Source organism: Clostridium disporicum (assembly GCF_001405015.1).
In the GTDB taxonomy this organism is placed as follows: domain Bacteria; phylum Bacillota; class Clostridia; order Clostridiales; family Clostridiaceae; genus Clostridium; species Clostridium disporicum_B.
The window spans coordinates 57,672-102,326 of record NZ_CYZX01000013.1 but is presented as its reverse complement, the minus strand read 5'-3'; the positions used below and the strand labels follow the sequence as shown (position 1 = coordinate 102,326).

At 28.2% G+C, this 44,655-nt stretch carries 35 protein-coding genes (1 of these 35 cut by a window edge); 29 read left to right on the top strand and 6 right to left on the bottom strand.

Annotated elements, in window-relative coordinates:
- Positions 1-244 precede the first annotated feature (244 nt).
- The 8 genes from metF (at position 245) to ARA56_RS10150 (ending at position 7,848) form a co-directional block, all read left to right on the top strand.
- A complete protein-coding gene (gene metF, locus ARA56_RS10180; RefSeq protein ID WP_055266344.1) occupies positions 245-1,126 on the top strand; it encodes a methylenetetrahydrofolate reductase [NAD(P)H] in 882 nt (293 codons plus the stop codon).
- An 18-nt stretch (positions 1,127-1,144) separates the two neighbouring features.
- Positions 1,145-1,600 (top strand): S-ribosylhomocysteine lyase, encoded by a 456-nt coding sequence (locus ARA56_RS10175; protein ID WP_055266342.1) that lies wholly within the window; start codon positions 1,145-1,147, stop codon positions 1,598-1,600.
- Positions 1,590-2,264 carry a vitamin B12 dependent-methionine synthase activation domain-containing protein gene (locus tag ARA56_RS10170; protein ID WP_055266340.1) on the top strand — a complete coding sequence of 225 codons (675 nt, stop codon included), beginning with the start codon at positions 1,590-1,592 and terminating at the stop codon, positions 2,262-2,264. The genes ARA56_RS10175 and ARA56_RS10170 overlap by 11 nt, the downstream gene beginning before the upstream one ends.
- A complete protein-coding gene (locus tag ARA56_RS10165) occupies positions 2,254-4,641 on the top strand; it encodes a homocysteine S-methyltransferase family protein (protein WP_055266352.1) in 2,388 nt (795 codons plus the stop codon). The genes ARA56_RS10170 and ARA56_RS10165 overlap by 11 nt, the downstream gene beginning before the upstream one ends.
- 85 nt (positions 4,642-4,726) lie before the next feature.
- Entirely contained in the window at positions 4,727-5,839 is a 1,113-nt protein-coding gene (locus ARA56_RS10160) for an endonuclease/exonuclease/phosphatase family protein (RefSeq protein ID WP_055266338.1), read from the top strand.
- 167 nt (positions 5,840-6,006) lie between these two features.
- Positions 6,007-6,471: a hypothetical protein gene (locus ARA56_RS10155; protein WP_055266336.1), complete on the top strand. Its 465-nt coding sequence runs from the start codon at positions 6,007-6,009 to the stop codon at positions 6,469-6,471.
- Positions 6,472-6,598: 127 nt separating this feature from the next.
- Positions 6,599-6,958, top strand: coding sequence for a hypothetical protein (locus tag ARA56_RS16950; protein ID WP_242855920.1), 360 nt, complete (start codon positions 6,599-6,601; stop codon positions 6,956-6,958).
- Between the two features lie 8 nt (positions 6,959-6,966).
- Positions 6,967-7,848 carry a hypothetical protein gene (locus ARA56_RS10150; RefSeq protein ID WP_242855917.1) on the top strand — a complete coding sequence of 294 codons (882 nt, stop codon included), beginning with the start codon at positions 6,967-6,969 and terminating at the stop codon, positions 7,846-7,848.
- A 215-nt stretch (positions 7,849-8,063) separates the two neighbouring features.
- Here the strand turns inward: ARA56_RS10150 and ARA56_RS10145 are convergent, their stop codons facing one another.
- A complete protein-coding gene (locus ARA56_RS10145) occupies positions 8,064-9,734 on the bottom strand; it encodes an ammonium transporter (protein WP_055266334.1) in 1,671 nt (556 codons plus the stop codon).
- Between the two features lie 211 nt (positions 9,735-9,945).
- On the bottom strand, positions 9,946-10,680 hold the full coding sequence (locus ARA56_RS10140; RefSeq protein ID WP_055266332.1) for a 3'-5' exonuclease: 735 nt from the start codon (positions 10,678-10,680) through the stop codon (positions 9,946-9,948).
- A 214-nt stretch (positions 10,681-10,894) separates the two neighbouring features.
- Here ARA56_RS10140 and ARA56_RS10135 point away from each other — a divergent pair, with 214 nt between their 5' ends.
- From ARA56_RS10135 to ARA56_RS10120, 4 genes are all read left to right on the top strand, one after another.
- Positions 10,895-14,074, top strand: a complete 3,180-nt coding sequence (locus tag ARA56_RS10135) for a ligand-binding sensor domain-containing protein (RefSeq protein WP_055266330.1) — start codon at positions 10,895-10,897, stop codon at positions 14,072-14,074.
- A 57-nt stretch (positions 14,075-14,131) separates the two neighbouring features.
- A complete protein-coding gene (locus tag ARA56_RS10130; RefSeq protein ID WP_055266328.1) occupies positions 14,132-15,016 on the top strand; it encodes a potassium channel family protein in 885 nt (294 codons plus the stop codon).
- A 121-nt stretch (positions 15,017-15,137) separates the two neighbouring features.
- Positions 15,138-15,884, top strand: a complete 747-nt coding sequence (locus tag ARA56_RS10125; RefSeq protein WP_055266326.1) for a DeoR/GlpR family DNA-binding transcription regulator — start codon at positions 15,138-15,140, stop codon at positions 15,882-15,884.
- 263 nt (positions 15,885-16,147) lie between these two features.
- On the top strand, positions 16,148-17,602 hold the full coding sequence (locus tag ARA56_RS10120) for a glycoside hydrolase family 1 protein (RefSeq protein ID WP_055266324.1): 1,455 nt from the start codon (positions 16,148-16,150) through the stop codon (positions 17,600-17,602).
- A 64-nt stretch (positions 17,603-17,666) separates the two neighbouring features.
- On the opposite strand, the gene ARA56_RS10115 is transcribed toward ARA56_RS10120, so the two are convergent.
- Complete coding sequence (locus ARA56_RS10115; protein ID WP_341380552.1) at positions 17,667-18,587, bottom strand: DUF362 domain-containing protein; 921 nt, start codon at positions 18,585-18,587, stop codon at positions 17,667-17,669.
- 237 nt (positions 18,588-18,824) lie between these two features.
- Here ARA56_RS10115 and ARA56_RS10110 point away from each other — a divergent pair, with 237 nt between their 5' ends.
- The 3 genes from ARA56_RS10110 to ARA56_RS10100 all read left to right on the top strand — a co-directional run bounded on the left by ARA56_RS10110 (position 18,825) and on the right by ARA56_RS10100 (position 20,808).
- Positions 18,825-19,676, top strand: a complete 852-nt coding sequence (locus ARA56_RS10110) for a DegV family protein (RefSeq protein ID WP_055266320.1) — start codon at positions 18,825-18,827, stop codon at positions 19,674-19,676.
- A gap of 19 nt (positions 19,677-19,695) precedes the next feature.
- A complete protein-coding gene (locus ARA56_RS10105) occupies positions 19,696-20,193 on the top strand; it encodes a DUF1836 domain-containing protein (RefSeq protein ID WP_055266318.1) in 498 nt (165 codons plus the stop codon).
- A 180-nt stretch (positions 20,194-20,373) separates the two neighbouring features.
- Positions 20,374-20,808, top strand: a complete 435-nt coding sequence (locus ARA56_RS10100) for a GatB/YqeY domain-containing protein (RefSeq protein ID WP_055266316.1) — start codon at positions 20,374-20,376, stop codon at positions 20,806-20,808.
- Between the two features lie 102 nt (positions 20,809-20,910).
- Here ARA56_RS10100 and ARA56_RS10095 read toward each other — a convergent pair whose 3' ends face one another.
- Complete coding sequence (locus tag ARA56_RS10095; protein ID WP_055266314.1) at positions 20,911-21,495, bottom strand: hypothetical protein; 585 nt, start codon at positions 21,493-21,495, stop codon at positions 20,911-20,913.
- Positions 21,496-21,697: 202 nt separating this feature from the next.
- Between ARA56_RS10095 and ARA56_RS10090 the strand changes: the two genes are divergently transcribed.
- The 5 genes from ARA56_RS10090 (at position 21,698) to ARA56_RS10070 (ending at position 27,963) form a co-directional block, all read left to right on the top strand.
- Positions 21,698-23,047, top strand: a complete 1,350-nt coding sequence (locus tag ARA56_RS10090; protein ID WP_055266312.1) for an MATE family efflux transporter — start codon at positions 21,698-21,700, stop codon at positions 23,045-23,047.
- Between the two features lie 366 nt (positions 23,048-23,413).
- Positions 23,414-23,809 carry a hypothetical protein gene (locus ARA56_RS10085; RefSeq protein ID WP_055266310.1) on the top strand — a complete coding sequence of 132 codons (396 nt, stop codon included), beginning with the start codon at positions 23,414-23,416 and terminating at the stop codon, positions 23,807-23,809.
- Positions 23,810-23,923: 114 nt separating this feature from the next.
- Positions 23,924-24,373 carry a hypothetical protein gene (locus ARA56_RS10080; protein WP_055266308.1) on the top strand — a complete coding sequence of 150 codons (450 nt, stop codon included), beginning with the start codon at positions 23,924-23,926 and terminating at the stop codon, positions 24,371-24,373.
- Positions 24,374-24,661: 288 nt separating this feature from the next.
- The gene (locus ARA56_RS10075; protein ID WP_055266306.1) at positions 24,662-26,257 is read left to right on the top strand and encodes a beta-N-acetylhexosaminidase; all 1,596 of its coding nucleotides are present in this window, start codon (positions 24,662-24,664) and stop codon (positions 26,255-26,257) included.
- 254 nt (positions 26,258-26,511) lie between these two features.
- A complete protein-coding gene (locus ARA56_RS10070; protein WP_055266304.1) occupies positions 26,512-27,963 on the top strand; it encodes a protein adenylyltransferase SelO in 1,452 nt (483 codons plus the stop codon).
- A gap of 348 nt (positions 27,964-28,311) precedes the next feature.
- On the opposite strand, the gene yaaA is transcribed toward ARA56_RS10070, so the two are convergent.
- Positions 28,312-29,052 (bottom strand): peroxide stress protein YaaA, encoded by a 741-nt coding sequence (yaaA, locus tag ARA56_RS10065; protein ID WP_055266350.1) that lies wholly within the window; start codon positions 29,050-29,052, stop codon positions 28,312-28,314.
- A gap of 184 nt (positions 29,053-29,236) precedes the next feature.
- Between yaaA and ARA56_RS10060 the strand changes: the two genes are divergently transcribed.
- From ARA56_RS10060 to ARA56_RS10040, 5 genes are all read left to right on the top strand, one after another.
- A complete protein-coding gene (locus ARA56_RS10060) occupies positions 29,237-30,613 on the top strand; it encodes a clostripain-related cysteine peptidase (RefSeq protein WP_055266302.1) in 1,377 nt (458 codons plus the stop codon).
- A gap of 303 nt (positions 30,614-30,916) precedes the next feature.
- A complete protein-coding gene (fucO, locus tag ARA56_RS10055) occupies positions 30,917-32,074 on the top strand; it encodes a lactaldehyde reductase (RefSeq protein WP_055266301.1) in 1,158 nt (385 codons plus the stop codon).
- A gap of 273 nt (positions 32,075-32,347) precedes the next feature.
- Positions 32,348-36,727, top strand: coding sequence for a DNA polymerase III subunit alpha (gene polC, locus ARA56_RS10050; protein ID WP_055266300.1), 4,380 nt, complete (start codon positions 32,348-32,350; stop codon positions 36,725-36,727).
- Positions 36,728-36,909: 182 nt separating this feature from the next.
- Positions 36,910-37,764, top strand: coding sequence for a YitT family protein (locus tag ARA56_RS10045; RefSeq protein ID WP_055266299.1), 855 nt, complete (start codon positions 36,910-36,912; stop codon positions 37,762-37,764).
- 22 nt (positions 37,765-37,786) lie between these two features.
- Positions 37,787-38,110 (top strand): DUF1904 domain-containing protein, encoded by a 324-nt coding sequence (locus ARA56_RS10040; RefSeq protein ID WP_055266297.1) that lies wholly within the window; start codon positions 37,787-37,789, stop codon positions 38,108-38,110.
- 172 nt (positions 38,111-38,282) lie between these two features.
- On the opposite strand, the gene ARA56_RS10035 is transcribed toward ARA56_RS10040, so the two are convergent.
- Positions 38,283-38,651, bottom strand: a complete 369-nt coding sequence (locus ARA56_RS10035; RefSeq protein ID WP_172675761.1) for a metal-sensing transcriptional repressor — start codon at positions 38,649-38,651, stop codon at positions 38,283-38,285.
- A 253-nt stretch (positions 38,652-38,904) separates the two neighbouring features.
- Here ARA56_RS10035 and ARA56_RS10030 point away from each other — a divergent pair, with 253 nt between their 5' ends.
- From ARA56_RS10030 to ARA56_RS10015, 4 genes are all read left to right on the top strand, one after another.
- Positions 38,905-39,819, top strand: a complete 915-nt coding sequence (locus ARA56_RS10030) for a ParA family protein (RefSeq protein WP_055266295.1) — start codon at positions 38,905-38,907, stop codon at positions 39,817-39,819.
- 6 nt (positions 39,820-39,825) lie between these two features.
- Positions 39,826-40,275 (top strand): hypothetical protein, encoded by a 450-nt coding sequence (locus ARA56_RS10025; RefSeq protein WP_055266293.1) that lies wholly within the window; start codon positions 39,826-39,828, stop codon positions 40,273-40,275.
- 182 nt (positions 40,276-40,457) lie between these two features.
- Complete coding sequence (locus ARA56_RS10020; protein ID WP_055266291.1) at positions 40,458-42,557, top strand: GGDEF domain-containing protein; 2,100 nt, start codon at positions 40,458-40,460, stop codon at positions 42,555-42,557.
- 167 nt (positions 42,558-42,724) lie between these two features.
- Positions 42,725-44,655, top strand: the 5' portion of a protein-coding gene (locus ARA56_RS10015) for a ligand-binding sensor domain-containing protein (protein ID WP_055266289.1). Its footprint extends 1,297 nt past the window's final position; only the first 1,931 of its 3,228 coding nucleotides appear in the window; it begins with the start codon at positions 42,725-42,727; the stop codon falls past the right edge of the window.

Below are 44,655 nucleotides of genomic sequence, written 5' to 3'. Positions count from 1 at the left end.
TTATAATATAATAAGTAAATAAAGGTTGTCTTATTGGACAACCTTTATTATGTATCAAATCAACAATTTAATCTAACAGAGCCAAAGAGAAAAGTGTGGTTATACATTAGTATAACTACACTTTTTATATTTTAAATGTGTTTTTATATAAAATAGTTATAAAAAATGTTATTATAATATTAGAAAATTATTGAAATAAATACATAAAAAGTATTTGAATTTCTAAAAGGAATGGGGGATATAAATGAATATTAGAGAAATTTTCGACCAAAAAAAATTGGTGTTTTCTTTTGAGGTATTTCCACCTAAAAGTACTTCTCCAATAAAAAATATATATAAGGCGTTAAATGAACTAGTGAAATTAGAACCAGACTTTATAAGTGTTACCTATGGGGCAGGAGGAAGCACTATAAACAATAAGACTACTGAGATATCATCTCTTATAAAAAATATTTATGGAATAGAATCATTAGCACATCTAACTTGTATTTCTTCAACTAGAGAGCAAATAGTCGATATAACTGAAAGATTAAAGCTTGAGGAAGTTGAAAATATATTAGCTCTAAGAGGTGATGATAATGGTACAAGCTGTGGAGATTTTAATTATGCTAATGAATTAATAAGTTATATTAAAGAAAAAGAAAGTTTTAATATAATAGCTGCATGTTATCCGGAAGGACATATTGCAAATAAAGATATTAAATTAGAGATTGATAATATAGAAAGAAAGATTGAAAGTGGAGCAACTAGCTTTATATCTCAACTGTTTTTAGATAATAATATTTATTATAAATTTTTAGAAGAGATAGAAAAAAGAAATATTAAAACTAAGATTCAAGCAGGAATAATGCCTGTTATAAATGCAAAGCAGATGAGGAGAATAACTGAACTCTGTGGTGCAACTATACCTTTAAAGTTTAAAAAGATAATGGAAAGGTATGAGAATAATCCAGAAGCTTTAACGCAAGCTGGTATAGCTTATGCAACAGATCAGATAATAGACTTATCTTCAAGCAATGTAGATGGAGTTCATTTGTATACAATGAATAATCCATATGTTGCAAAGAATATAAGTAAGAATATAGGGAAAATAATAAGTTCGATAAATGAAGTTCAAAATGTATAGTAAAAAGGAGAGTTTGAGATGGAAAAGGTAGAAAGTTTTGAATTAGATCATAGAAAAGTAAAGGCACCTTATATAAGGAAATGTTGTGTTTTAAATGGAGAAAAAGGTGATAAAGTAAGTAAGTTTGATGTTAGATTTCTTCAACCTAATAAAGAAGCATTTGGAACAGCTGCAATGCATGGATTAGAGCATCTATTAGCTCATACATTAAGAGAGAAGTTAGAAGGTGTTATAGATTTATCACCAATGGGATGTAGAACAGGATTCTATCTAACTATTTGGGGAGATAGGGAGTGTAATGAAATAAAAGAAGCAGTAGAATATTCTTTAAATAAGGTTTTAGAAGCAACAGAAATTCCAGCAAAAAATGAAGTCCAATGTGGCAATTATAGAGATTTATCGCTTTTTGGAGCACAAGAATATGCTAAAGAAGCATTAGAAAAGGGTTTTTCACTTAATATTTATGGAGAATAATTTAAAGATAGATATAAATGAGGTATTAAGATATCTAGGATATAGAGGTCAAGAAATTACTAATGAACTTATGGAAGAAGTTGAAGAAGCCATTAAAGAAAGTAAGTGTTTGCTTAAAGTTAAATATGTTTGTAAAGAATTTAAGATTACAAAAAATAATAGTGACATATTATTAGAAGGAACAAATTTAAGATTAAAAGGTAAAGATATATTTAACTTATTACAAAATAGTGATAAGTGTATATTGATGGCAGCAACTGTTGGTAGTGATATAGAAAGAAAGATTAAGTTTTATAGTAAAATTAATTTAACGAAAGCTTTAATATTAGATTCTTGTGCAACAGCGGCTATTGAAGAAGTATGTAATAATTTACAGGAAAGTATAGGAAGAGAGATGCTTAAAGGTGAAGAAAATTTCACCTTTAGGTATAGTCCTGGATATGGAGATTTATCTTTAGATATACAAAAAGATTTTATAAGTATTTTAGATTGTGAGCGAAAGATTGGAGTAAAGGTTTCTAGCAATATGTTATTATTTCCCAGGAAATCTGTCACAGCAATTTTAGGAATAACTAATAAGAAGCAAAATAGAGATAGATGCAAAGAGTGTAGTAACTTTGAAAGATGTAACTATAGAAAAGGGGATAAAAGGTGTGGACGTTAGAGAATTAATTAAAGATAGAGTAGTTGTATTTGATGGAGCTATGGGAACTATGCTCCAAAAAAGAGGATTAAGGCTTGGAGAAAATCCAGAAGTAATTAATTTTACAAATGAGGATACTGTAATAGATATACATAAGGAATACATAAAAGCTGGAGCAGATATTGTAACTACTAATACTTTTGGGGCTAATGAGATTAAATTGAAAAACACACCATATTCAGTAGAAGAAGTTGTAAGCAAGGCAGTAACTTTAGCTAAGAAAGCAGTTTCTAATAATGAGGTATTAGTAGCTTTAGATATAGGGCCTATAGGAGAACTTATAGAACCTATGGGAACATTATCTTTTGAGCATGCAGTAAATATATTCAAAAGAATAATAAGAGCTGGAGATAAAGCAGGAGTGGATTTAGTATTAATAGAAACTATGACTGATCTTTATGAGATGAAGGCAGCGATATTAGCATGTAAAGAAGAAAGTACATTACCTATATTTGCAACTATGACTTTTGAGGAAGATGGAAGAACTTTTACAGGGTGTCTTCCAGAAAGTATGGCGATAACACTTGAAGGATTAGGGGTAGATGTGCTAGGGGTAAATTGTTCTTTAGGTCCGAAGGAACTTTTACCTATATTAAAAAGAGTAGTTTCAAATACTAATATCCCAGTAATGGTTCAGCCTAATGCAGGTTTACCTAAAATTATTGATAATGAAACAGTATATTATATTACTGCTTCAGAGTTTAGAGAAAGAGCAGAAGAGTTTGTAAATAATGGTATATCAATTATTGGTGGATGCTGTGGAACAACACCACAATTTATTAGCGAGTTATCTAAGCTTAAAAGTTTGAAAATATTAGAAAGAGAAAAAGTTACAAAAGCTGTACTTACAACACCTTCTAAGTTAGTGGAAGTAAATGAAGTAAAAGTTGTTGGAGAAAGAATTAATCCTACAGGGAAGAAGCTCTTTAAAGAAGCTCTTAAGAAAAATGATATAGATTATATATTAAGACAAGCTATAGAGCAAGTTGAAGCAGGAGCTGACTTATTAGATGTTAATGTTGGATTACCTGAAATAAATGAAGAAGAAATGATAATTAAGATAATTAAAGAAATTCAGTCTATTTTAGATGTACCACTTCAAATAGATTCTAATGACCCTAATGTTATTGAAAAAGGTTTAAGATACTATAATGGTAAACCCATAGTTAATTCAGTAAATGGTGATGATGAAGTTTTAGATAGTATTTTACCAAGTGTAAAGAAATATGGAGCTGCTGTAGTTGGATTGACATTAGATAGCAATGGAATACCTAATAAAGCTATTGATAGATTTAAAATAGCAGAAAAGATAGTAAGTAGAGCATTAGAATATGGAATAAATAGAGAAGATATATATATTGATGCATTAACTCTTACAGTATCGGCACAACAAGAAGAAGTAGTAGAAACATTAAAAGCTTTAAGAATTATTAAGGAAAAGTTAGGAGTTAAGACTGTTCTAGGTGTATCAAACATATCATTTGGAATGCCAATGAGGGAAATTATAAATGAGACTTTTTTAGTGATGGCAATGGAAGCTGGACTTGATTTGCCTATAATAAATCCTAATAAAGAGAATATGATAGGAGCAGTTAGAGCTTTTAAGGTATTGAAAAATTATGATAAAAATGGAGCAAATTATATAGCCGCTTATGGAAATAAGAAAAATGAAGTAGCTAATAAAGTAGAAGGTAAAAAAGAAATTTTAGATATTAACACATTAGAAAATTGCATTTTAAAAGGTTTAAGAAATTCCACAAAAGAGATTACATTGAGGCTTTTAGATGATAAAAGAGAATTGGATATAGTTAATGAGGACTTAATTCCTGCATTAGATAAGGTAGGAAAAAAATATGAAAATGGAGAGATTTTCTTACCTCAATTAATTCAAGCTGCAGAAACTGTAAAGGTAGCTTTTGATATTATAAAAGAAAGACTTGTGTTAAGTGATAAAGGAAGTTCTGTAGGTAAAGGGAAAATTATTTTAGCTACAGTTCAAGGGGACATTCATGATATAGGTAAAAATATAGTTAAAGTTATATTAGAGAATTATGGCTATGACATAATTGATTTAGGTAAAGATGTAAATATAGAAAAGGTAGTAGAAGAAGCAGTGAAAAGTGATGTTAAGCTAGTTGGCCTTAGTGCACTTATGACGACTACTATAAAATCTATGGAGAAGACTATTCAACAATTAAAGATTAATGACTATAAAGGTTATATAATGGTTGGAGGAGCTGTAGTAACTGAAGAGTATGCTAAAAAAATGGGGGCAGATTATTATGCTAAAGATGCCAATGATTCTGTAAAGATAGCTAAGGAAGTGTTTGGAAAGTGATGCTATTAAAACTTAAATTGTGATTAATAAAAAGTGATAAATATTTTTAAAGATTAATTATTAACTTAGATAATGGGGGAATAATATGAAGAAACAAAAGTATTTAAAAAATTTTTTAAAAGCAATAGGAATTTTATTTTTAGCTATAATTGTAATCGTTGGTTTATATGTTGCATATATGAGTATTCAATATTATAGGATTGATGATAATGTTGTAGTTGAGGATGAAAATCCATCGGATATAATTCTTACAGCTAAAGAGAAACATTCAGTAATAACATATAATATTGGCTTTGGAGCCTATAATCATCAATTTTCATTTTTCATGGATAGCGGAGAGATGAAAGATGGAACACAGGTTGTAGGAAGTGATTCTAAAGCAGAGAGTAAGGAAGTTGTAATTGAAAATACTAATAATTCCATAGATTTTGTTGATAATTTAGATGCTGATTTTTATCTTTTCCAAGAAGTAGATACTAAAGCTACTCGTAGTTATAATGTAAATCAATATGAGATGTTAAAGAGATTAGGTTCAGAGTATTCTTTAAGCTTTGCAAATAACTTTCACTCTGCATTTTTAATGTACCCATTTACAGAGCCACATGGCTCAGTTAATTCTGGATTAACTACTATGAGTAAATATAGAATAAATGAATCTATAAGAAAGCAATATCCAGTAAGTACTGATTTTATTACTAAGTTTACAGATTTGGATAGATGTTTTTTACTTTCTAGAGTTCCTGTTGATAATGGAAAAGAATTAGTATTAATAAATACTCATATGTCAGCTTATGACGAGGGTGGAGCAATAAGAAAAGAACAGTTAAAGGTTCTTAATGAAGTATTAGAAGCAGAGTATGAAAAAGGTAATTATGTTATTGTCGGCGGAGATTTCAATCATGATATAGCTGATACAAAAGAGTTGTTTGAAAGTAATCAAAATATTCCAGAATGGGTTTATCAGTTAGATGATAATGATTTAGAAGAGGGATTTACTTTTGTAATAGCAGATAATTATAAAGAAGTTGCTACTTGTAGAAGTACTGATATGCCTTATGTAGAAGGTGGAAATTACACAGTAGTTATAGATGGATTTATTGTATCAGACAATATAAAAAGTTTTAGGGCGGAAAATTTAGATGCTAACTTTGTATCATCTGATCATAATCCAGTAGCATTATATTTTATACTAGAATAGTAGAAATTTTATATCAATTTGGCTCTATGCTTGATGATTAATGATAAAAAAGCTTGGTTATAAATGCCAAGCTTTTAATTTTGAACTTATTTACAAATAATTACGTAATATCATAGTTATCTTTCTCAAATACTATAATTAACGTATGGTATTAGGAGGATAAGATTATGGATAAAGAATATAATAGTAATATTTTTAGAACATATAAATTAGATTACTTTGGAAAGTATCATTTTTATGAAGAGAATGAATTAGTTAAAGAAAAAGAAGATGGAGAATATATTTTAGAAAATTTAAAAAAGAGTAATAGATTTGATTATAATGGAGCATCATATACATTTACGAAGTTTGGAAATATATCTGAAGGAAGAACAGAAAAAGATGTAGATTTAACAATTAAAGAGAATGATTATAATGTTGATATTAACGGAGAAGTAGTTCATTTAGATTTAATTTATAAGATGGATATAAAAAAATTAGAAGATCACTATAGAATAACTACAAGGATTAGTGAAAAGGGAGATACAGTATCTTGCTTACTTTATATAGATTTAGAGAATGGAGAAGATTTTATTAATGGATTAAATCATGTTAAGGAAGCACAAATAGAACTATCTCGACCAAAAGATTAAAAATCTATATTATATTTAAAATATATTAGAACGTTAACTATTTATTAAGTTAGCGTTTTAAATTATGTAATAAATTGTATATAATGTATAATATAGTTGTTAGCAATTTGTATTGGGGTAGATATTAATGAACGAAAAGTATAAAAGGTTAAGTTTATATTATAGAGATTTATGGTGGAAGAGTAGTTGTGATTTACAGTTGACTATGACTAAATATACTTTAGAAGAAAAGCAAAGACGTGAAAAAGATTTTGATGTACTTATAGATAAGATTATAAAGTATATTGAAAGCTTTCCTAAAGATGAAAAGAAGAGAGAGAGTTGGAGAATAAAGGGGAATGATTATATTGAAAAAATAATTTCTTCTGAACGTATATTTAAATTAGGTGTTATTGATAAAGAAATGAAAAGTGCTTTCATCAAATCAACAAAAGATTTCATAAAGCATCTAAGTCTTTTGACAGTACTCTATCTTATGAAGATATAGGACAAGCAATGAGAAATGTATGGATAGTGAATATGTTACAACAAGCCTTTGGAGAAACGATTAGATTTAATAATGGAGTTTTTGGATATAGTATGCTGTATCCATATACAGATAACTATTTAGATAATATTGAGATAGGATTAGAAGAAAAGATTTCTTTTAATAAGAGATTTACTAAAAGACTTAATGGTGAGAAGGTTATGCCATTAAATAAACATGAGGATAAGGTTTATAATCTTGTTTCCTGTATTGAATCAGAATTTAAGAGAGAAAAATTTAATGGTGTATATGATAGTCTTTTACTTATACAGGAAGGGCAAAAATTAAGTCTTAATCAGCAAGAGGAAGAGAGCATTCCTTATGAAAAAGATATTTTGGGCATATCTATTGATAAAGGGGGAGCATCAGTGATTGCTGATGGAAATCTTATTAGAGGAACTATGAGTGAGGAAGAAGAAAGGTTTGCTTGGGGCTATGGATTTCTATTGCAGTTAGGTGATGATTTACAGGATATAAAAGCTGATAAAGAAAAGAAGCATATGACAATAATGTCTCAGCTTGCAGGGAAATATCATTTAGATAAAATAGTTAATAAACTTATAAATTTAACTATTTATGTAGTAGATAATGCTAAATGTTTTGTATGTAAAAATCCTAATGAGCTTAAAGAATTAATAAAAAATAATTGCAACTATATGGTTTTATTTGCAATCATTGATAATAAAGAATACTTCTCAAAAGAGTATATAAATGAAATTAATGACTATTTACCATTTACAATTGAATTCTGTGGAGGGATTAAACAGAAAATAAATGATAAATTTAAGAAGCTAAAAAAAGAGTATCATGGAGTTGCTGTAGAGGATATATTAATGGAGTTTTGTATGTAAATAAAGTGCGAAGCACTTTGGTGAAAAGTTTGACTTCGTCAAAGGGGAAAATGTCACTGACGTGACAGTGAAAATATTGCTTATGGCAATAGTGAAAAGTGTCTACATTAGTACCTTTCACTTTAACATAAGTTAACTTTTCCCCGCTACGCTAGTAGCCTTTTAACTTCGACGAAGTCGACCTTTCACCTGTGAGCTTCGCGAACAATTTATTTTTATTCTTCGTCTTGAAGAGCATCGTATCCTTCTTCGTTAGTCCTTATTTTAACTACATTTTCTACTGGATAAACAAAAATTTTTCCATCACCAATCTTACCGGTATATAAAGCCTTCTTAATAGTATTTATTAGTGTTTCAACTGGGATTTTACATATTATAATTTCAACTTTAAGCTTAGGTAATAAAGTAACTTCTACAGGAGTACCTCTATAGTAGTTAGTAGAACCTTTTTGCATACCGTATCCTAGTACATTAGTAACAGTCATACCTGTAATTCCAAGATTATCTAATGCTAGCTTTAAAGCATCAAATCTATCTTTGTTAGTTATTACAACAACTTTAGTCATCTTACTTCCATCAGTAGGACCATTATATACAACGGGAATAGTGTCTACAGTGCTCATAGGAGTAGTAGTAGGAACAGAAAGACCTGTAGTAGTAGTAGGAACAAACATAAAATCAGCATAACTACTTTCTAAACCATGTTCAAATTTATCAAGACCTAAGATTTCTTCTTCAGCTGATACACGAAGTCCAACAGTTTTCTTTATTACTAGAAATACTATTGTCATTGTAACTAAAACCCAAAGAATAACACAAAGTACACCAAGAATTTGAGTTCCTAAGAATTTAAATCCACCACCGTAGAATAATCCACCATCTAAAGCAAATAAACCAGTTAAAACTGTTCCTAATGCACCACATACACCATGAACAGAAATTGCTCCTACAGGGTCATCTATCTTAAGTTTTTTCTCAATAAATTCCACTGCAAAAGTTAATACTAATCCAGCTATAACTCCAATAAAGAATGCACCACTAGGAGATACCATGTCACAGCCAGCTGTTATGGCAACAAGACCAGCTAGTGAACCGTTTAATGTCATAGAAACATCTGGTTTTTTATATTTAATCCAAGTAACTATCATAACAACTATTGTAGATGAAGCAGCAGCAATATTTGTAGTCATAAATATGTTACTTGCTGATAAAAGCATTGCATCTCCAGTCATTGAAACAGTCGAACAACCATTAAATCCAAACCAACAGAACCATAATATAAATACTCCTAAAGCTCCTAGTGTAAGGCTATGGCCAGGTATTGCATGAGCTTTCCCATCTTTAGAATATTTACCTATACGAGGTCCAAGAATTTTAGCACCAACTAATGCAGCTATACCACCTACCATATGAACAGCAGTGGAACCAGCAAAATCATGAAATCCCATTTGTGATAAGAATCCACCACCCCAAATCCAGTGGCCAGAAATAGGGTATATAAGCGCACTAATAATTAAACTATAAATACAGTAAGCAGAGAATTTTGTTCTTTCTGCCATTGCTCCAGAAACTATTGTAGCTGCAGTTGCACAGAATACAGTTTGGAATATTACAAATGTAAAAGTAGGTAGTGAAGAACTATAATCCCCTCTAATAAATAAATCCAAACTACCTATTAATGGGCCATCTCCAGCAAACATAAGGCCAAATCCAATAAACCAAAAAACTACAGTTCCAATAGCAAAATCCATTAAGTTTTTCATGATTATATTTCCTGCATTTTTTGCTCTAGTAAAGCCTGTCTCAACCATAGCAAAACCTGCTTGCATGAAAAATACTAATACAGCCCCAAATAAAGTCCAAATTGTGTCAAGTGATGAATACATAAATAATTCCCCCTTTTTTATTGTTATAAAAATAGAGTGAATTTTACTGACTATGCAAAGTAAAATTCACTCCATTGTGATAGCTATTAAATTTATAAAATAAAAAGGCACTTTGAACTATTTTAGTTCAAAGCGCCTTTGCTTTTTATGCTAATTATTATATTACAAGATATTGGAAAAAGGAAGTGTTTTTTAAAAAAAATTATAAAATTTATTTGTTAAACTGATTAGTTTTACCCATCATATATGCTAATTTAATCATATCCTTTTCTTCATCAGTAATATTTCTATTATACATTTTTTCAAATTGATTTATTAAAGCTGAAGTATCAATACTAGTTTTTGTATGTTTTTCTCTCTTATTATCAGTGTAAATATATAATTGAGGTTTCATTCTTTTGTTGTAAATTTTTTTAAAGACTTCAGCTGTGTAGTAAGCATCATTAAACGCATCGTGAAATTCAGATTCTATAGGTATTTCAAGCTGTTCTGTAGCTACCTTTAAACCAATTTTTCTACCTTTTGAATATTTTAATGCTTTAGATAAGTAACACTGAATATCTATATATTTTTTGGGAATAGCATCAGAAGATAATTTGTAATAATTAGCGTTTCTTATTAATTCTTTAATATCATTAACTCCCCATAAAACTAAAGTTGCATCTTCTGTTCCGATAAAATTGATAAAGTCTTTGTAAACATCTATAAAAAATTTAGCTGAATTTATTTGCTCATAATTTATATTAGTTAATTCTTCTACGTAAGGATGAATAAGTTTATGAACAGTTGGTTTAATAAAAGAATTGAAGGTCGAAATTGTGTTAAAGTTACTGTCCAATTTTAAAGCTCCTATTTGAATTATCTCGAACATAAGGGGAGATTTTTCAGTAGTTTTATTATCAGGATGTTGTTGATTAAATTCTAAGTCAAATATTATATAATTCATTTTTTCACCTACATGAACTTATGGTATTAATATTATTAGTTTTGCACTTGTTATTAGGAATATTACTTTATAATAATTCCAAAAATACATTAATAAGCTATGTAATATATTACAATAAATAAAAGTGAAATTAAAGAGTAAGTTTCCAAAATAATGACATTTAATATTTTATATAGTATAATTATTTTAAAAAAATGTAGAAAAGAGTAGAAAAATGACGAAAAAGATATCAATTAAAGCTACTAAGACTCTTATATTTATATTTATTTTTATTTTGGGTTTTGGAGGAGTTAAATGTGATGCTTATGATGGTATAAGTTTTAGTAATATAACTATAGAGGATGGATTATCACAGGCTACTGTTGAAACTATTTTACAAGATAAAAAAGGATATATTTGGTTTGGTACTAATAATGGATTAAATAGGTATAATGGTTATGATTTTAAGGTATATAACCATGAAAAAGGTAATCCTAGCAGTATTATTAATAATTATATAGTTGATTTAAAGGAAGATTTTGAAGGTAATATATGGGTTGGAACAGCAAATGGAATCAGTAAGATTAGCTCCGATGAAGAAACTATTACGAATTATTCACAGGGAGAAGAAAATGGAGGATTATCTCATTATAATATATGGGAAATACTGATTTTGAGAAATGGGAAAATATTAGTATCTACAGCTAATGGATTAAATTTTTACGATGAAAAAACAGATTCTTTTAAAAGAATTTTTAATGATGATAGTTTATCTAGTCAAATGATTTATTCGATTGATGAAGATAGTGAAGGTAATATTTGGCTAGCGACTGACAATGGGTTAAATATGATATCAAAAGAAACTGGTGAAATAACCAGATATTATCATGATGATACGAAAAACTCCATAGCAGAAAATCGTATTTATAAAGTGTATTGTGATGATAATGGATTTATATGGTTAGGTACATTTACAAAAGGTGCATCAAGAATAAACAGAAAAACTGGAGAGATTACCAACTATTATAAAGATTCATGGGGATTAGATAAATATCCAGGAGAACATATAAGAGATTTTTATAAGGATAGTAATGGTGATCTATGGATTTGTAGTAGCAATGGTTTAGTTAAATATGATTATAATAAGTTTATATTATATAACAATAAGGTCTATGATAATAGAAGTTTAGTTAATGACACTGTATTTACAATTATAGAGGATAGGACTGGAATGCTATGGGCTGGAACTTATGCTGGAGTGAGTGTGTTTGATTCATCTAATAGCATTGTTCATTATAAAAATGATCCTTTTGATAGCACAACTATTAGTGAGAATATGATTCAAAGTATTTATGAAGATAGTGATGGCTATTTATGGGTAGGTACTCATACAAAAGGAGTTGATATTTTAGATGGTGATAGGAAAAAGATAAAAACTCTTAGTTTTGAAGATAATGAAATTATAAGTGGAAATAGAGTAAATGCTATAAAAGGTTATAAGAATTATATTTTCTTGGCAACAAATAATGGGCTAAATATAATAGATAGAGATAATAAAAGTATAAAAATAATAAAAAAAGAAGAAGGTTTAGAAACTATAAATATTAGAAATCTTTGGGTTGATGATAAAGGATATCTTTGGATAGGAACTATCGATGGAATATTTGTAATGAATATAGATACAAATAAAATTGAAAATGTAACTTATATATTGGAAAATGCTGAAACAGATGACTACTATAGTGGTTATATTTTTCAAGATAGTGAAGGAATATATTGGATAGGTAACTTTGTTAATGGAGGCTTAACTAAGATAGATCCATATACTAAAGAGGTTACTAACTACAAGTATGATAGTAATAATAAGAATTCATTAATAGATAATGTTGTAAGGACAATTGTAGAAGATGGTAAAGGGAATATATGGATAGGAACAAGTGAAGGATTAAGTGTTCTAGATAAAAAGACAAATAGCTTTACTAATTATACTACAAAAGATGGATTACCTAATGATACTATTTATGGAATATTAATTGATGATGAAGATAATCTATGGTTATCAACTAATAATGGATTATCTAGATTTGATATTTTAAATCAAAAATTCATGAATTTTAATATAACTGATGGCCTTCAAAGCAATGAATTTAATGGAGGAGCATATTTTAAATCAAAGTCAGGAGAATTCTTCTTTGGAGGAATAAATGGAATGAATTCATTTTATCCTGCTGATATAAAATCAAATAATTATAGTGAAAATGTAGTTTTTGATGAATTTCGTGTAAATGGAATAAAGGTTAGAGATATTAATGGAAAAGTATTTTCACATGATCAAAATAATATAGGTATTCAAGTTTTTTTACCAGAATATAAAAATAGTAAAAATATAAGATATTATTATAGTCTTAATGATGATGATTGGATGCCTATGGATAAGACAACAGTATTGTTTAGTGAACTATCTCCTGGAAAATATAATTTTAAAATAAAAGCTATGAATAGTAATGGTATTGTTAGTGAGAGTAATGAATTAAGTTTCAAAATAAAAATGCCATTTTTAATTAGTTATCCAGCATTAGCCTTTTACCTTATTGTAATTATAATAATGATAAAATTACATAAAAATAAATTAAATAGATTAGATACTCTAGTTGATAGAAGAACTAAAGAGTTACGTGATGAGATGGAAATAAATAAAACTCTTTTTGATAAGATTATTAAATTAGAGAGAGATAAAAATAGCTATTTTATAAATTTATCTCATGAGTTAAGAACTCCATTAAATGTTTTACATACCATAGAACAGCTTATAAGTACTTTAAATAAATCTGGTAATATTGAAAGAAGTAAATTAGATTATTATATGTCTATTATGAGAAAAAATAATAATAGACTTTTAAGGTTGATTAATAATCTAATCGATATTTCTAAGATGGAGAATGGTAAATATAAAATAGAAAAAGAAGAAGTAGATATTGTATATCTTGTAGAAGAAGCTGCACTAAGTATGAAGGAGTATATTGAGGAGAAAGGAATAAGTCTTATAATAGATCCAGAAGTTGAGGAGAAAATTATAAGATGTGATGGTGAAGATATTGAAAGGTGTATACTAAATCTTATTAGTAATGCTACAAAATTTACACCAGAAGGTGGAGAGATTACAGTATTAATTGAGGATTTGAATGAAAAGGTTAGAATAGTAGTTAAGGATACAGGAATAGGCATACCGGAGGAGTTCAAAGATTTAATATTTAATAGATTTGACCAAGTTGTTGATTCTGATGCAGAGGTAAAAGGAGGAAGTGGTTTAGGACTTACAATAACAAAGCAGATAGTAACTTTACATAAAGGTACAATTTATGTAGAAAGCAAAGTTGGAGAAGGAAGTTCCTTTATTATAGAATTACCGGTATAGATTAAAAAATATTTTTTAATAATATAGATTTAAGATACTTTTAAAGTAGGTGAAATAATGGGGAAATTATTTATAGTCATTTCGACGTTTTTACTTTTAGTAGTGATTGGGGTTAGAAATGCAAAAAATAATAAGAGAATTTTTACAGTTTTAAATAAAATAATGAAAGAAATAAATACTACCTATATTCAGTTGTTTAAGGAAAAGTCTAAATTAAGAAGAAGTGTTCAGATAATATTAATAATAGCAGCAGAGATATTTATAGCAATATCTATTTCTACAAGTGTAATTAGATATATGGATACTTACATGATAAGTACAGTGGATTTACTAATAAAAATAGGGATTATTATAGTATCATTAATAGTAATACATTATTCTATGGGATATATATTGCTTATTACAATTAAAATCCATAAGTTTATATATGGTGTGGAAAATAAGAATGTTAAAGTAGATTTACTTCTAAGTTATTTTATTATAAGTACTTATTTTACTGCCTTATTATTATCACCAGAAGAATTTGAGAGTACATATGTATTAGGATTAATAGGGATTACAGTATCTTATGTGTTAAATATGAAGGTACTTATACAACTTATAAGAAATCCTTATAATATAAAAAGTAAGCATGAAGAAGAAACTTCTTATAGTAGGATTATAGTTGCAGCAATACTTATGGTTGGATTAATAGTTCTCAATTTATTCTTAGGAGTATGTTTTATAAATGGAGCAGAGCCAGGTGCTTTTAGTAATTCTCCAAATGCATTTGATTTATTTTATTATACTGTAATTACTTTTACAACTATAGGATATGGAGATATAACTCCATTGACTATAGGAGCGAAAATTATAAGTATAATTATATCTATAACTAGTGTAATATGTTTAACAATATTCTTAAGTACAATTTTATCATATAAAGATAATAGTGAAAATTAGAATAAATAAATCAGTAGAGTAGTTTAACACTTGTTAAATTTGTTGACATAAAAATTAACAAGTGTTAATATTTGTTCATATAATGAATAATTTTAAAAATAATGGTATATAGGTGATTGATGTGGTGCTTATAGATAGATGGATAGAAATATTAGAATATTTAAAGGTTAAAAAATTTGCTACTGTTGAAGAAATGATGGAGAAGTTTGAGATTTCTAGATCAACATTAAGGCGTGACTTGATAGCAATGGAGGATAGAGGTCATATAAAGAGAACTCGTGGGGGAGCAGAGATTATTGAAAAAAATGATGATAATCTTGAATGGGTAAGTTTATCAGAAATATTCAAATATAAAAAAGAAGAAAAGATAGAAATAGCTAAAGTAGCAGCGAAGCTTATTAAAGATAATGATGTAATATTTATAGATTCAGGCTCAACTTGTTATTATATGATAGATTATATAAATGCAAAGAATATAACAGTTGTAACTAATGGGATACTACATATTCAGAAGCTTATGGCAAAAGGTATTAATACTTATATATTAGGGGGATATGCAAAACCGGAATTAAACTTAATTATAGGTGAGGACATAGTAAGTAAGATAAATGTGATGAATTTTGATATAGCATTTTTAGGAACGATGGGAATAGATTCTAAAAGCGGATTTACAACACAATTACTTAGTGACGGAGAAGTTAAAAGAGCTGTGATTAGCTCTGCCGAGAAATGTTTTGTTCTTGCAGATACATCAAAGTTTAATAAGAGAAAATTTTATACTTATGGAGAGTTTTCAGAAGCTACTGTAATTACAAATTCTGAGGTTGAATTTGAAGATTCTAAAATTGATATTATATATTGTGATTAATTAAATATAATTTTGATAATATAAACCTTATTGATAGAAGAAAATTAAAAAGATAGATATAGATTACTTTTAAAGTCGGTTTTAACTGGCTTTATTTTTTTATAAATTAATGAAATAAATAAAGAAAGATAATTTTCAAAAAATGAAAATTGGTCATTATATGGACAAAATAAATTGACTAATGTTCAAAAGGTGATTTATAATTTACTCAAAGAAGAAAATGAAATATTTTAAGAATAAAATTAGAATAATGGAGGGTACTTATGAGTAATATTAAATTCCCAGAAAATTTCTTATGGGGTGGAGCTACTGCAGCTAACCAATTTGAAGGTGGATATAGAGAAGGTGGAAAGGGGTTAAGTACATCTGATGTTATGACAGGTGGAACTCACACTGTAGCAAGAAGAATTACTCCTGAATTAGAAGAAGGAACTTATTATCCAAGCCATGAGGCAATCGATTTTTATCATAGATATAAGGAAGATATAGCTCTTTTTGCAGAAATGGGATTCAAAACTTTTAGAATGTCTATGAACTGGACAAGAATATTCCCTAACGGTGATGAATTAGAACCAAATGAAGAAGGTTTAAAATTCTATGATGATGTTTTTGCTGAATTAAAGAAATATAATATAGAACCATTAGTAACTATTTCTCACTATGAAACACCATTTGGTTTAACAAAGAAATGGAATGCATGGGAAGATAGAAGAACTATAGATTGTTATTTAAGATATTGTGAAACTATATTTAACAGATATAAAGATACAGTTAAGTACTGGTTAACATTTAATGAAATTAACATATTAACTCACGGTGCAGCTGCTGCATTTATGGGTGCTGGAGTAATGTTTGATGATATAAGAGAATTAAAGTTTGGGCCAGAAGCGGCAGGACATAAGCAAGAATGTTTCCAAGCTTTACATCACCAATTTGTTGCAAGTGCTAAAGCAGTTCAATTAGGACATTCTATAAACCCAGACTTTAAAATTGGGTGTATGATAGCTTACGGTAAGCAATATCCATATACTTGTAATCCAGAAGATGTATTATTAGCTCAACAAAGCGAAGAGTTCTCTAACTTCTTATGTGGTGATGTTCAAGTTAGAGGGGCATACTCAGGATTTGCTAAGCGTTACTTCAGAGAAAATAACATTGAAATCAAGATGGAAGAAGGAGATTTAGAAACTCTTAAAAATGGATGTGTTGATTTCTATACATTTAGCTACTATATGACTAACTGTGTAAGTAAAGATCCAAATGTTGAAACTACTGGTGGAAATCTTTCAATGGGATTAAAGAATCCTTACTTAGAAGCAAGTGATTGGGGATGGCAAATTGACCCTGTAGGTTTAAGAACTACTTTAAATCAAATTTATAACAGATACCAAATTCCAATGATGATTGTTGAAAATGGATTAGGAGCTGTTGATACAGTTGAAGCTGATGGATCAATAAATGATGATTACAGAATTAATTACTTAAAAGCTCATATCGAGCAAATGAAGGAAGCTATTGCTGATGGTGTTGAATTATGGGGATATACTCCATGGGGATGTATTGATCTTGTATCAGCTGGTACTGGTGAAATGAAGAAGAGATATGGATTCATCTATGTTGATAAGAATAATGATGGAACTGGTACTTTAAATAGATCAAGAAAGAAGAGTTTCTACTGGTATAAAAATGTAATAGCTACAAATGGTGAAGAGCTATAAAATATAATTAATATAAAATAGCAATAGATACATTACGTCTATTGCTATTTTTGTATTAATTATTTTATTTATCAACAGAAAATTCTTTTCCATAAGCACATTTATTAAAATGTTTTTCTGCATCAAGTAAATTCATTCCTAAGATTTTTATAGGGGAATTACTTTCAAGAGTAACTTCGCCACACCCTAGACCTTTATTTATAGATGAGTATAAATAATTTATAGCTTGAGGCTTAAAACCTAATAACCTAGCACCAATAGTATCTGTAGCAACAGGGTCAGTACCACATAGAACAATTCCAGTATGATTTCCAATTCCATTATGAGGACCAGTTCCTATCATTGCAGGATTTGCACTAACTATCGATAAATCTATAGTGAACTTTTCAAGCATAGCAGTTATAAAGCCATGTAAATCTTTATGGATTCCTAAGTTTTTCTTAGGATACCCATGTTCTTCACAAGATGGCCATCCCATAGCTATATTTTTTATAGATGCAGACATAGTAGCTTCTTCATGAATTTTAAGTTGTGTAAAGGAAATTAGAAAGGTCATTTCTTCGTATAGCTTATTTAATGATGTTGAAGTCGGACCGCTATGATTTAATGGAACACTTATAAAAGGTCCATAGTTTAAGTTGATGAATTCTACATTTTCTGATTTTATAACATCTGTATAACCTATATCGTTCATTACGGATTCAATATCTTTTTCAGCAGATGCTGTTGCAACTACAACTTTTTTAGGGTTGCAAGACTTAACGATTTTTATTAGTTCTCTTAAGCTTTCAGGACCAACTACATCACCATATCCAACACCGCCTTTATTAACAAAATTAGGAGTTATTACAACAACATCATCATTTTTTATCATGGAAGAAATATTAAGAAGGTTTAAGCCTTCTTTTATAGCTAAAGATTCATTAGAATTTTGAGTTATAGCAACTGTAGAATTTAAGTTTTTTCGTACTCTCAATATAATCACCTCTAAAGTAAATTTAATATTTATTATTTCCATTCTGTATAGTAATTAAAGTAAAAATTAATAATAAGAAAAATTATTTTAAAACTTATATGGAGAAAGCGTGAAGAAAATGTAAAGGTTATTGACAAAATGGTTTTAGGGTGGTAATCTAAAACAAATAGTTTTTAAAACTAGATAAATTAGATTGATAGACAAAATTACTTAGAATGCAATATAAAATGAATGGAGAAAGAATTTATGATTAGAATAGTATCAGACTCATCATCACTTTACTCAAAAAAAGATGGACAAGCTAAAGGGATTGAAATTGCTCCACTTTCAGTAACTATTAATAATAATACATATAAAGAATATGAAGATATTCAGACAGAAGAATTTATAGATATAATTAATGAAGGACATATACCATCATCTTCTCAACCATCAATAGGAGAAGTGTTAGAAATATATAGTAAATATCCGCAAGATGAGATAATTAATATTTCAATGGCTGATGGATTATCAGGTACATATAATTCAGCATGCATGGCAAGAAATATGGATGAAAATCCAGAACGTATTCATGTAATAAATTCGCAAACTTTATGTGGGCCTCAAAGATATTTAGTTGATTTAGCTACGACTTTAGCTCAAAATGGAATAGAAGCTAAGAAAATAGTTGAAGAGATAAATGAAACTCTAGATAAGTCAAAATCATTTCTAATACCTAATGACTTTGATTATTTAGTTAGAAGTGGAAGATTATCACCATTAGTAGGTAAGATTGGTGGATTAATCAAACTTGTTCCTGTAATGACTCTTGCAGAAGATAAAAAATCTTTAGTTAAATTTACTACTAAGCGTACTTTTAAAAGAGCAATACAAAGAATTTGTGAAGAAATGATAGAAGATAAAGTTGATTCAGATTGCAAAATTTACATAACACATGCTTGCAAAGAAGAGCTAGCAGAAGAAGCAAAAAAGATTATTCTAGGGAATATAGAAAATGCTGATATTGAAGTTAAACTTTTAGGACCTGCATTCACAACACAAGGTGGTCCAGGGTGTGTAGCAATTCAATATATTAGAAAACATGAAGTATTAAAATAGAAAAGTTTAGGAGGGACTAATGGAAGGTTCTAAATTTCATTTGCCAAGATTCAAGGAGTTACCACGTGTTCCTTTATATAAAGATCAGGTAATTACATATTTAGAAGATGTGGCTAAATCAATAAATGTTAGTACAAATGAAAAAGTGTTAACACCAACTATGCTTAATAATTATGTTAAGCAGAAGGTGGTATCACCTCCAAAGGATAAAAAATATAATGAGAAGCATCTAGCATATTTAATTGTAGTTTGTATATTAAAGCAGGTATTTAGTTTACAAGATATATGTAATCTTATAAATTTACAAATAGAGAGTTGTCCTATAGACACTGCCTATGATTATTTCTGTACAGAGGTAGAAAAAGCTATAGAGGCTATCTTTTTTACTAGAGATTTTTCATATCCTAGTTCTGCATCAGTAACTACACGAGAAAGTGAAATGGTAAGATCTACAGTTATGGCAGTTGCTCATAAATTATATATACAAAAGCAGTTAATTGATATGGAAAACAAATAAAATATTAGCTTTAGATATAAATCCGTAATGTAAAAATTGCGGATTTTATATTATTATAATTAGAAAATAATATTATTATAATCAGAAGTTTATTATTTCATTATATTGGTATATAATAATAAACAAGGAAGAGTAGTATTTAAATATCAATTTAATATATAGAATAGGAGATTAAATAGTATGTTAAAAGAACAATTAAAAAAAGATGAAATAGCAGCAATGAAAGCAAGAGATAAGGCAAGAGTAAGTGTTTTAAGAATGGTTAGTGCTGAAATTAAAGCTTATGAAGTTAATAATAGGGAAGATATTTCAGATGAAAATGTTATTAAAATAATTGAGAAGAGCATAAAACAAACTAAAGAAGCTTTAGAGTATGCGAAGCAAGCAAATAATGAAGAAAAAATTCAAGAAGGAAATTTTGCGTTAGAAGTGTTAACACCATACCTTCCAAAGCAATTATCTGAAGAAGAAGTTACTGAAATGTTAAAAGAAATAATAGCTAATGGAAATTACACAGCTAAGGATATGGGGAAAATTATGAAAGAAATAATGCCTATGATAGCTGGTAAGTTTGATAGATCAAAAATTAATCCAATGGTAAAAGGGTTACTATAAAATAAAAATAAAGACTGTTTCAAAGTTATATAGATTAATTTTGAAACAGTCTTTTTTGCATATATATGAGAAAATATATTTAAGACATATTATATTAAAATATTAGCTTATTCCTAATTTTTCTTTTGCATCATCAATTAAGTTCTTTAAATCATCCATAGCATCATGAGAAGATTTTCCTATAGTTCTAAGACCTTTAACAACTTCATCTTTGCCTAAAGTTGCATAATCCTTAGTTTTTTCTGCAAATCCTGAAGTATAATCATCAACAGAAAGGATAGCTTTATCTATATCTGTAATAACTTCTGCATTTAGCTTATCAACTTCTGGAGTTCCTTTTTTCACAAAGTTGTTTAAATCAGCTTTAAAGTTTTCTAAGTTTGCTTTTAATTCAACATAAGAATTATTATAGACAGTTAGGAATTCTTCATTTGTTCCATTAAAAGTAAAATCTTCTGCATATATATCATAATTATCATATAAATTAGAATCACCAAAGTAATAGTTGTATCTTTCTGTTAAATAGTTTTGATACTCTTCTTTAGTTGTTGGAGTAGTAGAAGTATTTTCAGTAGTATTTTGTGAATTGCTATTAGAGTTATTTTCAGCTTTATTATTGCCACAACTTACAAATGTTAATAAAAGCATAGCTACTAATAAAGCTGAAATGAGTTTAATATTTTTCATTTTATAAAACCTCCTTAAATAATATATTTATAGTTTGCTTAAATTTTATAAGTATATTCCTAAGAAAATATAGCTTTTTTTATTGATAAAAATATGTATACAAATTTTATAAATATAGTGATATAATAGGCGAGGATTTAAAGGAAAAAAGTTAATAATTAAAGTAAATGCTTTAATATTATATACATGCAAAGGAGAAAAAATGGATATAAATGAAGTTTTAAATATGAATATATTTAAGGTATGGTCAAAGTTTGTAGTAGCTTCTATGGTTGGAATTGTATTAAATACTATATATACAATGGTTGATGGTATTTTTGTAGGACAAGGAGTTGGAGAAGCTGGACTTGCAGGAGTAAATATTGCTTGGCCTGCTGTAACTTTAGTTGTAGGTATTGGCTTAATGATAGGAATTGGGACAAGTAGTATTATAGCTATTCATATGGGAAGAGGTCATAAGGAAAAAGCTGAAAAATGCTTAGGTACAGCTATTAAGTCAATTATTATAATTGGAAGTATAGTAATGATTTTAGGGCTTATATTTAGAGAACCTATAATAAAAATGTTGGGTGCTACAGCAGATACAATAGGTTATGCAAGAGATTATTATACAATAATTTTCATTATTTCTATACCGTATATATTTTCAACAGCATTAAATCCTATTGTAAGAACTGGGGGAAGACCTGATTTATCAATGATAATGATTGGGGTAGGTGCAATTGCTAATATAATATTAGATTGGCTATTTGTTATGAAGCTTGGATATGGAGTAAAAGGTGCGGCTTTAGCAACTAGTGCAAGTATTTTTATATCAATGGTGATATCTTTATTACATTTCTTAAAAGGAAAGTCAAATATAAAAATAAAAAAAGAATATTTTAAAATAGATTTAAGAAATTTAAAGAAAATATTAAAGATAGGGTTTGTAAGTTTTGCAGTACAACTATCTTATGGAATTATACTTTTAGTACAAAATAGGACTATGTTTGCTTATGGAAATACAGTTGATGTAGCAATTTATACCGTTGCAACATATATAAATTGTTTTCTAGTAAATACATGTATGGGAATTGCTCAAGGATTACAACCTTTAATAGGATATCATTATGGTGCAAATAAATTAGAGCGAATGAAAAAATTATTATACATAACTATCGTTATTTGCGTTATTGGAGGAGTTCTTGTTTATACTAGTATAGTATTTTATGGTAGAGAGATGATTTCTATATTTGGAATAGGTAGTGAAAGCTTAGATTTTGCTTATGATAAGATATTAATTTATTGTATTGGAAGTCCTATCATAGGAACAATTTTTACAATGAGTGGATATTTTCAAGCTATAGGTAAAAATATATATGCAAATATAATTTCTATAGGAAGAGGATTTGTGTTTCAATTTTTATTTACATTAATTTTACCACCTTTTATTGGAGTTACTGGAGTTTTCTTATCATTACCCTTAGCTGAATTAATTACGTTGATAATATTAGTTTATATAATATTTGTTGAAAGTAATAAAAGAAGTAAGCAAAATGTTTTGAAAGTTTAGATTTAATATAGAAATTTTAAAGTAGCATAATTACAAATGAATTTAAAATATTAGCGTATTTATGGATAAAACTATAAATACGCTTCTTTTCTTATATAGGAAAGTTTAGATGTTTATGCTCATAGGATAAATCGAGAGATTTCTGTTAAAAGTGATGATTACAAAGGGGAATATATTGTAATGGAAAAAAGATAATTTGATTTTTCTAGAAGAAGAATTTCATACTGAACTTTTTGTAAGTAACTAATAATTAAAAATAATTGTAAAAAATATAATAAATATTATTATGATGTGTAACAAAAGTGCAAATTGATTAATAGTTTGTAGTATATGAAAAATATATTTTTTATGACGGAGGATAAAAATATGGATTTAATTATTAAGGAAGTAGCTGCTACAATTAACTGTAATACTTGCCCTTGTGATACAAGTGTTGTATATGATGCAGGAACAATTACTCCTGATACACAAGTATCATTAATTGACTTTAATGTAACATTAAATAATGTTTGTGTAGATTCTAGATTTGGTATATTTGTAAGAATATATTTTACACCAAATGGTGGTACAACATCATTAGTTGGAATAGCAGGAAAATCTATTGATGTAGATGAGTATGTAGATGAAGCTGATTCTGGTTGTTATGATGACGTTACCATTCCATTCGAAGATGTAGTAGTATGGGTTCCTTATTGTTTTAATGGAACTTTTAGTTTTGAAGTATTTGGAAATTATCTTCAATGCCCAGATTTTGATGATTAATTAAATAATTAATTATTTTTAAATATTATAATGGGATATCGTTATTGAGATATCCCTATTATTAAATGAAAGGTATTTGTTTGATTAATAGTATTAATTAGTAAGGTGATAAAGATGAATGAAATAATATGTTCCAATAAGGATTTAGGGAATATTGCAGAAATAAATGTACACAGTAATTGTAGCCTTGTAAGTTTTGTAGTAAAGTTTTGCAAACTAATTAATTGTTGTAGGTATTTTGTTGTATTGCAGTTACAAGCAGACTTTGGCGATGGAGAGGGGTTTGTTAATGTTGCGATATTAAACAAAAAATTTTGTGCAATTAATAATAGGATACCACCTTATAGATGTATTAATTATAATATATTCTTCAACAATATAGTTATTGATGTTCCTATTTGTAAAGAGATAGTAAAATATAGGATTAAGCTTATAGGTATAAATTGTATCGGAATTATTAAATGTTGTAAGAAGTTATACAAAGAAGATAATGATTTAAATAATACTAATAGATTCTGCAATAAATATATTGGAAAATGCGTTATAAAGATACATTCTTCTTAAAAGTTAATTTAGAGATTAATACAGAATCATAAGAAATTTAATATATATAATAATTATTAGAAATTATGGCAACTGTAGAGATTTTACCCCTTTAGTTTTTACTTCTGGGGATTTTTTTTTATTTCTATATACTTAGAAAGTTTTCAGGTAAGCACTTTTCTTTTTAGGATAGTAAAAATATTGTATAACAAATTAATATAACAAAAGTATAGAAAATAATTATTGGTTATAAAATAACAATAAGCTTTATTATTATGAAAATTTATTGATGTATAGGATGGTGAACAAATGAGGAATACATTTAATAAGAAGTGGAGCAAAAAAAATATATTTAGTATAACATTAGCAGGTATAATAACCTTTTTAATAGTAATTGCTAATAATTATAAAGAGGTAAAATCAGAAGAGAATAATAGTAATAGTATTATACCAAAGCCATTAAGTTATGAAGAAGGTGTTGGTGAATTTAACATAACTAAAGATACTTCTATTTATATTAATGGTAAAAATGAAAAAGAAACAAAAGAAATTAATAAAGTTGCAGAGTTTCTAAAGGAAAAATTACAACCAGCAACAGGGTTTGAATTAAATATTATTAAAGGGGATAATCCACCTCAAGGTAATATTTATTTGACTACAGTAGGTGGAGAGGAATCTCAAGGTAATGAAGGGTATCAGATGATAATAAATGATGAAGGAGTTAAGATTATTGCATTTAAACCAGAAGGGCTTTCAAGAGGAGTTCAAACATTAAGACAGTTATTACCAGCATATATTGAAGGCAATGCAGTTGTTGATAATGTCAGATGGATAGTTCCTGACGCAACTATAGAGGATAAACCAGAATATAGTTATAGAGGATTAATGATTGATGTAGCAAGGCATTTTTTCACTGAAGATGAAGTAAAGCGTCAAATAGATTTAGCTGCTCAATATAAAATAAATAGAGTTCATTTACATCTTAGTGATGATCAAGGGTGGCGTTTGGAAATTAAGAAGTATCCAGATTTAACCTTAATAGGTGGTAGTACTGAAGTGGGTGGAGGCCCTGGTGGATATTATACTCAAGAGCAATTTAAAGAAATAGTTGAATATGCTCAAGAAAGATATGTAGAAATAATTCCTGAGTTTGATATGCCTGGACATAGCAATGCGGCATTGGCATCTTATGGATTTTTAAATCCAGATGGAGAGAAGAAGCCATTATATACAGGAATAGAAGTCGGATTTAGCACTTTTATGACCCATAGCGAAAAAACTTATGAATTTATAGATGATGTAATTAAAGAGGTTTCAGCAATATCACCATCAAAATATTTTCATATAGGAGGTGATGAAGCAGAGGCCACTCCAAAAGCAGATTATAACTATTTTGTAGGAAGAGTAGCTAAAATAGCTGAGAAGTATGGAAAGACTCCTATAGGATGGGATCCAATAGATACATCTCCAGAAATAAATTCTAGTGTAATATTACAAAATTGGAAAGACTCTAATGAAGATGCTAGAAAAAAGGATATGAAAATGATAATCTCAATAGCAGGTAAAACTTATTTAGATATGAAATATAATGAGAGTACTCCATATGGATTAGATTGGGCAGGATATATTCCAGTAGAAACTGCATATAATTGGGACCCTACTGATTTTGCACCAAAAGATTTAGTATTAGGTATAGAAGCACCATTATGGAATGAAACAATTTCAACTCAAGACCAAATGGATTATATGATATATCCAAGGCTATTAGGTTATGCAGAGATAGGATGGACACCTAAGGAAAATAGAGATTGGAATGAATATAAGGTTAGATTAGAAAAACAAGGCGAAAGAATGTTTAATGAAGGTATAAATTACTATAAAGACCCTACTATATGGAGTGATTAATTAGGAGATATAAGATAAGTAGGGGAATGTTCAAATAAAGATTTGGGCTACCAATATTATTTGGTGGTCCTTATTATTTCAGGTTGAAAGTATAAGTGAGTTAATAAATATAGAGATTAAGAAAGTATTTTATAATAATAACTATCTTTTAATAATGATTATAATAATATATAATTTTATAAAAACTAATATAAAAATTATAACCATGGGCAACTTAAGTATGTGAAGAGTTACTATTTATAATTTTGAAGGAGATGAGAAAAATTAAATTAGAAAATACATATATAAAATTACCTGAAGTTTTTTATAGTAAGCAAAAACCAAGTCATGTGCCTAAACCTAAGCTTGTTGCTTTTAATTATTCACTAGCAGAAGAATTAGGATTAGACGTAAAATATTTAGAAAGTTCAGAAGGTGTGGAAATACTTTCAGGAAATAAAGTTTTAGAAGGGACAACGCCTATAGCTCAAGCTTATGCAGGACATCAATTTGGATATTTTACAATGTTAGGTGATGGAAGAGCTGTACTGCTAGGAGAATTTATAACACCTAAAAATGAAAGATTAGATATTCAGCTAAAAGGTTCAGGTGAGACACCATACTCTAGAGGTGGAGATGGAAAAGCTTCATTAGGACCTATGCTTAGAGAGTTTATTATAAGCGAAGCTATGTATGGTCTTGGAATTCCAACTACTCGTAGTTTAGCCGTAGTTGAAACAGGTGAGACAGTCATTAGGGAAAGATTATTGCCAGGAGCAGTATTAACACGTATAGCTTCTAGTCATATAAGAGTTGGAACTTTTCAATATATAGCAAGCTATGGATCAATTGAAGATTTACGAGCTTTAGCAGATTATACTATTGAAAGACATTATAAAGAGTTAGTTAATGAAGAAAATAAGTATCTTAAATTCCTTAAGGAAGTAATAAAAAAGCAAGCTGACTTAATATCTAAGTGGCAATTAGTAGGATTTATTCATGGTGTTATGAATACAGATAATGTGACTATTAGTGGAGAAACCATCGATTATGGACCTTGTGCATTTATGGATATATATAATCCTAGTACCGTATTTAGCTCAATAGATAGAAGTGGACGTTATGCTTATGGAAATCAACCTAATATAGGAGCTTGGAATCTTGCAAGGTTTGCTGAAAGTTTACTACCATTATTAAGTGACGATAAGGATGAAGCTATTAATATAGCTCAAGAAACTATATCTGAATATCCTAAAATCTTCAAGAAAAAATGGTTAGCAGGAATGAGAGGTAAATTGGGATTATTTAATGAAGAAGTTGAAGATGAAGCCTTAATAAATGAACTTTTAACCATTATGGAGAAAAATAAAGCAGATTTCACAAATACATTTAGAGCGTTAACTATGAATAAAGTAGAAGACACTGGTATGGTAGGAAAAGAAGAATTTGATAGATGGTATGAAAGATGGCAACAAAGGCTTACAAGACAAGATAAAACTAAAGAAGAAGTATATAAACTTATGAAAAGTAATAATCCATCAATTATCCCAAGAAATCATAGAGTTGAAGAGGCTTTAGAAGCTGCTGTTAAGAATTCAGATTATACGGTCATGGATAAGCTTTTAGAGGTTCTTAAAACTCCATATGATTATAGTGAAGATAAAGAGGAATATGTATCATTACCTAAAGAAAGTAAAGTTCCATATAAAACTTATTGTGGAACTTAAGAAATAAAGTGCGAATTAATATGACGTAGAAAATAATAAAATTAATAGCTACAGAAACTAACCCACTCGCTAAGAACTTTTAGCCACTAGCTTATGTTAAAATGCTAAAATTTAAAAACTCGCGAGCTCAAACATTTAAATTTCTTAACGCATTTTCACAACGATATTGGCTAAAGTTCTAAAGCTCATTCTATGTTTCTTACACTATTAATTTTATCATTTTCTGATATGTCATAATCATTTCTTAAATTGCTAAAAAACTACATAAAGTAAGAGTAATGAATTGAGCTGCAAGGAACTATCATGATAAACCTTTGGATAAACTATAATTTGATTACCCTAAATTATTTATTTTAAAAATACAAATTCATTTTCCGATGAATGTTTTTCTGAGTATTTAAATGATAAATCAGAAAAGTTTTTTATATCATTAATATTATGTATATTATTTGTAGCTAAATATCTAACCATAAGACCTCGAGCCATTTTCGCTTCAGTGGCTTTAACTTTGATCTTAGAGTCTTTTAGAGATCCAAATATACAGGTAATATATTTATCTTCTGGAGTTAAGTACTTTTCAATTGTTTTGCTATATTCTTTGGAAGCTAGATTTAAGATTATATCACTATCTTTACGTACTTCTTTATATATGTTGTCACCCCAAAAATCGTAAAGGTCTTTAAAGTTGTTCGTTTTAAGCTTGGCCTGCATTTCTAATCTATAAGGAGTTACTCCATCAAAAGGTTTTAATACACCATAAAATCCAGAGAGTATTTTTAAATGCTTATTTATATACTCAAATTCTTCGTTGGAAAAAGAATTAGGTGACATATACTTATATTGAATACCTTCGTATGAAAGTATACAGGGGGTAAAACCTTTAGTTAAATCCATATGTAAATATCTATCATAGTTAAGTTCAGCAATTTGATCATTACAAGCTAGTAATTGTTTTAAATTTTCATAAGAAAAACTTTTTAAAGTATCATAAAGAATTTGTGTTTTATCAATAAAGCATGGTATAGAAGTTGGTGATAAATCATCATCACATATATTCATTTTTTTTGCTGGTGAAATGATAATACTAATATTTTCTTTTGTCATAAAATCATCTCCTTTTAAGTTTTTTCAAGTATATCATATAATAAATGAATATTTTGGTACTATATATAAATATTAAACAATTTTATTATAATCAATTTTTAGAAATTATGAGATGATTTATATAAGTTATGATATAATTTTATAGTAGTTAAAATTTAAGGGGATATTTATGAAAAAGATATATAGATATATAGAAATAATAGTAATTAGTATTTTAACTGTTTTTATGTTTACTATGTGTACAAATAGTAAAAGTACATCAGAGGAAAATGCTGTTGTTCAAATAGAAGATGATGTTAATGAAATAAATGAAATTGTTGAAGCTGAAGAAAGCGTAGTTGAAAACTTAAAAAGAGATTACAGAACAAATATTAAAGGGAATAATGAAGACGTTGTTACTTTAATGATATACATGTGTGGATCAGATTTAGAATCTGAATATGGTACAGCAAGTGTTGATATAAATGAGATTTTATCTGCAGATATAAGTGAAAATGTAAATGTATTAATTCAAACAGGTGGATGTGTAGATTGGACTAATGATCAAATTAGTGAAGAAAGATCACAAATATTTTCAGTTGAAAATGGAGAGTTACAATTAGTAAATGATGATTTAGGGTTAAAGAATATGGCGGAATCAAGTACCCTAACAGAATTTATAAATTACTCTAAAGAAAGCTATCCAGCTAACAGATATGGTTTGATAATTTGGAATCATGGTTTTGGAACACTTGAAGGTTTTGGACATGATGAAAATTTTGAAAATGATAATATGGATGTTTATAGTTTAGCAAAAGCTTTGGATGACAGTAATACATATTTTGATTTTATAGGTTTTGACGCGTGTTTTATGTCTACAGTAGAGGTAGCTTATACTCTTGAACCTTTTGCAGATTATTTAATTGCATCAGCTGAAATTGAACCTTTTGCAGGGTGGTATTATACTAATTGGCTAAATCAATTATCAAATAATACATCTATAGATACAGTAGAACTTGGAAAAATAATTATAGATGATTTTGTAGAACATAACTCACGCAGGGAAGTTCCAGAAAATGCAGTATTGTCAATTACAGATTTAACTGAGATAAGAGTTACCTATAATGAAATATGTAAATTATTAAGTGAAATAAATGAAGAGTTAGAAAATGGTAGCTTTGAAAAAATATCTTTAATAAGAAGTGAAGTTGAAGCTTATGCAGAGAATTTAACAGACCATGTAGATATATTAAGATTGGCAGAGATGATAAATTTAAATTCATCACAAAAAGTAATAGATGCTATAAATAACTTAGTTAAATATACTGGAAAAACTACTACTATGGCTGAAGTAGGCGGATTATCATTGTACTTCCCTTATTATAAGATGAATTATTTTAGTAAATTTCAAGATAACTTTGAAAGTTTAAATTTAAATAAAGAGCATTTTGAATTTGTAAATAATATTACTAATGTTATAAAAGAAGGTAAGATGGAAGTTATAGGTGAAGCACGTAAATTTGAAGAAGATAAGGAAGCTGAGATTAACAGATATAATAGTCATTAAATTATAGAATTATAATCAAGAGATATAATTTTTAGTTACAAGTGATAAGTGGCGGATTAATAGTGAAAAAATTCATTATTAACCTGCCACTTTTATTTTTATTATTAAGGGTAAATAAAGAATAATTTGAAATTAAATTTACATGATTTATTATTTAAGAGTAATTGATATACATTTAAAAATAGTGTAATGATGAATGATAATATATTAGCTATATTGTTGTTTTGTTAAGAAAATAGATATATAATTTATATGTAAAATATTTACAAATAATAGGGCGAATAAATATGAGGAGGTTATAAAATGAAAAAGTTTGTATTAAACGAGACAAGCTATCATGGAAGTGGTGCAATAAATGGAATAGTTGATGAGGTTAAAGCTAGAGGGTTTAAGAAAGCTTTAATAGTAACTGATTCAGATTTAGTTAGATTTAATGTTGTTAAGAAGGTAACTAACTTATTAGATAAAAATGAATTAGTTTATGATATCTATGATGAAGTAAAAGCTAATCCAAGTGTAAAAGTTGTTCAGAATGGTGTTGAAAGATTTAAGGAAAGTGGAGCAGATTATATGATAGCAATTGGGGGTGGATCTCCTCAAGATACTGCAAAATCTATAGGGATAATAATAAATAATCCAGAATTTGCTGATGTTAAGTCTTTAGAAGGTGTAGCACCAACTCAAAATAAGAGTGTACCAGTTATAGCTGTAGCAACAACAGCAGGAACAGCAGCTGAAACTACTATAAACTATGTTATAACTGATGAAGAAAAGAGAAGAAAGTTCGTATGTGTTGACCCACATGATATACCTGTAGTTGCAGTAGTTGATCCAGATATGATGAGTAGCATGCCAAAAGGATTAACAGCAAGCACAGGATTAGATGCTTTAACTCATGCTATTGAAGGTTATACTACTTTAGGTGCATGGGAATTAGCAGATACATTAAATTTAAAGGCAATAGAAATAATAGCAAGAAGCTTAAGAGCGGCAGTTGAAAATGATCCAAAAGGAAGAGAAGATATGGCTTTAGGTCAATATATGACTGGTATGGCATTCTCAAATGTTGGATTAGGAGTTGTTCATGGTATGGCTCATCCATTAAGTGCTTTTTATGATACACCTCATGGAGTAGCAAATGCAGTGTTATTGCCATATGTAATGAGATATAACAAAGATTATACAGGAGAAAAATTTAGAGAAATAGCTAGAGTTATGAACGTAGCTGGCGTTGATGAAATGACTCAAGAAGAATATAGAGAAGCAGCTATAAATGCAGTTATTCAATTATCAAAAGATTGTAATATACCTCAAACATTAAAGGAAATTGGAGTTAAGGAAGAAGATTTAGAAGCTTTAACAGATGCTGCAATGGCTGATGTTTGTACTGGCGGAAATCCAAGACCTTGTGTAAGAGAAGAAATTTTAGAACTTTATAAAGAAGCATATAGAGGGATTTAGTTCACTGAATAGAGGTAAATTTTGACTTCATTAATATTTGTAAGTGACTTTCTCTAGGAAAAAGTGATTTGTTTAAAGGGAAATATGTCTGTAGCAGAGATGTTGCAGACATATTTTTTGTATAAAATATGTAAAATCAAATAAAATAAAGATATTTGAGGATGTTTAAAGTTTAGCTATAAATATAGGCTTGTTTACATAATTACAAATTATGGTGTATAGGTATATAATAAAATAATATGAAGAATCTTTTAAGGAAGGTTTAAGAGAAAGATGAAAAGAGTAAGTGAAATTTTTGGTGATTTTTCTGCAGAGAGTAATATTATTAATGCTTTTGTAGAAAATGTTACATTAAGAAAAAAAACTAAAACCTTAGTGCTTGACATCCGTTCGGACAATTATCTTGATATAAAGGAGATAGAGGATTTTAATGATTTTTTAAAGAAGAGGTTCGGACTTAATGACTCTAAAATAGTTATAAAATACACAAAAGAGTTGGAAAAGAAACCTATAGAAGAAGAAATAAAAAATATAATGCTATTACTTTCTGTTAAGCATCCATTTTTAAGAGGGGCAATAAAGAATACAGAGTATGAGGTAAGTAATAATACAATAAATATTTATTTTAAGGTTGAGATATCACATATTTTTAGAGATTTAAATTATCATAAAGAGATTCAAGCATTTGTAAAGAATTTATATGGAAAAACTTATAATGTGAATTTTATTGATAAAGTAGACCATGAAGCTTTAATGAAGCTAAAAGAGGATGAACTTAAAAGAGAAATTACTACTATTAATAATGTAATTGAAAGTAGTATATCAAACTCTATGAGGAAAAGTAATAAGAAAGATAGTGGTAATGGTAGAAATTATGAAGGTAAGAAGGAGTATAATAGGCCAAAAGAGTATACGAAAAGTATTAAAAAAGAAGATAATGCAGCGCTTATATTAGGTAGAAGTGCCACTTTTAGAGATAAGATAATTAAAATATGTGACATTACACCATATGAAGGAACAGTAGCTATAGAGGGAGAGATAGCTAATATAGAAAGTAAAGAGTTACGTAGTGGTAAGATGTTAGTTTCTTTTGATTTATATGATGGGTCAAGTTCAATTAGTTGTAAGTGTTTCATTAAAGGTGAACAGTATGATGAGGTAATATCAAAAATAAAGAAAGCTAAGGGGTTAAAGCTTTGGGGAAATTCAGGGGTTAGTAAGTTTACTGGAGAGATAGAAGTAATTGCAAATACTATAGTGGAAACTAAAGGTATGACAAAGGTTGTAAGGAAGGATAATTCTGAGATTAAGAGAGTAGAACTTCATATGCATACTAAGATGAGTCAGATGGATGCAATGAGTAGTGCAGCAGATTTAATAAAGAGAGCTATGAGTTGGGGAATGAAATCTATAGCTATAACAGATCATGGAGTTGTGCAGGCTTTTCCAGAAGCACATAAATTATTAGGAAGAAATAATAGTGATATGAAAGTAATTTATGGGGTAGAAGCATATTTAGCACCAGATAAGAAAAACTCTGTAACAAATATAAAAGGTCAAAGTATAGATACTACTTATTGTGTTTTAGATTTAGAAACTACAGGATTTTCTCCTAAGACTGAGAAGATTACTGAGATAGGAATTATGAAAGTTCAAAATGGTAAGGTAATAGATAAGTTTAGCACTTTTGTAAATCCAGAAAAGCCTATTCCACAAAGAGTAGTTGAAGTTACTAATATAACTGATGATATGGTAAAAGATGCGGAGACTATAGATAAGATATTTCCTAAGATGCTAGATTTTATTGAAGGTAGTGTTTTAGTAGCTCATAATGCTGATTTTGATATAGGCTTTTTAAAGCATAATGCTAAGGTTTTAGGTTATGATTTTGATTTTACTTATATTGATACTTTATCTTTAGCTCAAGATATTTTTCCACACTTTAAAACATATAAGTTAGGAAGAATAGCTAAGCATCTTGGAATAAAGGTTGATGTTGCCCATAGAGCATTAGATGATGTTGATACAACAGTTAAAGTATTTAATATAATGATTGATAATTTAAAAGAAAGAGGAGCAACGACTTTAGAGGATATAGATAAATATGCTTTAGATGAAGAAGCTCAAAAAGAAAGCTATAAAAAGGTTAAAACATATCACGCTATCATCCTTGCAAAGAATTATGTAGGTTTGAAGAATTTATATAAGCTTGTTTCCTATTCACATTTAGATTATTTCTATAAAAAGCCTCGTATATTAAAAAGCATGTATAAGAAGTATTCTGAAGGATTAATTCTAGGAAGTGCTTGTAGTGAAGGAGAGCTTTATAAAGCTATATTACTTGGCAAGTCTGATGAAGAGATTGAAAGCATTGCAAAAGATTATGATTATTTAGAAATTCAACCATTAGGAAATAATGATTACTTAATAAGAAATGGTGAAGTACCAGATAAGGAATATTTAAAAGATATAAACAGAAAAATTGTAGCTTTAGCAGAAAAGCTTGGAAAGCTTGTTGTTGCTACAGGAGATGTTCATTTTATGGACCCAGAAGATGAAATATATAGACGTATTTTAGAAGCTGGGCAAGGGTTTAAAGATGCAGATAATCAGGCCCCATTATACTTGAGGACTACTGAAGAGATGCTTGAGGAATTCTCATACTTAGGGGAAGAAAAAGCTTATGAAGTTGTTGTGACAAACACTAATAAAGTAGCAGATATGTGTGAACAGATAAGTCCTATTTCAGCAGAAAAATGTCCTCCACATATTGAAGGTTGTGAAAAGACAATTAAAGATATAGCTTATGGCAAAGCTCATGAATTATACGGGGAAGAGCTACCTACTGTAGTTCAAGAAAGATTAGATAAAGAGCTTGATTCCATTATAAAAAATGGATTCTCAGTAATGTATATCATTGCTCAGAAGCTTGTGTGGAAATCAAATGAGGATGGGTATCTTGTTGGTTCTAGAGGGTCTGTTGGTTCATCTGTTGTAGCATATATGACAGGAATAACAGAGGTAAATGCTTTGCCACCACATTATAGGTGTAGTAAGTGTAAATATTCAGACTTTACAGACTATGGATATAAGAATGGATTCGATTTACCAGATAAAGAGTGTCCAGTTTGTGGAGAGAAGATGGATAAGGACGGTATGGATATACCTTTTGAAACATTCCTTGGGTTTAATGGAGATAAGGAACCTGATATAGACTTAAATTTCTCAGGTGAATATCAGGCGAAGGCTCATAGATATACAGAAGTTATCTTTGGTAAAGGAACTACATTTAAAGCTGGTACAATAGGTACAATAGCTGAAAAAACAGCCTTTGGATATGTTAAAAAATATTTTGATGAAAGAGATATACCTGTAAATAAAGCTGAAATTACTAGGATTTCTAAAGGATGCACAGGAATAAAAAGAACAACAGGGCAACATCCAGGTGGAATTATAGTAGTACCTAAGGGAAGAGAAATATTTGAGTTTTGTCCAGTGCAACATCCAGCAGATGATCCAGAATCAGATATAATAACAACACATTTTGATTATCACTCCATTGATCAAAATCTTTTAAAACTCGATATACTAGGTCATGATGATCCTACAGTAATAAGAATGCTACAGGATTTAACTGGGGTAGATCCTCAAAAGATACCTCTTGATGATAAGGAAACTATGTCTTTATTTTCATCAACAGAGGCATTAGGAGTAACTCAAGAACAGATAAATTCAAAGGTTGGAACTTTTGGAATACCTGAGTTTGGAACTAAATTTGTTAGAGGGATGCTTTTAGATACACTACCAAAAAGCTTTGGAGATTTATTATGTATATCAGGACTTTCTCATGGTACAGATGTATGGCTTGGAAATGCTAAAGATTTAATAGATTCAGGAACAGTTACTTTAAGTGAAGCTGTTTGTACGAGAGATGATATTATGATTTATCTTATAAAAAAAGGACTTGATCCTAATACTTCCTTTAAGATAATGGAAACAGTGCGTAAAGGTAAAGCTTTAAAAGACCCAGAGAAGTGGGCAGAATATGAAGCTATGATGAGAGAGCATGATGTACCAGAATGGTATATAGATTCTTGTAGAAAGATTAAATATATGTTCCCTAAGGCCCATGCAGCAGCTTATGTAATGATGGCATTTAGAATAGCATGGTTTAAGGTGCATATACCTAAGGCTTACTACACTGCTTATTTTACAATTAGAGCTAAAGCCTTTGATGCAGAATTTATGATTTTTGGAAAAGAAAAAGTTAAAGAAAAAATGAATGAGATAAATATGCAAGGAAATGAAGCTGCTCCAAAAGATAAAGATATGTACGATGATTTAGAAATTGTTTTAGAAATGTATGAAAGAGGAATAAAGTTCTTACCGATAGATTTATATAAATCAGATGCTACAAAATTTAAGATTGAAGATGAAGGAATAAGACCACCTTTAAATAGTATATCAGGTATGGGAAATATAGCGGCTGAATCTATATATAATGCTGTTCATGAAGATATTCCTATAAGTTCTATAGATAACTTAAGAAAGCGAGCTAAAATAGGAAACTCTGCTACAGACTTATTAAGAAAATTTGGATGTTTAGAAGGACTTTCAGAAAGTGACCAAGTAAGCTTCTTTGATGCAATGTAATATTATTAATAAATTTTATAAAAACATAAGTATTATTACAGTTTTTGCAGATATTATTATTAGATGGATAAATTTATGATAAAGTAAGAAAAAACTATTGAAATTTATTTATAACAATATAATATTAAATAATGTATATGATTAAAAAATAAATCTAAAGATAAATAAAAAGGAGAGGCAGTATGAGAAGTATAATCAAAAGAGTAATAGTTATAGTATTTTATGCAGTTTTAGCAGCTGTTGGTGTAAATATGTTTTTAGCGCCTAGTAATATATTTTCAGGAGGAGTTACTGGGCTTTCACAATTATTATCAACAGTTGGATTAGACTTTTTTAATATTAATATAAGTATATCTGCATGGGTATTAATCATAAATTTACCTTTAGCTGTTTTATCATGGCTTAAATTAGGTAAAAAGTTCACTATATATACAATATTAGCTGTTGTATCATCATCATTTTTTATGAAGATAATTCCAATGGTTGAAATAACTAATAATCAAATTTTAGCAGCTATATTTGGTGGAGTTTTAACAGGAGCAGGAGTAGGGCTATGCCTTAGAGAAGGTTTTTCTACTGGAGGTACAGATATTATAGTTCTTGTTGTTCAAAAGCTTACAGGAAAATCAGTAGGTCAAGTTGGACTTTTACTAAATGGAGCTATTGTATTAGCAGCAGGACTTATATATGGATGGGAGCAATCATTATATAGTTTAGTAGCTATTTATGCTATGACTCAAGTAATGGATATGTTCTTTATACAACAACATAAATTAACAGTTACTATTTATACTAAAAAAGGTGATGAGATGGCAAAGAATTTGTTATCAAACAACTTAAGAGGTGTAACTATAGGTAAAGGTTTCTTAGGCGGATATACAAAAGAAGAATTACAATCTGTTATAACAGTAATATCAAAGCATGAGCTTTTATTTATAAAGAAAGCGGTAGCAGAAGTAGATGAAGATGCTTTTGTAAATGTGCAACCAACAGTAGATGTAATAGGTAAGTTCTTAGATAAGTCTTTATTAGAATAATTAGAGTGGAGAGAAATTAATTATGCCGATGTTGAGAGTTAAGGGAATACCTCAAGAAGAGGTTATGAAGGAAAGTAAAGAATTAATAGACGAGTTAGTAGAAATAATAGAGTGTCCAAGAGATTATTTTACTATAGAATTAATTAATAATACATTTGTAATGGATGGAGAAGTAGTTGCTCCTCCTACTATAATAGAAGTTGCTTGGTTTGATAGAGGGCAAGAAGTTCAAGATAAAGTAGCTAAGGCTATAACAAATCATTTTAAGAAAGATAGAGAATGCTTAGATGTGGTTTTTCAAGGATTAGAGCATAGAAATTACTATGAAAATGGTGAGCATTTTTAAGAAAATATAAGTATACGTATATAAATTTATTAAAAATTAACCTATCCTGCTAACCAGAAGGATAGGTTATTAGATAACGGGAGTATGTAGTTAATAGATAGCTATATATTCCCGTTATTGCTTTATTTCCAAGGAAATATTTTATTTAAATAAATAACCTAAAATTAATTAATTATTTTATAAATAAATTTATTGCTTTATTAAGGTCTTCTATAGCTTGTCTATCACCAGATTCTACAGCTTCTACAAGGCAGTGCTCTATATGTTCTTGTAAGATTACTTTTCCTGTACTAGTTAGTGCTGATATTACTGCAGCTAACTGGATTAGTACCTCACTACAATCTCTATCATTTTCAACCATTCTTTTTACTGATTCTAAGTGACCTTTTGCTTTTGCTAATCTATTTAGTACTGCTTTAGTGTTTTGATGGACATGCTTATGGGTACTCCCATTATTACTATCATGGCTATGAATATAGGTCTTTCCATCATCACTAATATGGATATGTTCTTTTTTTTCATTAATTTCTTTTATGGCCATAATAAAAGTCCCCCCCCTTTAAATAAATATAGTATTTATTTAAAGAAATATTACTAATAATAATTTTATATTTTGCCGATATTTTTATATTGCCAAATTTGATAGTTAAATTGCAATTTAGAGTACGATAGAAAATGTTTATAAAGGTGATTATATTTAGATAGAACTTTAAAATCTAAATTTAATAGTAATGTAATTAAATAAAGAAAACTACAGTATAAATATGATGGGAGTATTTATAGGAGGAAGTTAATTGAAAATAATTTCTGTTGTTAATTACAAAGGAGGAGTTGGGAAAAGTACAGTTGTATCAAATTTAGGTGCTTTATTAGCTTTAGATGGATATAAGGTATTATTAATAGATTTAGATCCTCAGGCCAGTTTGACTTTTTCATATATGGGAATTGATGATTGGAAAAGGACATACAAGGATACAAAAACAATAAAAACTTTATTTAATTCAATTATTAATAGGAAAAAAGATAGTATAAAAAAATATATTACCACAGATTTAAAGGCTAATACTATAATAACTAAAAATGGAGGACAAGCTATAAGCTTATTACCATCTAGTACAGATTTATATGAAATACAAATAGAGTTAGCAAGAAGTATATCTGGAAATACAAAGAGAAAATACACTAAAAATAAACTTAGATGCATATCTGGTTTGAGAGAAGAGTTGATGACAGTATATGGAGAATATGATTTTGTACTATTAGATTGTCAACCAAGTTTTGATTTAATTACTCAAAGTGCAATGTATGCATCTGATTCATATATAGTGCCAACTAAATTGGATTATCTTTCTACAGTAGGGGCACCTACCTTATTGGAGCATGTAGAAAATTTAAAAAAAGAAGTTGAAACAGGGATAAATGAATTTGATTTTTATCAATTTAAGCATATGGATGTAAAGCTTATGGGTGTATTACCTACTATGGTAAAAATAATAAATGGACAACCAAAATTAATGCATAAACAATATTTAAATGAGATAAATTATGAAGAAAATTTAGATATATTCAATTCAAAGATTAGAGCAAATGATGAGGAGATAGATAATAATAATGATATTCCTTTTGTATTAACAAATTTAAATAGAAAGAAGACTCCAATACATTTAGATTTTGAGAGTTTAGAAAAAGAATTTTTAAGAAGGGTGTAAGGAACAATGGAGAAGAGTGATATTTTAAAGGTTAATAAATTAGTATTTGAATATGTATTAAACCTTGATGACTTACAATTAAAACAATTACTTGATGGAGTAAAAGTTTTAACTTTAAAAGATGGACAAGTTGATAAAAATAATTTAGTAGATAAAAAGAAATTGGTGAAAGAGCCTAGGACAAATAAGGAAAAAGCTAAAGATAATAAGGCTGAGAAATCATCTGAGAGCAATATATTAGGAGAGGCTTTAATAAAATTAAATTCATTTTTAACTAAAGAAGAAGCTTTAGATTATTTGAAAAATAGTGGTTTAAAAGTAAAAGAATTAAAGGCTATAGCTAAGCAAGCAGAAATTTTTGTTAAAAGCAAAAGTAAAAAAGATGAAATTATAGATAAGTTAGTTGAAGGTACAGTAGGAGTTAAGATTAAGATGAAAATATTAAGAGAAGGTTAATATTAAGATTTATAGTAGGTATTTCTAGTATATTTAAGAAATACCTACAGTGATTTAATGCTTAAAGATACGATATTCATTTACATATTAATATAACTTATATTACAATAATAGTACGTGTGGTATATTAATGAAAAATATGAAATATTTTGAATTTAAAGTGTTTCATTTATGGAGGAAAAATGAACTTCGAAGATGTTATTCAAGAATTAGAAAAAATAGCTATTGATGAAGAATATATAAATATAATTTGTAGTAAGATAAATGAATTAGAACTTAAAATTTCAAAAGAAATATATGAAAAATTAATAGATTATGTAAAAGAAAAAGATTTAAAACATGCATATCCTTGGATAATTCATAACTATGGTTGGATACAACATGAATTAGGTAATTTTAATAAGGCTATAGATGTTCATATAGAAGCATACAACATATTCCAAAAACAAAAGAATTCCGAAGGGATTTTATCTGCTATAAATGCTTTAGTAGGTAATTATTCTTTTATACAACAGTTTGATAAAGCTATTGAATACGGAATGGAAGGAATAGAATTAGCAGAAAAATGTTGCAATTATCAAGCTTTAAACAGTATTAAAAATAATATGTCTATAACATATGTAGAGATAGGAGAGTTTGAAAAGGCAAAAGAATTACTTGAGCAGATAGCTAATTTACCTAATATAAATGCAAATCATAATAAGATAGTAAATTTAATGAATCTTGCAGAATGTGAAAGAGAATTGGGGAATTATGAGCTATCATTAGAGTATTTAGAAAGTGCGTTAGGAATTGCTAAAAGTTTTGCTACAACCTTGATTCCAGGAGTTTTAGAGCAAATGGGACGAACTTATTGTGCTAAGGGATTATATAATATTGCTGATGAAAAGTTTCAAGAAAGTATAAACATCTCTAGAGAGACAGAACAGAAATTATGTTTAAATGAAGCTTTACTATACTGGTCTGAAGTAGATTTAAGGGTAGGAAGATATAAGGAAGCTATTATAAAGCTTAAAGAAGTAGAAGAAAATATAGAGATTGTTAATTCTATAAGAAATAAAAATAAAATATATTCAAATATAAGTTTAGCCTATAAAAATATAGGTGATTATGAAAATGCATATTTATATTTGGAAAAAGTTAATATGTTACAAAAAGAAATATTTAATAAGACACGACGTGAGAGTATAAAAAATTTAGATAAAAAAAGAGAAGAAGAAGAATCGAAGGTATATAAATTTTTATATAACCAAATGGAAGTTTTATATAGCGTAGGTCAAAGGATAACAGCAAATTTAAATAGAAAAAATATTTATAAAATTATTGCTGAGGAGATTAAAAATTTAATTCAATGTGATGTACTTCAAATATCTTTAATAAATGACGAGAAAAAAACTTTAGAGTATAAATTATGTATGAACTTAGATGATAAATTAGAAATGCCTCCAATTAATCTTGATGACGAAAATAGATTTGGAGTATATGCTATTAATCATAAACAAGAGATATTAATAAATGATTTAAAAAGAGAGTATTATAAATATTTTAACAATTTTGAAGATTTTATAGAAAAATTAGCAGAAGAACAAAGTAGGACATTAGAGCGTTTTTCTCAGTCTTTGATATTTGTACCTATAATGATACATTCAAAAGTCATAGGAGTAATTGGTGTACAAGCATATGAAAAAAATGCTTTTACATTAAAAGATGTAAATACTTTAAAGATATTATCTACATATATAGGTATAGCTTTAGAAAATTCTAGACTTTATAAAGAAATAAAATATAGAGCTAATTATGATGTGTTAACAAAGATATTTAACAGAAGAGAAGCTTTAAGAAAAAGTGAAAAAATATATAATAAGGTAAAAAAATATTATGATAGCTATTGGGTTATGATGGTTGATGTAGATAATTTTAAAAAAATAAATGATACTTACGGACATCAAACTGGAGACAAGGTTCTTGCTAGTATAGCTAAAGTTATTAAAGAATCCATAAGAGAATGCGATATTGTAGGAAGATATGGTGGAGAAGAGTTTATAGTTATAGTAAAGGACGATAAAAATAGCTATTTAAAAATTGCAGAAAGAATAAGGAATAATATTGAAAATACAGTTATTAACATAGGTGAAAATGAAATAATTAAAGTAACCTCTAGTATAGGTATAACTAAGATGGATGCTACTGATAAAACTTTTCAACAAATTATTAGTGAGGCAGATAAAGCTTTATATAAAGCTAAAAATTCTGGAAAGAATAAGGTTGTAGCATATTATTAATAAAAGCATATTAGATAATATTCAAAGAAGGTATCTCTAAAAATGTATTGGAGATATCCTTTTTTTGTTTTTATATGTAATAAAATCATATTTATTGTAAAAAAATCAAATAAAATGATATAATTAATAAAAAGGAAATATAAGGAAAATAAGGATGGGGAAAAAGTATGAATAATAAATATAAAAGTATATTGATTGTAATATTATTCATAATTGTAATTTTTAATTGTATAGTTGATAAAACCTATGCAGTTGTTAATGATGCAAATCGAAATTTCAAGCGTATAACAACTGATGATGGATTATCACAAATTAGTGTTTCTACTATAATTCAAGATAGAAAAGGATATATGTGGATTGGAACTGGTGATGGGTTAAATAAATATAATGGAAGTAAGTTTCAAGTATATAAATATAATCATAAAGAAAATAGTATAAGTGGAAATTCAATAACAGATTTAAAAGAGGATTTAGATGGAAATATATGGGTAGGAACTACTGCTGGATTAAGCAAGATAAATACGATAACTGATGAAATAACAAATTATTTACCAAATGAAAATGGATGTAATATTTCGCATTATAGAATTAGAGCAATAATGGTAAGTAAAAAGGGAGATATTTTAGTAGGAACTAATGATGGATTAAATATTTATGACAGAGAAAATGATAATTTTATAAGAATATATAATTCAGAAGATTACAATAGTTCATTGAGCAATCAAGAAGTATATTCATTAACAGAAGATGTATACGGAAATTATTGGGTAGGAACAAGAAATGGATTAAATAGAATTAATAATAAAACTGGGATATTGGAAAGATATTTTGCACATGAAGATGACGAAAATAGTATAAGTCATAATTTTATTTATAGTTTACATGCCGATAATCTAGGATATTTATGGGTTGGAACTTATTATGGAGGACTAAATAAGTTAAATTTGGAAACAGGAGCTATAGAAAAGTTCATGCCTGGTCTTGATAGTGGAATTCCAGGTTCCTATATAAGAGATATATTAAGAGATAGTAGGGGGGACGTATGGGTAGCTACTGATAATGGTTTTAGTAAATTCATTGAAGAAGAGAAAAAATTTATTAAATATAAATCTTCTAGATATAACTTAGGTAGTCTAATTAGTAATGATACAATGACTATTTGTGAGGATAGTTCAGGAGCGATTTGGATAGGGACTAGTGAAGGGATAAGTTTATTTAATCCAGAAAATTTATTTAATTATTATAAAGCAGATCCATTTGATAATAACTCTTTAAGCTCTGACAACATATCAGGAATATATGAAGATAATGATGGAATTTTATGGATAGGCACAATGTTTGATGGATTAAATGTTTTTGATAGAAAAAATAATAAATTAATAAGAGTTGACCAGATAGAAGACTATGATGGGGAATTTTATATTAGTAATAACTTAGTTAGAGATATTACTGGAATAGATGATGAGATTTGGATAGCTACTGAAAATGGCTTAGATAAGTATAATAAAAATACAAAGGAGAAAATTCAGTATAGAGAAGAAAGTGGATTACCTTGTAATGATGTAAGAACTTTACTTATAGATAGTGAAGGAATACTATGGATAGGAACAAGGGATGGTATAGGAATTTCTGATAGAAATGGGAAGTTTGGTAACTATTCACAAAGTTTTATGGATGCTGGAGTAAATAAATTATTTTTTAATGATATCCATGAAGATAAGGATGGAATGATATGGATTGCAGGTAGTATAGAAGATGGGCTAATAAGATTTAATAAAAAGACAGCAGAGATTAAAAAATACAATTATTTTGGGGAGAATAAAGAAGCGAGTAACAATACATATAATTATATTATTTCAATAAATTCTGATTCTAAGGGGAACATTTGGTTAGCTACTGATTATGGTATAATCAAGTTTAATAAGGAAAGTGAAGAGTATAAGCGATATACAGAGGAAGACGGATTACCTAATAATTTTGTATATGGAATTTTACTAGAAGATGAAGAGTATTTATGGGCTAGTACTAACTATGGAATTACTAAATTTAATATAGAAGAAGAAAAGTTTATAAACTATGAGAGTGCTGATGGCATTCA

What these genes read in the sequence shown, in the direction of transcription:
- metF (WP_055266344.1), top strand. Translation starts at nt 245, where the DNA reads ATGAATATTAGAGAAATTTTCGACCAAAAAAAATTGGTGTTTTCTTTT.
- ARA56_RS10175 (WP_055266342.1), top strand. Translation starts at nt 1,145, where the DNA reads ATGGAAAAGGTAGAAAGTTTTGAATTAGATCATAGAAAAGTAAAGGCA.
- ARA56_RS10170 (WP_055266340.1), top strand. Translation starts at nt 1,590, where the DNA reads ATGGAGAATAATTTAAAGATAGATATAAATGAGGTATTAAGATATCTA.
- ARA56_RS10160 (WP_055266338.1), top strand. Translation starts at nt 4,727, where the DNA reads ATGAAGAAACAAAAGTATTTAAAAAATTTTTTAAAAGCAATAGGAATT.
- ARA56_RS10155 (WP_055266336.1), top strand. Translation starts at nt 6,007, where the DNA reads ATGGATAAAGAATATAATAGTAATATTTTTAGAACATATAAATTAGAT.
- ARA56_RS16950 (WP_242855920.1), top strand. Translation starts at nt 6,599, where the DNA reads ATGAACGAAAAGTATAAAAGGTTAAGTTTATATTATAGAGATTTATGG.
- ARA56_RS10150 (WP_242855917.1), top strand. Translation starts at nt 6,967, where the DNA reads ATGAGAAATGTATGGATAGTGAATATGTTACAACAAGCCTTTGGAGAA.
- ARA56_RS10145 (WP_055266334.1), bottom strand. Translation starts at nt 9,734, where the DNA reads ATGTATTCATCACTTGACACAATTTGGACTTTATTTGGGGCTGTATTA.
- ARA56_RS10140 (WP_055266332.1), bottom strand. Translation starts at nt 10,680, where the DNA reads ATGAATTATATAATATTTGACTTAGAATTTAATCAACAACATCCTGAT.
- ARA56_RS10135 (WP_055266330.1), top strand. Translation starts at nt 10,895, where the DNA reads ATGACGAAAAAGATATCAATTAAAGCTACTAAGACTCTTATATTTATA.
- ARA56_RS10130 (WP_055266328.1), top strand. Translation starts at nt 14,132, where the DNA reads ATGGGGAAATTATTTATAGTCATTTCGACGTTTTTACTTTTAGTAGTG.
- ARA56_RS10120 (WP_055266324.1), top strand. Translation starts at nt 16,148, where the DNA reads ATGAGTAATATTAAATTCCCAGAAAATTTCTTATGGGGTGGAGCTACT.
- ARA56_RS10110 (WP_055266320.1), top strand. Translation starts at nt 18,825, where the DNA reads ATGATTAGAATAGTATCAGACTCATCATCACTTTACTCAAAAAAAGAT.
- ARA56_RS10105 (WP_055266318.1), top strand. Translation starts at nt 19,696, where the DNA reads ATGGAAGGTTCTAAATTTCATTTGCCAAGATTCAAGGAGTTACCACGT.
- ARA56_RS10100 (WP_055266316.1), top strand. Translation starts at nt 20,374, where the DNA reads ATGTTAAAAGAACAATTAAAAAAAGATGAAATAGCAGCAATGAAAGCA.
- ARA56_RS10095 (WP_055266314.1), bottom strand. Translation starts at nt 21,495, where the DNA reads ATGAAAAATATTAAACTCATTTCAGCTTTATTAGTAGCTATGCTTTTA.
- ARA56_RS10090 (WP_055266312.1), top strand. Translation starts at nt 21,698, where the DNA reads ATGGATATAAATGAAGTTTTAAATATGAATATATTTAAGGTATGGTCA.
- ARA56_RS10085 (WP_055266310.1), top strand. Translation starts at nt 23,414, where the DNA reads ATGGATTTAATTATTAAGGAAGTAGCTGCTACAATTAACTGTAATACT.
- ARA56_RS10080 (WP_055266308.1), top strand. Translation starts at nt 23,924, where the DNA reads ATGAATGAAATAATATGTTCCAATAAGGATTTAGGGAATATTGCAGAA.
- ARA56_RS10075 (WP_055266306.1), top strand. Translation starts at nt 24,662, where the DNA reads ATGAGGAATACATTTAATAAGAAGTGGAGCAAAAAAAATATATTTAGT.
- ARA56_RS10070 (WP_055266304.1), top strand. Translation starts at nt 26,512, where the DNA reads ATGAGAAAAATTAAATTAGAAAATACATATATAAAATTACCTGAAGTT.
- ARA56_RS10060 (WP_055266302.1), top strand. Translation starts at nt 29,237, where the DNA reads ATGAAAAAGATATATAGATATATAGAAATAATAGTAATTAGTATTTTA.
- fucO (WP_055266301.1), top strand. Translation starts at nt 30,917, where the DNA reads ATGAAAAAGTTTGTATTAAACGAGACAAGCTATCATGGAAGTGGTGCA.
- polC (WP_055266300.1), top strand. Translation starts at nt 32,348, where the DNA reads ATGAAAAGAGTAAGTGAAATTTTTGGTGATTTTTCTGCAGAGAGTAAT.
- ARA56_RS10045 (WP_055266299.1), top strand. Translation starts at nt 36,910, where the DNA reads ATGAGAAGTATAATCAAAAGAGTAATAGTTATAGTATTTTATGCAGTT.
- ARA56_RS10040 (WP_055266297.1), top strand. Translation starts at nt 37,787, where the DNA reads ATGCCGATGTTGAGAGTTAAGGGAATACCTCAAGAAGAGGTTATGAAG.
- ARA56_RS10035 (WP_172675761.1), bottom strand. Translation starts at nt 38,651, where the DNA reads ATGGCCATAAAAGAAATTAATGAAAAAAAAGAACATATCCATATTAGT.
- ARA56_RS10025 (WP_055266293.1), top strand. Translation starts at nt 39,826, where the DNA reads ATGGAGAAGAGTGATATTTTAAAGGTTAATAAATTAGTATTTGAATAT.
- ARA56_RS10020 (WP_055266291.1), top strand. Translation starts at nt 40,458, where the DNA reads ATGAACTTCGAAGATGTTATTCAAGAATTAGAAAAAATAGCTATTGAT.